Genomic DNA, 56,433 nt, shown 5'->3' with positions numbered 1-56,433 from the left:
CCCTGGAAGTCGAACAGCGAAGTCAGGTCGCCGCAGACGGCACGCCGCCAGGGCGAGATGTTTTCCTCGACGACGCCGAAGCGGCGTTCGAGGAAGCGCAGCACCGAGGTATGGTCGAACACTTCGGCGCTGACCTTGCCGCCCTTCGACCAGGGCGAGATGGCGATCAGCGGGACGCGGTGGCCGAGCCCGATGGGCAGCCCGCTGGATGCCTCGATCTCGCCGGCGGTGCTGACCGTGGAAAGGCCGACGCCATCCTTCCACGGCGGCACCGGGGCGCTGGCGTGGTCATAGAAGCCGTCGCCCTCGTCGTAGTTGAGGATGAACACGGTCCTGGCCCAGACCTCGGGGTTGCTGGTCAGCGCCTCGAGCACCCGGGTCACGTAGTACTCGCCGAACGAGGGGCCCCACCAGGGATGCTCGCAGTAGCAGTAGGGCGCGACGATCCACGACACCTGCGGCAGCGTGTTCTCCTGCACATCCTTGCGCAACTGGTCGACGCCGCGGGCGAGCATGGCGCGCTGCCAGAGGTCCGAATCGCGCGGAGCGTTCTTGAAGTTCCTGAACCAGGCGAGGGCGTTGCAGTCGTAGTTGTTCTGCTCCTGGAGCCGGTATTTCCAGTAGGCGTCGACGTACAGGTACCAGAGTGACGAGGAGCGGTAGCCGCCTTCCTGGTAGACCCGCCAGTCCACGCCAGCGGCGCTTAGCCGCTCGGGATAGGTGGTCCAGTCCACCGTGCCGCTGGCGCCGATGGTGCCGTCGCCCATGTCGTTGCCGATGTGTACGTCCTTGCCGTCGCCGCTGGGGGCGGCGCGTCCGCTCATGTGGTAGAGGCGGTTCGGATTGGTCGGGCCCATCATCGACTGGTGGTAGGCCTCGCACAGGGTGAAGGCGTCGGCCAGGGCGTAGTAGTAGGGAATGTCGCCGCGCTTGAAGTAGCCCATGGCTTCGGGGTACTGCACCGCCATCCACTTGTCGTTGCGGCCCTGGTTCCAGATCGCGTGGAAGGCCGACCATTCATGGTTCTGCGAACTCACCCACTGGGCGCTGGTGACCTTGGTATCCCAGTGATAGGGGGAGAACTCGTACTTGTAGTTCTGGTACCAGACCGGCTTGCCGTCCTGGCGCTTGAGCGCGCGAGGGTCGTTGAAGCCGCGGACGCCGTTGAGGTGGCCGAAGTAGTGATCGAAGCTGCGGTTCTCCTGCATCAGGATGACCACGTGCTGGACGTCCTGGATGGTCCCGGTGCGGATGTCCGGCTCGACGGCCAGGGCGCGCCGGAGCGTCTCCGGGAACAGCCCGGAAAGGCCGGCCAGGGTAGCGGCCTGGGCGCCGTGCTTGAGAAAGGTTCGACGGCGGAATTTCCAGTTTTCGGTCATCGTTTTATTTCCCGGGTGGTTTTTTGATTTCCATCAATCTGCGTACTTCTTGTTTCGAGATGATTAATCGTCTTCGCTGTTTTTCCGGCAGGGAATACAGCGAGCCGATGGTTTCATGGCGATAATTTATCGGTTGATCCCGAAAGCGACTTCGATATGACCTTGAGCGACAACTTGAGAAGTTTTTCGGGATAAAAACAAAGGGCACGGAAACAGAGTTCCATGCCCTTGTCGGCTGAATGAAAGGTCACTTGTTCATGTGTTTTAAATCACATTTTATTTGACGACTTTCATGCGTCATAAAGTTGGCTGGCGAATCTCGAAACCTTGGCTGGAGCCCGCTAGGGAGTGGTGCCGAGCACCTCGAAGGAGCGGGTCGAGCCGCCGATTTCGCTGATCTTCTGGGTCCAGAAGTTCTTCGCGTTGCCATAGTGCCTGATGTAGTAATGGCCGGGCTCGGTCCCTGGTGGAATGGACCAGCTGATAGTCGCTTTCGAGGCAGATATACCCACTCTCTCCCAGCGGTATTGGGTATCCCAGTCATTATCGGTGGCAACGGTCACGGGCGTCTGTTTGCCATCCTTGCCGATATTCACCACTTCCAGGAAAGTCTTCTCGGTGCGCAAGTCATTCTTCGGATGTCCGGTCACGAAAGCGACGGTCACCTTGTCGCCGATGCGATAACTTTCCCTGGGTTGTTGCAACACGTCGCCGAAGGACTTGCCGATATAGGGATCATCGGCCACTACTCCGGTCTGGAAGTTCATCTGGCAGCAGGACAGGTCCGGCGCTATCGCCGAGGTTTCCACCGGCAGGCGTTCGCGCAGCGCCACCGCCATGTCGACGAACAACTGCTGGTAGGCGGCCTGGGTCCAGGGGCCGTAGAGGGTCGAGCCGCCTTCGTATTCCTGGGCGGCGTATTCCTCGCGGGTGGTGACGTAGCTGGCATAGGCATTCGCGTAGCCATTGAAGACCACATGGCGGATACCGGCCGCTTCGCTGGCCGCCTGCACCGCGCGGCGGATCCGCACCCCGGCCATCACGGTGAACTCGGCGGGGGCGCCGAGCAGTTCCAACTGGCCGATGCGGAACATCTGGATCGGCAGCACCGTCGGCGTCCAGGGGTAGGGTTTCTTGTTGCCGGTGTCGGCGAGGATGGTCTTTTCCGCCTGGCATTGCACCAGTTCCTGTGGCGGCACGCCGGTGAGCAACCCGCCAAGGGCCGAGAGGAACGGATTGTTGCCTTCCTCCAGCCCCAGCGGGCCTGGACCGTCTTCGGTGCTACCGGCGGCCAGGCTGGTGCCGATGGCCGCGGTGCACAACTGGCGCGGCTGGCCGTCGGTGAACTCCGGGCGGATCGGCAGGCGGGTGAAGTCGACGAAACGGAAGCGCGAATCCAGTTCGCCGAGCACTTCCTCCTGGGCCTGGCCGGCGATCTCGTAGGCCTTGGCGAATTGGCGCAGACCGATCTCGCGGGTGTTGTCGAACTCGTTGTCGAAGGGACCGGAGCCGGGCTTCAGGTTCAGGTTGGGCGACAGGTTGCCGGCATTGGTCTGGGCGAAGGCGGCGACGAAACCGCTCTTGCGGCTGACGTCGTGCTCCCAGTGATAGGAGGCGTAGCCCTTGTTGTCCGGGGAGATCAGGTGATTGGCGTTGGTCATCGAGGTGCTGTGCACCGGGAACCAACTGATCGCGCCGGCCAGCTCGCCGTTGGCGTCGACGAAGCTGAGCACGCTCATCTGCGGGTCGATGCCATCCTCGTAGCCGGCGATGTCCGGATTCTTCAGGTGCGACAGCAGCGAGCGGTTGCGGCTGGCGTTGCGCAACTCGCCGCTGCCGTAGAACAGGCGGCCGGGCTGCAACCTGGCCTGGGCCCGCTCGATGGAGCGGACGATGCCGTCGACGATGGCGTTGAAGGTCTTTTCCTGGAAGCCGAGCACCGACAGGTTGTACATCGCGTAGTGGGAGAAGCCGCCCGGACCGGAGTGGGTGTGGGTGGCGGCGAGCATCACGTTGTTCTCGTCGTAGACACCGGGGTACTTCGCCTTGAGCCGGGCCAGGACATTCAGGTGCACGGCCTGGAAGATCATCCCCAGGTCGGTGTTGACGTAGACCAGGCGACGTCCGCTGGCCGCTTCCTCGATCACGAAGGCACGCGCCCACTGGCGCATGTGGATGCCGGCGGTCTTCTGTTCGAGGGAGGAGTAACCCATCATGCCGACTTCGGCGGCTTCGCCGGTGATGTCCGCCTTGCCCAGGCCGAAGCGGTAGGGCAGGTCGTCGGCCCTGGCAGGCATGGAGAGCGCCAGCAGGACGCAGGACAGCAAGAGCGCGGTGAATGCGGAACGTGACATGGCGACCCTCTTCTTGTTTTCCGCCGCTGGGCGGGCTGGGGACGGTGGTCATCGAAAGCGGGCCGGAGCCTGCTTCGCCTGGTTGCCACTGTAGTGCCAGGGGGGTGGAGTCGAGGGGGGCGTAGCGGACAGGAAGGGGGTGAGCGCCGGCCATCCTGCATGGACGGCAAGGCAGGCGGGTAAAAAAAGGCCGCCTGCGTGGGGAGGCACCGGCGGCCAGTCGGTTCGGCAGCGTCGAGCCGGTCTGCAAGGGCTGGCGCAGGTCTCGGCTGCGGCCTGCGCCGACGCTCCCGAGGGCATTCGTAGTGTGCCCGACGCCGGCTGTCAGGGTGCTGACGCCCGCCTGACAATGCCGACAGCGGACACCGGGCGCATGCTTATTTCACCAGCGCCTTCTCGCCTTCCTCGCGGACCCAGAACAGGGTGGCGCCGGCGACGGCGGCGGGCATCATGACCAGGTTGACCAGCGGGATCAGCAGCGCCAGGTAGGTCACCCCGCCGAAACCCATGCACGCCCAGCGCTTGCTGCGCAGCCAGGCGAGCATCTCGTTCCAGCCGAGCTTGTGGTTGTCCGCCGGATAGTCGATGTACTGCACCGCCATCATCCAGATGCCGAAGAGGATCCACAGCGGCGTGGCGATCAGGTTGACCCCGGGCACGAAGCTCAGCACCAGCAGCACCAGCGCGCGCGGCAGGAAGTAGGCGAGCTTGCGCATCTCGCGACCCATGGTGCGCGGGATCATCGCCAGCAGTTCGGCCCAGCTGAACGGCGGGAAGTCGTCGCGGCCGCGAACCACCACCTCGACCTTTTCCGAGAGGAAGCCGTTGAACGGCGCGGAGATGATGTTGGCGACCATGGTGAAGGTGAAGAACACGATCACCAGCACCAGCAGGACGAACAACGGCCAGACGATGTACTGCAGGAAGCTCAGCCAGTCGGGCAGGCTGGGCATCAGCAGGTCGACCCAGTGGCTGAACTGCTGCATCGCGAAGCCGATCAGCAGGGCGAACACCAGCAGGTTGAGGGTCAGGGGGATCAGCACGAACAGGCGCAGGCCGGGACGCATGATCAGCTTCAGGCCTTCGCCGAGGTATTGCGGGCCGCTCAGGGCTGGCATAGGGAATGGTTCTCCGATGGGATGCGGGCTGAAACCTTAGCAGACTGGCGAAAGCCCGCGACAGAGCCTGTTTGACCGCGCATTTCAGGCTGGCGCCTGGTACAGGCAATAGTGGTTGCGCTGGCGCTTGGCCTCGTACATGGCGCTGTCGGCGGCACGGACCAGTCCTTCGGCATCGCCGGCATGCCGCGGGTAGAGAGCGATGCCGATGCTCGGGGTGACGAAGTCGATGCGTTCGCCATTCAGCGCGATCGGTTGGACCAGCGCCGCCAGCAGGCGTTCTGCGAGGCGCTGCGGATTGTTTTCCTGGCTGTCCTCGAGGAGCACGGCGAATTCGTCGCCGCCCAGGCGGTAGGCCTTGTCCGGCTGCCGCAGGGTGCTGCGTACCCGTTCGGCGACGGTCCTGAGGAGGGCATCGCCGATGTCGTGGCCGAAGCGGTCGTTGACCTCCTTGAAGCGGTCCAGGTCCAGGTACAGCAGCGCCAGTTCGCTTCCGCCGGAGCCGGCGCGAAGCAACGCCTGGCCGAGCTGTTCGTCGAAGGCCTTGCGGTTGCCCAGGCCGGTCAGCGGGTCGCGGTACGCCATTTCCAGCAATTGCTGCTGGTAGGCGATCTGGTCGCTGACGTCGCGGACGATGCCGCGGTAGCCCCGTAGTTCGCCCTGCAGGTCGTGGATCAGCGAAACCGTGGCCTCGAAGTAGCCGAGGCTGCCGTCGGCGCGCTGCAGGGGGATGGCGAAGGTCTTGCCTGCGCCGCTCTGCATGGCGCGCTGGAAGGGTTGGCGGGCACGCGCCAGGTCGTCTTCGCCGAGCAGTTCGTAGTAGGGATGGCCGATCAGCGTTTCGCGCGTCTGGCCGAGCAGTTGGCAGAGCGCGGGGTTGACGGTGAGGATCACGCCGTCGACGTCCATTTCGAAGTAGCCGTCGCGCATCGACTGGAGGATCGCCCGGTCGCGCGCCTCGCTGTGTTCCAGGCGCTCGAGCATCTGGTTCATCTCGCCCGCCAGTTGTCCCAGCTCGTCGTTGCCGAAGTCGCTCAGGCGTATCGAGTGGGCGTTGCGTCCGACTTCGGCGACCTCCCGGTTGAGCCGTTGGACCCGGCGCAGGACCCACAGCTCCAGGGCCAGGTAGCCGACCAGGAAAGCGCCCAGCGCGACCAGCAGGGAGGCGCCGAGGAAGAAGTTGATGGCCTTCTCGCCCTGGATGTAGAGCAGGCGTTTCTTGGTGATGTCGAAGCGCAGCTGCGGCTCGCCGCTGGAACTCAGGTACTGCACCGAGACCTGCTGGACATGTTCGCCGATGAACCGCCGTGGGCTGAGCAGGGCCTGGTTGTGGGTACTGCCGCTGCGGCTGCGCATCGGCTTCCAGGTGGAGTCGGTGGCGATGTTGGGCATCGGTTGCAGGTCGGCCTGCATCTGTTCGCGGAGGTTGGCCAGGCGTTCCCGGTCGAGGAAGTAGCCGGCGAGGATCGCGCCCTTCGCCGGCGCGCTACCCTGGTTGTTGCTGATAGGCACGCTGACCAGCAGGGTCGGCAGGTTGTCGACCAGCAGCAGCTCGCTCAGGCTGTGGTCGGTGCGTCCGCGAAAGTCCAGCGCGCCGAGGCGGATGGCGCGTTGCTGCAGTGCCTCGAGCAGGGCCTGGTCGCTCGCCGAGGGGGCGCCGAAGAGCACGCGCTGGTCGGGCGCGGGCGGGGACCACTGCTTCAGTTGCAGGTGACCCCGGTCGTCGAGGAACAGGACGAAGTCGAATCCCAGGTCGTCGAGCATCTCGTGGTCGAGGTTTTCCTGTTCGAAGGTCTCGTTGGGGCGCTGGATGAAGTCGTAGCTGGCATCCCACCAGGCGTAGGTGCGAACGATGTCCAGGTGGCGCTTCAACTCGAAGTCCAGCCGGTTGTGCAGGACGGTGGCGCCCTCTTGCAGGCGTTGCTGGTCCTCTCGGTCGAAACGGCTCAGCAGGATGCTTTCCGACAAGAGCCAGATACCGCCGAGACTGGCGGCCAGCAACGGCAGGAACAGCCAGAGCAGGCGTGTGCGTAGGGGCATGCGGTGAGGACGGGTAATGGGCGACAGCATGAGTCTAGCCGCAGGTTGAGAGCATAGGCTGACTCTATCGTGCGAATTGAAATTCGACATTTCAATGCATCGTCGTGGCTGGGTAACCTGCGCTGCATATTCTTCCGGGAGCCTGGCGTCGCCGGGCGGAACCCAACCTTCTAGGAGCCTCGCGATGAGCGTACTGGTCAACAAGCAAGCCCCCGATTTCACTGCCGCCGCGGTCCTCGGCGACGGTTCCATCGTCGATGCCTTCCAGCTTTCCAGCCTGCGCGGCAAGTACGTCGTACTGTTCTTCTGGCCGCTCGACTTCACTTTCGTCTGCCCCTCGGAAATCATCGCCCACAATAACCGCATGGATAAGTTCCGCGAGCTGGGCGTCGAGGTGGTCGGTGTCTCCATCGACTCGCAGTTCACCCATCACGCCTGGCGCAGCACGCCGGTGGAGAAGGGCGGCATCGGTGCGGTCGAGTTCACCATGGTCGCCGACGTCAAGCACGAGATCACCCGCGCCTACGGCATCGAGCACGAGGACGGCGTGGCCTTGCGTGCTTCGTTCCTGATCGACCGCGCCGGGGTGGTCCAGCACCAAGTGGTGAACAACCTGCCGCTGGGGCGTGAGGTGGACGAGATGGTGCGCCTGGTCGAGGCCCTGCAGTTCACCGAGGAACACGGCGAGGTCTGCCCGGCCGGCTGGCGCAAGGGCCAGAAAGGCATGAAGGCGAGCGCCGAGGGCGTGGCCTCGTACCTGGCCGAGAACGCCGAGGCACTGTGATCCCGATGCCGGGCGCGAAGTGTGCCCGGCCGACCTTTTCCCGGGGCGACCGCTCCTTCCAAGCCTTCCCCATGTGCTTTGGTGGCCCCGTTTTTATTCGCGCCGACGCTGATGTCGGCAGGAGTCCGACGAGATGCCCGATACCCTCCGCCACGCCCGAGTGATCATCCTCGGTTCCGGTCCCGCCGGTTACAGCGCGGCTGTCTACGCCGCGCGCGCCAACCTCAAGCCGCTGCTGATCACCGGCATGCAGGCCGGCGGCCAGTTGACCACCACCACCGAGGTCGACAACTGGCCGGGCGATCCCCACGGCCTGACCGGCCCGGCACTGATGCAGCGGATGCAGGAGCACGCCGAGCGCTTCGAGACCGAGATCGTCTTCGACCACATTCATGCCGTGGACCTGGCCGGCAAGCCGTTCACCCTGCGCGGCGACAATGGCACCTACACCTGCGACGCACTGATCGTCGCCACCGGTGCCAGCGCGCGCTACCTGGGGTTGCCGTCGGAGCAGGCGTTCATGGGCAAGGGCGTGTCGGCCTGCGCCACCTGCGACGGTTTCTTCTACCGCAACCGCGAAGTGGCGGTGATCGGCGGCGGCAATACCGCTGTCGAAGAGGCCCTGTACCTGGCCAACATCGCCAGCCGGGTGACCCTGGTGCATCGTCGCGAAACCTTCCGCGCCGAGAAGATTCTCCAGGACAAGCTGCAGGCGCGGGTCGCCGAAGGCAAGATAGTGCTCAAGCTCAACGCCGAGGTCGATGAGGTGCTTGGCGACACGATGGGCGTCACCGGCGTGCGCCTGAAGACCCGCGATGGTGGCAGCGAGGAGATCGCCGTGGATGGCATGTTCGTCGCCATCGGCCATACTCCCAATACCTCGCTGTTCGAAGGGCAACTGGCCCTGAAGGACGGCTACCTGGTGGTCAACGGCGGGCGCGAAGGCAACGCCACCGCGACCAACGTACCGGGTGTGTTCGCCGCCGGCGACGTGGCCGACCACGTCTACCGCCAGGCGATCACCTCGGCCGGCGCCGGCTGCATGGCCGCGCTGGATGTGGAGCGCTATCTCGATTCGCTCTGATGAGAAGACAGCCCTGAGTGCTGCGTGCAAGGAAGGCCCCGCTTCGGCGGGGCTTTTCTTTGTCCGTTCGGAAGGCCGCGGGCAGTGGGTCGTCCGGTTACGCATCCGCCGACGGCGTACATCGGGGCCGAGCGGCGTGCCGGCAGAACACGACTTAAGGACGGCGGACTGCGAATAGAGCAATTGCTCTAGCCGGCCTAGAATCCAGACGCTTCATCCTTCCCACGACAACACAATAGAAGGAGCGTCATCCATGTTTCTCAGCCCTAGCGCGATCTGCCTGCTCGGCCTGATCGCCTGGACCCTGTTGCTGGTCTTCCTGCTGGTCAGCCAGCGCGGCCTGCTGGTACTCGGCGGGCGGATGGCGGTGAACGCCTTCGCCGCCGATGGCAGCAACACGCCTGGCGGTTTCGGCCAGCGGCTGGTGCGAGTCCATGCCAACTGCGTGGAGAACCTGCCGCTGCTGGCCGGCGCGCTGCTCTACGCGATCGCCAGCGGGCAGAGCAGCCTGACCGACCCGTTGGCGCCACTGGTGCTCGGCGCCCGGCTGTTCCAGTCGCTGATGCACCTGGTCAGCACCTCCGCGCTGTTCGTCTGGCTGCGTTTTGCCGGCTTCTTCGTGCAGTTGCTGGTGCTCGCCTGGTGGCTGCTGCTCCTCGCGGGGCTGGCCTAGCGGCGCCGGCTCAGTCGCCGGCGGCCAGTTGCTCGGCGAATACCTCGCGGTTGACGTTCGCTCCGCTGAGGATCAGGCCTACCTTCAGCCCCTTCAGGCGCTCGCGCTCCTGCCAGGCGGCGGCCAGCGCCGCCACCCCGGCGCCCTCGGCGACGTTGTGGGTGCTGGTGAAGCACAGGCGCATGGCCGCGCCGATCTCCCTGTCGCTGACCCGCACCAGGCGATCGGCGCCGGCCAGGATCATTTCCAGCGCGCTCGGGTCCGGCGTACTGCACGCCATGCCGTCGGCCAGGCGGGTGTCGACCGGGTGGCTGATCGCCGTGCCGGCCTCGAACGACAGGGCGTAGGCCGGCGCATGGGCGGACACCACGCCGACGATGCGGGTCTTCAGGCCCAGCGCGTCGCGCGCGGCGATCAGACCGCAGATGCCCGAACCCATACCGATCGGCACGTAGACTTCGTCAAGGTCGGCCAGCGCGGCGAACAACTCCAGGCTGTAGCTGGCGACCCCGGCCACCAGCCAGGGATGGAACGCCGGAATCAGGTGCAGGCCTTCGCGCCGGGCGCGCTCGGCGGCGTATTCGCGGGAGGCCTGGAAGTCCTCGCCGTGCTCGATCAGCTCCGCGCCAAGGCTGCGCATCGCCGCGTTCTTCTCGCGGCTGTTGCCGTGCGGCACGACGATGATCGGCTGGATGCCGTAGCGGCTCGCCGAGAAGGCCACCGACTGGCCGTGGTTGCCGCGGGTCGCGCTGATCACGGCGGCCGGCCGCTCGCCCTGGTGCGCCAGGTGGTGGAAATACACCAGGCCGCCGCGCAGTTTGAAGGCCCCCACCGGCAGGTGGTTCTCGTGCTTCATCCACACTTCGCAACCCAGTGCCTCGCATAGCAGCGGCCAGCGTATCTGCGGCGTCGGCGGCAGGCTCTGGTGGACGATGGCGGCGGCCTGTTGGAGGGCGGCGAGAGAAAAAGGCATGCGTGGTTTCCCCGTGCTGGTGGTCGGACCAGCCTAGGGAGCGCACGGCAGCTTGAACAGGCACACGTAGCCAGGGTTTCGCCGGGGGACTGTACCGTTGCGCGGATTCGCCGTCTCGCGGCGGGTGCCTGGCGGCGAAAACGACTGCCGCCCGGAGCGGGCGGCAGTCGAGGGCGTTACAGCAGGGTCCAGGCGTCCTGCCAGGCCATGCCCTTGCCCGGGGCGTAGTAGAGGTCCCAGCCCTTGCACCAGCCGGAGTTCGGGTAGGGCTTGCACTGGTAGCGCTTGCCATCGGCACCGCGCACTACGGTCCCGGCGTCGTATTGCTGCAGGCCTTGCGGATAGTCGAAGTCGACCTTGCCGTCGCCGCCCGGTTGCTCGCCGCCGCCCTCGACCGGCAGTTCGATGTCGACCTGGAAGCGGTAGCCGGCCTGGCGCACGTAGACCTGGTTGTCCTGCGAGCTGGCCACCGGGCTGACCGCCCCGTAGGCATCCAGCACGCCGATGTTGACCAGGGTGGAGTCCTGGTTGACCTTCTGCGCCAGCGCCAGCGGCCATTGCTTGGCACCGTTGGCGCCCTGGGCCAGGGTCAGGCTGTGACGCTGGGCGTCGCGGCCCTGGGCATCGAACAGACGCAGGGTGACGGTAGCACCGGCTGGCAGGTCCTGCTGCGCGCGCAGGTTGCCCAGCGCTTGCCAGGGGTTGGCGACGGCGCCGCTGAAGCTCACGTCGATGCAGGCGTAGAAGGCTTCCGGGCTGTCCGAGCGCTGCCAGACGTTATAGATCACATGCTTGCCGGTCTTGCCCTGGGGCAGCGGGCAGTTCATCCGGTAGGTGCCGTTCTCCTGCTTGACGCTGGTGATCGAGCAGAACGGCGCGGGTTCCAGGTCGCTCCAGGCCAGCGGCTTCTCGGGGTTATAGCCGTCCTTGGTGATGTAGAAGTCGAAGTAGCGGGTCGCGTGCGGCGCGCTGGCCTTGTAGACGAACTGGAAGTTGCCGCTGGCGTCCGGCGCGATGGCAGTGCTGGGCCAGTCGCTGCGAGCCAGGTTCAGGCCCTTGAACAGTGCCTTGCCGGCGCCGCAGAGCTGGCCGTCGGGGACCACCGCCTGGTGGTTGCCGTTGGCGTTGCCCTGGTTGACGCCATTCCAGTCGTACAGTGCCTGGGTGCCGCCGGCGGCGACGGCGGCCTTGCAGGCGGCCGACTTGGGATTCTCCGGACCTTCGAGGAAGCAGCCGTAGACCCGACTGGGCGGCGTTTCCATCGAGCCGTGGGCATGGGCTGCCTGGGGCAGGAACAGGGCGAGGGTGAGTGGCAGGAGTGCCAGGGTGGCTGAGTAGTGTTTCATGACAAGTCCTTTTTTCCAGAACCGGATTCATTTCGAAGCGGGCTGATCCTAGCCCTCGGTGCCGGTTTGAGGTCCCTACCAAATGTGACGGGCCGGTCAGATTCGCTACCCATTCCTGATGGATGTCGCGGAATGCAAAGCGGTCGGCACCCGCACTGTGAGCCGGTAGAGGCAGGCAAAGGGCCGCCATGGGGGCGGGGAAGGGAAGCCGGCGGGAAGGTGGCGGACCTGTCAGAACGATCAGTGTCCGCGCCCGGCCGCAGCCGGGCGGGAAGGGAACTAGACCTGGCTGCCGAGCTGTTCGGCGCGACGCAGCCAGCCCTGGCGCTGTTCCTCGCTGGAACTGCGCATCGGCGCGAACTCTTCCAGGCGGCGGGTGGCGATGCCACAGGCGCCGAGCACGCTGCGCACCATCTGCCGGTGCGCCGGCGGGCCCTTGAGGAAGCGCAGCCGCGACAGCGGCTGGTCGTGGCAGACCAGCAGGTCGGCGCTGCGCCCGCCCAGCAGTTGCTCCCAGTCCTTGTCCTGGGTGCCGCGGTAGCGGAAGGCGAAGCCCGGCTGCAGGACGCGGTCGAAGAAGCCCTGCAGCAACGCCGGCAGGCCGCCCCACCAGACCGGGTAGACGAACACCAGGTGCTCGGCCCAGTGGATCTGCCGCTGCGCTTCCAGCAGGTCGGGTTCGAGCACCTGGCTCTGTTCGTAGCCTTCGTGGAGGATCGGGTCGAAGGCCAGCTCGCCCAGCTTCAGTTCGCGCACCACGTGATCCTTGCTGCGCGCGCCCTGGGCGTAGCATTCGGCGAGCAGGTGGCAGAAGCTCTTGCGCTTGGGCGAGCCGACGATCAGCAGGATGCGCTTGCCGTCGCCTTCCAGCGGGGTGGCGCCGGTCTTGGCGGTTTCAACCATGGTGGCCGGCCTCCAGCATCTGCTCCGGCCGTACCCATTCGTCGAACTGCGCTTCGTCCAGGTAGCCCAGCTGCAGCGCCGCGGCGCGCAGGGTGGTGCCTTCGGCGTAGGCCTTCTTGGCGATTTCGGCGGCCTTGTCGTAGCCGATGTGCGGGTTCAGTGCGGTGACCAGCATCAGGCCGCGCTCCAGCAGGTCGGCCATGCGCTGGGCGTCCGGCTCCAGGCCGGCGACGCAATGCTTGTTGAAGTTGCGGCAGCCGTCGGCGAGCAGGCGGATGGACTCCAGCAGGTTGTAGACGATCACCGGCTTGAACACGTTGAGTTGCAGATGGCCCTGGCTGGCGGCGAAGGAAATCGTGCTGTCGTTGCCCATGACCTGGCAGGCCAGCATCGACAGCGCCTCGCACTGGGTCGGGTTGACCTTGCCGGGCATGATCGAGCTGCCCGGCTCGTTGGCCGGCAGCTTCACCTCGGCGAAGCCGGCGCGTGGGCCGGAACCGAGCAGGCGCAGGTCGTTGGCGATCTTCATCAGGGCCACCGCCAGGCTCTTCAGGGCGCCGGAGAGGATGACCAGCGGCTCGTGGCCGGCCAGGGCGGCGAACTTGTTCGGCGCGGCGACGAAGGGCAGGCCCGATTCGGCGGCGATTTCCGCGGCGATGGCGTCGGCGAAGCCCTTCGGCGCGTTGAGCCCGGTGCCCACCGCGGTGCCGCCCTGGGCCAACTGGTAGACCGCCGGCAGCGCCGCGCGGATGGCGCGCTCGGCGTAGTCGAGCTGGGCGACGAAGGCCGAGAGTTCCTGGCCGAAGGTGATCGGCGTGGCGTCCATCAGGTGGGTGCGCCCGGTCTTGACCAGACTGGCGTGCCGCGCCGACTGTTCGGCGAGACCGCCGGAAAGCTCGGCGATGGCCGGCAGCAATTGTTCGTGCACGGCCTTGGCGGCGGCGATGTGCATGGCGGTGGGGAAGCTGTCGTTGGAACTCTGCGCGCGGTTGACGTGGTCGTTGGGATGCACCGGCGACTTGCCGCCACGCGGATTGCCGGCCAGTTCGTTGGCGCGGCCAGCGATCACCTCGTTGACGTTCATGTTGGTCTGGGTGCCGCTGCCGGTCTGCCAGACCACCAGCGGGAAGTGTTCGTCGTGGCGGCCTGCGAGGACTTCGTCGGCGGCCTGTTCGATCAGCCGGGCGACTTCCGGCGGCAGTTCGCCGAGGTGGTCGTTGACCCGCGCGGCGGCTTTCTTGATCAGCGCCAGGGCGTGGATCACGGCGAGCGGCATGCGCTGGCCGCCGATGGCGAAGTTCTCCAGCGAACGCTGGGTCTGGGCGCCCCAGTAGGCGTCGTCGGGCACCTCGATGGTGCCCAGGCTATCGGTTTCGGTCCGGCTCATGAGTGTTCTCCAGGGTGCGTATCCGGCAGTTTAGGCCTTCGCTCCCGCCTTGGGTTCCGCTGCCGTCGCTTCCTCGTGGGCATTTTTCGCCGCGCTGCGGGTCGGAAATAGATTGCCCGCCGCCGGCCTCACCAGCGCGCGCGGGTCGAACCGATCCAGCCGAGGGCGCCGTCCACCGGCACGCAGTCGCCGTCGTCGTGGCGCAGGGTGCCGTTGAAACGGCCGAACCACTGGCGGGTATTGGCATAGAACAGGCCGACGCTGGGCCGCGCCTGGTGCAGCTGTTCGGGACGGAAGAGCAGCTCGACGCGACCGCAGGCGCTGTCCAGGCGCCATTCGGCCAGCGGGTCGCGAGGCTCGCGGATGTGCACGTCGTCGAGCACGCGGCTGAGCTTGCCGCCGAACCACAGGGCGTTCTCGCGCAGGTCGCTGGCTTCGGTCCAGCCGGTGCCGAAGTTGCCGGCGATGCCGCCGGGGGCGGCGAAGGCGGCGCGGGTCCAGTAGGTATGCAGCGGCCAGACGCCGCGGCCGAAGTCCAGCGCGGCGAAGCTCTGGCCCGCCTGGCAGTCGTAGCGTCGGCGGCCGAGCTGCAGGCAGCCGCTGATCGGCAGGCCGAGCTGGCGGCTGCAGGCATGGAAGGTGTGTTCGCCCATCGGCACCACCAGGTTCACCGACTCCAGGTGCGACGGTCGTCGCACTTCCAGCGCCAGCTCCAGCGGCAGGCCACCGAGGTCCGGGGCCTGGCCGGTGACGCGCAGGCGCCCGGGCTGTTCGTCGAAGCGCAATTGCAGGCGGGGATGCTCGAAGGCATGGCTGGCCTGCGGCTCGTCGGGCAACTGGCAGCCGAGGCCGAAGAAGCGGATCTGCGTGTGCGCTACCGCCTGGCCGCTGTCCAGGTCGAGGAAATAGGCGGCGCCGTAGGTCAGGTAGTCGAGGTCGGCGATGGTCAGCGAGAGCATCCAGCCGGGGCTGACGATGCACCAGTGGTTCCAGCGCTTGCGCCGGCCGAAGTGGCCGGGGATGTGGCAGAGCACCCGCGGCCGGGCGGACCAGCCGACCGCCCGGGGATCGAGCCGGCCGTGGCCGTCGCAGAGGTTGCGCAGGGGCGGGGGCGATACGGCGAGGGTATCGGCGGCGGTTCCGTTCATCTAACACATCCATGTGACAGGCCGACGCAAGCATGCCGGCTGCGGAAGGAAGGCGGCAAGTACCCACTACAGAACTGATAGTAGACGGCATGGAGCGGGCGGGCGCCGGATAGGATTCTCCCGATATTCGGCGCCGCGCTTGAGCGGATTTCGAACTTAGGCGCAGAATGTCGGGTCCCACGGACACATCTACCCAACCTCAAGGATTTTCCATGACCCGTCTTCGCCTCATCGGCAGCGCCGTGCTGCTCAGCCTCAGCTCCATGGCCATGGCCGATTCCGCCAGCCAGGCCGAGCAATTCCTCAAGCTGGTCCATGCCGACAAGCTGACGGTCCCGGTCTATGCCCAGGTGCAGCAGATGCTGGCCCAGCGCTTCGCCCAGGCCAAGGCGCCGGAGAGCAAGAAGGCGGTTCTCGAGCGTTACCAGGCCAAGGCCAATGCCGAACTGGACCGCGCCATCGGCTGGGACAAGATCAAGCCCGAGCTGATCAAGCTTTACACCACCAACTTCACCGAGTCCGAGCTGAAGGACCTGAATGCCTTCTACCAGTCGCCGCTGGGCAAGAAGGTGCTGGAGAAGATGCCGCGCCTGACCGCCGAATCCGCCCAACTGACCCAGGCCAAGCTGCAAGGCGCCGTCGAGCCGGTGAACAAGCTGATGGCCGACATGGACAAGGAACTCGGCGTCGCCGCGCCGGCCCAGAAGAAAAAGTGAGTCGTGATTCGCGATGAGCATGCGTGACCGTATCCAGACCGCCCTGCAGCCCCTCGATCCGCAACACGTCGAGGTGCTCGACGAGAGCCACATGCACAGCCGCGGGCTGGAGACCCACTTCAAGGTGGTGCTGGTCAGCCCGCAGTTCGCCGGGTTGAACGCGGTGAAGCGGCACCAGAAGGTATATGCCACCCTCGGTGGGTTGATGGGCGAGTTCCACGCCCTGGCGCTGCATACCTTCACCCCTGAGGAGTGGAGCCAGGCTGCGGTGCCGGCCTCGCCGACCTGCCGCGGCGGGAGCAAGCACGACATACCCTGAGACGGCGTCCGTCGCGGCGGGGTGCAGAGCCTGCCCCTGCTGCGCTAGACTACGCACCCAGCGCCGGCCTTCCGCCGGCGTTGTCGTTTCCATGGCGCCAGCGGCTGGCGCTTTTCGTTCCGGTCCGCCCTTTACGCGGGCGACCACCTGGAGGCTATATCCCCATGACATCCATCGTCGTGGCGGCGCTGTACAAGTTCGTGACTCTCGACGATTACGTGGCGCTGCGTGAACCCCTGCTGCAAACCCTGCTCGACAACGGTGTGAAAGGCACCTTGCTGCTGGCCGAGGAAGGCATCAACGGCACCGTCTCCGGTAGCCGCGAAGGCATCGATGCGCTGTTCGCCTGGCTGCGCAGCGATCCCCGGCTGGCCGATATCGAGCACAAGGAATCCTACTGCGACGAACAGCCCTTCTACCGCACCAAGGTCAAGCTGAAGAAGGAAATCGTCACCCTCGGCGTGCCTGGCGTGGATCCGAACAAGCAGGTCGGCCAGTATGTCGAGGCGAAGGACTGGAATGCCCTGATCAGCGATCCGGAAGTCCTGCTGATCGATACCCGCAACGACTACGAGGTGGCGATCGGCACCTTCGAGGGCGCGGTCGATCCGAAGACCAGGTCGTTCCGCGAGTTCCCCGAGTACATCAAGGCCCACTACGACCCGGCGCGGCACAAGAAGGTGGCGATGTTCTGCACCGGCGGCATCCGCTGCGAGAAGGCTTCCAGCTACATGCTCGGCGCCGGTTTCGAGGAGGTCTTCCACCTCAAGGGCGGCATCCTCAAGTACCTCGAAGAGGTGCCGCAGGAACAGAGCCTGTGGCGCGGCGACTGCTTCGTATTCGACAACCGCGTGACCGTGCGCCACGATCTTAGCGAGGGCGAGTACGATCAGTGCCACGCCTGCCGCAACCCGGTTTCGCTGGAGGACCGCCAGTCCGAGCACTACGTGCCCGGCATCAGCTGTCCGCACTGCTGGGACTCGCTGAGCGAGAAGACCCGCGCCGGCGCCCGCGAGCGGCAGAAACAGATCGAACTGGCGCGGCAGCGCAACCAGCCGCACCCGCTCGGTCGCGATCCGCGCCAGTCCACGCTGGAGAACTGAACCTTGGCCAAGGCCCGCCTGCTGTACGTGATGGACCCCATGTGCTCCTGGTGCTGGGGCTTCGCCCCGGTCGCCGAGGCGCTGTCCCGGCAGGCGGCCGCCGACGGCGTCGCTTTCCACCTGGTAGCCGGTGGCCTGCGCGCCGGCCACGGCGCGGCGCTCGACCCGAATACCCGCGGCTACATCCTCGGCCACTGGCAGACCGTGCAGCAGACCACCGGCCAGCCGTTCCGCTTCGACGACGCGTTGCCCGAAGGCTTCGTCTATGACACCGAGCCGGCCTGCCGGGCCCTGGTGGCGGCGCGCAGCCTCGACGAGGAAAGCGCCTGGCCGCTGGTAAGGGCGATCCAGCGGGCGTTCTACGCCGAGGGTCGCGATGTCACCCAGGCGGCGGTGCTCGCCGGCCTGGCGGAAGCGGTGGGGCTTCCGCGCATCGAGTTCGCCGCGGCCTTCGACAGCGGCGAGGCGCGTGACGCCACCGCCGCCGATTTCGCCTGGGTCCAGGACCTCGGCATCGCCGGGTTCCCGACCCTGCTGGCCGAACGCAACGGCCAACTGGCGTTGCTCACCAACGGCTACCAGCCGCTTGCCGAACTTTCACCCTTGCTCGGCCGCTGGCTGGAACGGGGCCGGCATGAGTGAGCGCGGAGACCGCCTGAGCTGGGCGGAGATTCGTCGACTCGCACTGCGCCACAAGAAAGCCCTGTTGCTCGCCAACCTGGTGGCGGTGCTGGCCACCCTCTGCACCGTGCCGATCCCCTTGCTGCTGCCGTTGCTGGTGGACGAAGTGCTGCTCGGCAAGGGCGACGGCGCGCTGCGTTTCATGGACCGCCTGTTGCCCGCCGACTGGCAGGTGGCGTTCGGCTACATCGGCCTGATGCTGGCGGCGACCCTCCTGTTGCGGGGGGCGGCGCTGGTGTTCAACGTGCTCCAGGCGAAGCTGTTCGCGCGGCTGTCCAAGGACATCGTCTACCGCATCCGCCTGCGTCTGATCGAGCGCCTCCGGCATATCGCCCTGGGCGAATACGAAACCCTCGGCGGCGGTTCGATCAGCGCCCACCTGGTGACCGACCTGGACACCCTGGACAAGTTCGTCGGGGAAACCCTCAGCCGCTTCCTGGTCGCCTTGCTGACGCTGCTCGGCACCGCCGCGATCCTGGTCTGGATGCACTGGCAGCTGGCCTTGCTGATCCTGCTGTTCAACCCGCTGGTGATCTGGTCCACGGTACAACTGGGCAAGCGCGTCAAGCACCTCAAGAAGCTCGAGAACGACAGCACCGCGCGCTTCACCCAGGCGCTCACCGAGACCCTCGAGGCGATCCAGGAAGTCCGCGCCGGCAATCGCCAGGGCTATTTCCTCGGCCGCCTCGGCCACCGCGCCCAGGAGGTCCGCGACTACGCCGTGGCCTCGCAATGGAAGAGCGACGCCGCCGGGCGCGCCAGCGGCCTGCTGTTCCAGTTCGGCATCGACGTGTTCCGCGCCGCGGCGATGCTCACCGTGCTGCTCTCGGACCTGTCGATCGGCCAGATGCTCGCGGTGTTCAGCTACCTCTGGTTCATGATCGGTCCGGTCGAACAGCTGCTCGGCCTGCAATACGCCTACTACGCCGCTGGCGGCGCGTTGCAGCGGATCAACGAGTTGCTGGCGCGGGCCGACGAGCCGCGCTACCCGCCGCTGCGCGATCCGTTCGCCGGCCGCACGACCGTTGGCATCGAGGTGCGCGGGCTGGATTTCGCCTACGGCGAGGACAAGGTCCTGGAGCAGTTGGACCTGAACATCGGCGCCGGCGAGAAGGTTGCCCTGGTCGGCGCCAGCGGCGGCGGCAAGAGCACGCTGGTGCAACTGCTGCTCGGCCTCTACAGTGCGCAGCGCGGCAGCATCCGCTACGGCGGGGTGCCCCTGGAGGAAATCGGCCTGGACTGCGTGCGCGAACATGTCGCGGTGGTCCTCCAGCATCCGGCGCTGTTCAACGACAGCGTGCGGGCCAACCTGACCATGGGCCGCGAACGCAGTGACCAGGCCTGCTGGCGGGCTTTGGAGATCGCCCAGTTGGCCGACGGCGTGCGGCGCCTGCCGCAGGGGCTGGACACCGTGGTCGGGCGTTCCGGGGTGCGCCTGTCGGGCGGTCAGCGGCAGCGCCTGGCGATCGCCCGGATGATCCTCGCCGAGCCCAAGGTGGTGATCCTCGACGAGGCCACCTCGGCCCTCGACGCCGCTACCGAGTACGCCCTGCACCAGGCGCTCGGGGACTTCCTCGAAGGCCGCACCACATTGATCGTGGCCCATCGGCTGTCGGCGGTGAAGCAGGCCGACCGGGTCCTGGTCTTCGATGGCGGGCATATCGCCGAAGACGGCGATCACCAGCAACTGATCGCCGAAGGCGGCCTCTACGCCCGGCTCTACGGACATCTGCAACAGATGTGAGGCGCCAGGCTGTCGCCTGGCGGTTTTTCTCGTATATTCCATATAAGACATCCGGTTTTTATTGGCTGCGGCAATAAAAAACGCTGTCTGTTCCGCCAGGTGCAGGGCAGGTTCGGCAAACAGCCACTAGACTCCTACTGTTTGCCGGGTGTCCGCCTCCTCCAGCGTCGTGGCTGCCGGCAGGCAAGGCCTCGGGAGTTCTGCGACGGGATCTTGAGCGGCCGACAGGTGATGCAGTCAGGGGTGACGGAGACGGCACCCGATCGCTTAGCGCCAGTTTGAATGGTAGATGGAATGAGGCAGAACCGGACTCTCGACAAGCCCCGCCTGCTCGGCCTGGTATGGCCCTTCATCGTCGTGGTGCTGTTGCAGGCCATGCTGGCGGGCGGCAGTCTCTACGTCCTCTCCGCGGTGCGCAGCTATGTCGGCGGCGAAAGCCTCTGGTCGAAGGGCCAGAAGGATGCCATCTACTATCTCACCCTCTATGCCGACTCACGCGCCGACGAAGACTTCCGCCGCTACGAGGAGGCCATCGCGATCCCCCTCGGCGACCGCGAGATGCGCCTTGCCCTGGACCAGCCCGACCCGGACATCGAGGCGGCCCGCCAGGGCATCCTCAAGGGCGGCAACCATGCCGACGACGTTACCGCGATCATCTGGCTGTACCGCAACTTCCACGACTTCAGTTACTTCGAGCGCGCCATCGAGCTGTGGCTGGTGGGCGACAAGTACGTCATGGAACTGATCGACGTCGCCGGCAAGATGCGCGCGGGCATCGGCGCCGGGCAGGCCAGTGCCGAGCAGGTGCAACAGTGGAAGACCGAGATCCATGCGATCAACGAGAAGGTCACGCCGGCTGCCAAGGCCTTCAGCGACGCCCTCGGCGAGGGCTCGCGGGCCTTGCTCAGGCTGCTGCTGGTGGCCAACCTGACCACCGCCAGCGTGCTCATCCTCCTGGCGTTCCTGCGGACCCGGCAGCAACTGATGCAGCGCCAGGAAGTGGAGAACGCCCTCGATGCCGAGCGCGAACGGGCCCAGATCACCCTGGCCTCGATCGGCGACGGAGTGATCACCGCCGACACCCAGGGGGGCATTTCCTACCTCAACCCGGCCGCCGAGCAGATGACCAACTGGACGCTGGACAAGGCCCGCGGCCTGCCCCTGGCGTCGCTGTTCCGGATCGTCGACGAAAGCTCGCGGGAGGAGGGCATGCTGCTGATCGAGCAGATCCTCAGCGGCGAGATCGACGGCGGCCGCGAGCATTCCAAGCTGGTCCTGCGCCACGACGGCAGCAGCGTGCCGGTGACCCTGGTGGGCGCGCCGATCCACCGCGGCGCCGAGATCACCGGGGTGGTCCTGGTGCTTCACGACATGACCCGCGAGCGCCAGTACATGGCGCGCCTGTCCTGGCAGGCGACCCACGATGCGTTGACCGGGCTGACCAACCGCCGCGAGTTCGAGTATCGCCTGCAGATAGCGCTGGAACGCCTGGAGCGCAACAGCGGGCGGCACGCCCTGATGTTCCTCGACCTGGACCAGTTCAAGCTGGTCAACGACACCTGCGGCCACGCCGCCGGCGACGAACTGCTGCGCCAGGTCTGTACCCTGCTGCAACAAGGCTTGCGCGAGGGCGACACGCTGGCGCGGCTGGGCGGCGACGAGTTCGGCATCCTGCTGGAGAACTGTCCGGCGGAAAAAGCCGTGGAGATCGCCGACCATCTGCGCAAGACCATCCAGGACCTGCACTTCACCTGGAGCGGGCAGCCGTTCAACTGCACCGTCAGCGTTGGCCTGGTGCACCTGCTGCCGGGTATCTCGACCCTCGAGGAGGCGCTGCGCTCCGCCGATATGGCCTGCTACATGGCCAAGGAAAAGGGCCGCAACCGGGTCCAGGTGTTCCATCAGGACGACGTCGAACTATCGATGCGCTTCGGCGAGATGACCTGGGTCCAGCGCATCCACCTGGCGCTGGAGGAAGACCGCTTCAGTCTCTATGCCCAGCCCATCGTGCCGCTGGGCGAAGGTGCGGAGGAGGGCTTGCACGTCGAACTGCTGCTGCGCCTGCGCGACGAGGGCGGGCGCCTGGTGCCGCCGCTGAGCTTCATACCCGCCGCCGAGCGCTACGGCCTGATGACGCTGATCGATCGCTGGGTGGTGGAGAATGCCTTCCGCACCCTTGTCGAGCGCGCCCAGGACCCTCGCGCCGAGCCGATCGGCACCTGCGCCATCAACCTCTCCGGCGCGACCATCGGCGACGAGTCGTTCCTGCAGTTCCTCACCGAGCTGTTCGCCCGTTACCGCATTCCGCCGCAGACGATCTGCTTCGAGGTCACCGAAACCGTGGCGGTTGCCAACCTGGCCAGCGCCATCCGCTTCATCAACGAACTCAAGGACACCGGTTGTCGTTTCTCCCTGGACGATTTCTGCGCCGGCATGTCGTCCTTCATCTACCTCAAGCACCTGCCGGTGGATTACCTGAAGATCGATGGCAGCTTCGTCAAGGACATGCTCGAGGATCCCATCGATCGCGCCATGGTCCAGGTGATCAACCATATCGGCCACGTAATGGGCAAACGTACCATCGCGGAGTTCGTCGAGACCGTCGAAGTGATGGAGGCGCTGCGCGAGATCGGCATCGACTATGCCCAGGGCCTGGCCATCGGCGCGCCCCTGCCGTTCAGTCGCCAGCCTCCGGGGGCTGGAGTGGATGCCCAGGGCCTGTGGCCGAGCCTGGGACAGAACCTCCGGTAGGTGACCGCGGGGCGAAGAAAGAGTAGTTTCGCTGCTATGAGGCCGTTGCCGACAAGAAGAGAAGGGAGACGGGTGTGAGCGAGTTCTTTGACCGTACGGGCCCCTTGCAGGAGGCGGGAAGCTATCCGCAGTGGGCGCAGCAACTGATCGTCGACTGCCAGGCGAGCAAGGACCGGGTTTCCGGTCACGAGCTGTACCGGCGCATGCGCGACGCCGAGCTGAGCCCGGCGTTGATGCGCCTGTACCTGATCGGCGGCTGGCCGGTGGTCGAGCAGTTCCCCTTGTACATGTCGCAGAACCTGCTGAAGACCCGTTTCGCCCGCCATCCCGGCGAAGACATGGCGCGCCGCTGGCTGATGCGCAACATTCGGGTCGAACTCAACCACGCCGACTACTGGCTGCACTGGGCCGAGGCCCACGGCGTGAGCCTGGCCGAGATCCAGGCGCAAGACGTGCCGGCCGAACTGCACGCGCTCAGCCACTGGTGCTGGCACACCTGCGCCAGCGACTCACTGGCGGTGGCCATGGCCGCCACCAACTACGCCATCGAAGGCGTCACCGGCGAGTGGTCGGCGCTGGTCTGTTCGAACGGCGTCTACGAAAACGCCTTCCCCAAGGAAGGCCGCAAGCGCGCCATGAAGTGGCTCAAGCTCCACGCCCAGTACGACGATGCCCACCCCTGGGAGGCGCTGGAGATCATCTGCACCCTGGCCGGCACCAATCCCAGCGCCGAGCTGCGCCGGCAACTGCGCGACGCGATCTGCAAGAGCTACGACTACATGTACCTGTTCCTCGAGCGCTGCATGCAGCTGGAGGAGGCGCGCAGCGCCCGCAAGCTCGCGGTCGGCGCGGAGTAGTCTTGCGCGCAGCGGAATCCCGGCGTGTTCTGCCGGGATTCCGCTGGTCCTCAAGGCACCAGGATGATCTTCTCGCAGGTGCCTTCGTTCACTGCCCGGTACTGCTCAACGCCCTGCTCCAGCGGGACTTCCCGCAGCCCGTCCGGCAGCGGCAGGCGGCCCTGGTCGAACAGCTTGCCGAAGGCGTCGAGGAAGCCTGCGCAGGCTTCCACGCCATAGAGCAGCGAGTTGATCCCCACCACCGAGCCACCGCGGCGGTACAGGTTCAATGCGGGTAGGCGCACATGGCCGTCGGCCGGTGCGGCGATGATCGCCAGGCGACCGAAGGCGGCCAGCGCCGGGACCGCCGCCTCGAGCCAGAAACCGGTCGTATCGAAGATCACCTCGGCCCCGCCGGGGAAGATCCCTTCCACCTGTGCCGCCAGTTCGGCCGGCTCGCCCAGCAGCAGCGCGGCGATGCCCTGCGTTTCCAGCGCCTGGCGTTGCTCCTCGCGCCGCACCGCGCCGATCGCTTCGGCCCCCAGGGCCTTGGCCAGCGCCAGCGCGGCCTTGCCGACCGCGCCGTTGGCGCCGATTACCAGGAGCCGGGTGCCGGCCTTGACCTGGCTGCGTTGCAGGGCGTCCCAGGCGGTGCTGTAGGGCACCCCGCAACTGGCGGCCTGGGCGAAGCTCAGGCTTTCCGGCTTGAGCGCGACGCCGGCGGCCGGCAGGGTCAGGAACTGCGCGTGGCTACCGTCGCGGAAGAATCCCGGCTCCCGCCCGGTGCCCCAGACCGCCTGGCCGAGCAGAGCCTTCGGTCCCTCCACCACCACCCCGGCGAAGTCGCGGCCCGGTACCCGGGGCAGGGTGGTATAGGGGAAGCGGCCGAGGACGTTCTTCACGTCGCTCGGATTCAGCCCGGCGGCGCGGATTTCCACCCGCACCTCATCGGCGGCGGGAAGCGGGTCGGGCATGTCCACCAGCTCGAGGGCGGCGAGGTCGCCGGTACGGTCGAATTGCAGTGCTTTCATCGGGGGCTCCGTGTCGTCGCGGCGATCAGTGCAGCCACTGCTGCAGCAGGTCGCGGCCAAGGGGGAAAAGCTGTTCGCCGAGCTGCATGCCAAGCAGGCCGACCAGGGCGATGGCGGGGGGCGCCGGCGAGCGGAAGTCGAGGACGGCGTAGAGCGCGCCGACCAGCAGGCCGATGCCGAGGGAGATCAGGTAGTTCATGGCGGCTGACAGGGACGGTGAACGATGGTGCCAGTCTAGTTGGCCGAAAAAACATCTATCGGCCAATCGCTATCGAATACCGGTCAAGGCTGGAACGGCTGGTGATGCTCGGCCCTGTACTCGGTGGGAGAGACGCCCAGCTCGCGGCGGAACATGTCGCTGAAGGCGCTCGGCGTATATCCCAGGGCATGGGCGATGCCTGCCACCGGACGGCCATCGATCAGTGCGGCGGCGGCGGTCGCCAGCTGCACCTGCCGCCGCCAGTCGGCGAAGCCCATGCCCAGGCTGCGCTGGAACAGGCGCGAGAGGGTCCGCACGCTGGCCCCGGCGTCTTCGGCCAGGCGCTCCAGGCCGATGTCCAGGGAGGGATTGGCCATCACCGCCTGGCACAGCGCGAGCAGGCGCCTGTCGGAGGCGTCCGGCAGCGGTACGCGTAGGCTGGAACGGCGCGCGCGGCCGAGTTCGAGCACGGCGAGATCGGCCAGCGCCCGATAGTAGTGGGGGTCGCTCTGTCGTTCCTGCTCCACCAGGCTGACGATCAGCTCGCGCAGCAGCGGGCCGACCACCAGCACCAGGGTGCGGTCCTCCAGGCCGCGGGAGAGTTCCGGGCTCAGGTAGATGTTGCGCATCTGCAACTCGGAGGCGACCCGCACCGCATGGCGCAGGCCCGGAGGCAACCAGACCGCCCGTTGCGGCGGGACCGGCAGGGCCTCGTCGGGCGTCTCCAGCCACATCATCCCGGACACCGCATAGAGCACCTGGCCCCAGGCGTGCTCGTGGGCATCGACGCGGTGCCCGGCAGGATAGCTGCGGGCGACGCCGCGCAGGGGCCGGCGGCTGTCGCTCAGGTCGGGTGGTGCGGGTCGTGCCATGGGAATGCCGTCGCGGAGGAAAGACGCAGGTTAACCGCTTGACGCCGATCATGCAGCGCCGGCTTTCAGCGCAGCCGTGACAGCGCTGCTGGCAGCTTTTCGCACCGCACTGTAAAGATAACTTTACGAAGACCGGGCGTTCGCCATGCATGCCGCCGGCGCGTAAGGAATAGTTGCCAGAAACCCTGCGCCAGGCCCTGTGCCGGGCCCTGCCGACGGCTTGTCCGCCGCGCCGCCACGGGGTGAGATGAAGGCATCTCCCATGTCGTCGGCCGCCTGGACCGGCGGCGGTCCATTCAACAAGAACAACGAGGAGGCCGGATGAACGCCGTGGCCAAGATCGAACAGCACAATCCCATCGGTACCGACGGATTCGAATTCGTCGAGTTCACCGCCCCCGACGCCAAGGGCATCGAGCAGCTGCGCCAGCTGTTCAACATGATGGGCTTCACCGAAACCGCCAAGCATCGTTCCAAGGAAGTCTTCCTGTTCCAGCAGAACGATATCAACATCGTGCTCAACGGCAGCCCGACCGGGCATGTCCATGAATTCGCCCTCAAGCACGGCCCGAGCGCCTGCGCCATGGCCTTCCGGGTGAAGAACGCTTCCCAGGCCGCCGCCTACGCCGAATCCCAGGGCGCCAAGCTGGTGGGCAGCCACGCCAACTTCGGCGAGCTGAACATCCCCTGCCTGGAAGGCATCGGCGGTTCGCTGCTGTATCTTGTCGACCGCTACGGCGACCGCAGTATCTATGACGTCGACTTCGAGTTCATCGAAGGCCGCAGCGCCAACGACAACTCGGTCGGCCTGACCTACATCGACCACCTGACCCACAACGTCAAGCGCGGCCAGATGGACGTCTGGTCCGGTTTCTACGAGCGCATCGCCAACTTCCGCGAGATTCGCTACTTCGACATCGAAGGCAAGCTCACCGGCCTGTTCTCCCGCGCCATGACCGCACCTTGCGGGAAGATCCGCATCCCGATCAACGAGTCGGCCGACGATACCTCGCAGATCGAGGAATTCATCCGCGAATACCATGGCGAAGGCATCCAGCACATCGCCCTGACCACCGACGACATCTATGCCACCGTGCGCAAGCTGCGCGACAACGGCGTGAAGTTCATGTCGACCCCGGACACCTACTACGAGAAGGTCGACACCCGCGTCGCCGGGCATGGCGAGCCGCTCGAGCAACTGCGCGAACTGAACCTGCTGATCGACGGCGCCCCGGGCGACGACGGCATCCTGCTGCAGATCTTCACCGACACGGTGATCGGCCCGATCTTCTTCGAGATCATCCAGCGCAAGGGCAACCAGGGTTTCGGCGAGGGCAATTTCAAGGCCCTGTTCGAGTCCATCGAGGAAGATCAGATTCGCCGCGGCGTGATCTGATCCCGCTGCCGCCAGCCTCTTCCGGGGCTGGCGGTTTTCCTTGCGCTCCGCGTTTCCGTTCCAGCGGCGCCGATCGCGCCAGCCTTGCCCGCACCGCCGAGCCACGAGCCTGGCGGCCCATTCACGTCACGTACAACAACAAACAGGTGACGCATGATCCGTGAGTCCTCCCTCCGCCCAGCCGACCGCCCGCCGCCACGCGCCCCGCATGGCGCCCGCCGTGCGCCTGCCGCCTGAGCCGCACGGCCCCGTTTCGCCTCCGACAACAATAAATTTCCACTTGCGTGAGATAATTCAATGGACGGCCAACATCCGCATTCGGGCGAGCTCAAGCGCGGCCTGAAGAATCGTCACATCCAGTTGATCGCCCTCGGCGGCGCCATCGGCACCGGCCTGTTCCTCGGCTCGGCCGGGGTGCTCAAGTCGGCGGGCCCGTCGATGATCCTCGGCTACGCCATCGCCGGCTTCATCGCTTTCATGATCATGCGCCAGCTCGGCGAGATGATCGTCGAGGAGCCGGTCGCCGGCTCCTTCAGCCTCTTCGCGCACAAGTACTGGGGCGGTTTCGCCGGCTTCCTCTCCGGCTGGAACTGCTGGGTGCTGTACATCCTGGTCGGGATGTCGGAACTGACCGCGGTCGGCAAGTACATCCACTACTGGTGGCCGGAGGTGCCGACCTGGGCCACGGCGGCGTTGTTCTTCGTCGTCGTCAACGCGATCAACCTAACCAACGTCAAGGCCTTCGGCGAAGCCGAGTTCTGGTTCGCGATCATCAAGGTGGTGGCGATCATCGGCATGATCCTGCTCGGCTGCTACCTGCTGTTCAGCGGCAGCGGCGGTCCGCAGGCTTCGGTGAGCAACCTCTGGGCACACGGCGGTTTCTTCCCCAACGGAGTGAGCGGACTGGTGATGGCCATGGCGATCATCATGTTCTCCTTCGGTGGCCTGGAAATGCTCGGCTTCACCGCGGCCGAGGCGGACAAGCCGAGGACGGTGATCCCGAAGGCGATCAACCAGGTGATCTATCGCATCCTGATCTTCTACATCGGCGCCCTGGTCGTGCTGCTCTCGCTGACGCCCTGGGACAGCCTGCTGCAGACCCTCAACGCTTCCGGCGATGCCTACAGCGGCAGCCCGTTCGTGCAGATCTTCTCGATGATCGGCAGCGGCACCGCCGCGCACCTGCTGAACTTCGTGGTGCTCACCGCCGCACTGTCGGTGTACAACAGCGGCACCTATTGCAACGGCCGCATGCTTCTCGGCCTGGCCGAGCAGGGCGATGCCCCGCGCGCGCTGGCCAGGGTCGACAAGCGCGGCGTACCGGTACGCGCCCTGGTGGTATCGGCGCTGGTGACCTTCCTCGCGGTGGTGGTGAACTATGTGATCCCGCACCAGGCGCTGGAGCTGCTGATGTCGCTGGTGGTGGCGGCGCTGGTGATCAACTGGGCGATGATCAGCATGGCGCACCTGAAGTTCCGCGCGCAGATGGACCGCCAGGGCACCCGCACGCACTTCCGCGCGTTCTGGTATCCGTACGGCAACTACCTGTGCATGGCCTTCGTGGTGTTCATCCTCGGCGTCATGTTGCTGATCCCCGGCATCCAGGTCTCGGTCTATGCCATCCCGGTCTGGCTGCTGGTGATGTGGGCCTGCTACCGACTCAAGGGAGCCCCGCGGCCGATGCCGGGCCTGCGGGTGAAGCCGGTCACCGAGTGATCGATGGGGCGCCGGCGCGCAGAGGAGAGGGGAGCGCTCCTTTGCGTGTCCCGGCGGCCCACAAGACTTTTTCTAGGGGCGCCTGTCGTTGACGCGGCAGGTGCCGTATTCCTACAGTGGCAGCGCCATTTTTTCTCGTTAGAGGGATTTCCATGAAAAAAGCGCTCTGGCTGCTTCTGGCTGCCGTTCCCGTGGTCCTGGTCGCCTGCGGCGGCAGCGACGACGACAAGCAGACCGCCCAGGTCGATTACCTGGCCCTGCCGGGGGATGCCAAGCTGGATACCCGCAGCGTCGACTACAAGTGCGAGAACGGTCGCAAGTTCACCGTGCAGTACCTGAACAAGGGCGACAACAGCCTCGCCGTGGTGCCGGTCAGCGACAACTCGACGCTGGTCTTCAGCAATGTGATTTCCGCCTCCGGGGCCAAGTACGCCGCCGGCCAGTACATCTGGTGGACCAAGGGCGAGGAAGCCACCCTCTACGGCGACTGGAAGGGCGGCGAGCCCACCGACGGGGTCGCCTGCAAGGAGCGTTGAGTTCGACCTGGCGCCTTAGCCGAAATGAAGGAACCCGGCCGCGGCCGGGTTTCTTTTGGCCTGCTTTTCCGCTCGGCAAAGGGGTTATGCTGGCAGCCCGTTGGTCCACCGTGCCGCCCCATGCTGATCATCTCCAATGCCGTCCACCTGCCCGACCATGAGATCGAGCTGAATGCCATTCGCGCCCAGGGCGCCGGCGGGCAGAACGTCAACAAGGTCTCCAGCGCGGTGCACCTGCGCTTCGACATCCAGGCCTCGTCGTTGCCGCCGTTCTACAAGGAGCGTCTGCTGGCACTGAACGACCAGCGCATCAGCGGCGACGGCGTGGTGGTGATCAAGGCCCAGCAGTACCGGACCCAGGAGCAGAACCGCGAGGATGCCCTGGAGCGCCTGGCGGAGTTGATCCGCAGCGTGGCCAAGGTGCAGAAGGCGCGGCGCCCGACCAAGCCTACGCGCGGCTCGCAGAAGCGCCGGCTGGACGGCAAGGCCAAGCGCGGCGCGGTGAAGGCCGGGCGCGGCAAGGTGGATTTCTGAGCCGGCCGGTCTTCGCGACGGATCAGCGTACGGCCTGGGCCACCGGCTGGCCGAGGCCGCGCTCGCGGTCGCGTTGCAGGCGATAGGCCTTGGCCGCGGCCGGGATCGCAGTGACCTGGCCGGTTTCCAGCCAGCGTCGCAGGCGCGTGGCGTCGGCGAAGTGGGTGTACTTGCCGAAGGCGTCCAGCACCACCAGATTGACCGGGCTGCGGTTGATCGTGGTGCGCATCACCAGGCAGTGGCCTGCCTCGTTGGTGAAGCCGGTCTTGGTCAACTGGATGTTCCAGGTCTTGTTGTTGATCAGGTGGTTGGTGTTGCGGAAGCCCAGGGTGTAGTTGGGGTGGCGGAAGGCCACGGTCTTCTCCGGAGTGGTGCTCCACTGACTGAGCAGCGGGTATTGCCGGCTGGCCACCAGCAGGCGGGTGAGGTCGCGAGCGGTGGAGACGTTGTGCAGCGACAGCCCGGTCGGCTCGACGTAGCGGGTGTTCTTCATTCCCAGGGCGTGGGCCTTGGCGTTCATCGCCTTGACGAAGGCGTTCTTGCCGCCCGGATAGTTCTGCGCGAGGCTGGCGGCGGCGCGGTTCTCCGAGGACATCAGGGCGAGCAGGAGCATGTCCCGGCGGCTGATCTGGCTGCCGACCCGCACCCGGGAAAACACCCCGCGCATTTCGCTGGTCTCGCTGATGGCGATCGGCAGTACCTCGTCCAGCGGCAGTTTCGAGTCGAGCACGACCATGGCGGTCATCAGCTTGGTGATCGAGGCGATCGGCACCACCAGGTCGGGGTTGCGCGAGTAGAGCACCTTGCCGGTGTTCTGGTCGGTAACCAGCGCGCTGCCCGACGCCAGCTCCTGTTGCAGCGGCAGCCCGGCCTTGGGCGGCGGGGAGGCGGATACCGCGGTGGCAACGCTGAGGGACAGGAACAGGGTGACCAGTGACAGGAGACGGTTTCTCACGTGCGTTGCTCACTAAGACGAGAAAGTGGGGGCCGTGGGGCGCAGTGTGAACTGGTGCCCATAATTGAGCATTTTATGCTCTTTTGTAGGAAAAGCACGTAGGGCTTTGAAAGTGCTGACTTATGGTTGGCCCGGTTCAGAGAGGTTCGGCGGATAACGCCTGTGGCGTTATTCGCCCTACGCCCACAAGGTCGTGGTGCGGTAGGGCGAATAACCGCAACGCGGTTATCCGCCGCCTCGGCGGGAGTGCGCGGCATTCGCTGGGGCGAAAAAAAGCCGGCCATCACAGCCGGCTCAGGGTAACCGTGAGGGTTCAGTCCGCGCAGACCTGGGCGATGGCTTGCGCCAGGCGGTCGAGGCGGCGCGCGTCGAGACCGGCGACGTTGGCCCGGCCGCTGGAGACCAGGTAAACGGCGTGCTCGTCGCGCAGCCGAGCGACCTGCTGCGGGCTCAGTCCGGTATAGGAAAACATCCCGCGTTGCGCGCCGACATGGGCGAAGCGCTCGGCCAGGCCGTGCGGCGCCAGGGCTTCGACCAGGCCGATGCGCAGGCTGGCGATGCGCGAGCGCATGCCTTCGACCTCTTCCTGCCAGAGTCCCTTCAACTCGCTGTCGCCGAGGATCGCCGCGACCACCTCGGCGCCATGCGCCGGCGGGGTCGACCAGAGGTTTCGGGCGAGGAAGGCCAGTTGGCTACGCAGGTCGGTGAGCTTCTCGGCGTTCTGCGCGCAGACGATCAGCGCACCGACGCGGTCGCGGTACAGGCCGAAGTTCTTCGAGCAGGAACTGGTGATCAGCACCTCCGGCAGTTCGCCGGCGAACAGGCGTACCGCCCAGGCGTCTTCCTCGAGACCGTCGCCGAAGCCCTGGTAGGCGAAGTCGATCAGCGGCAGCAGCTCGCGGCGACGCACCACGTCGAGCACCCTGCGCCAGTCGTCGTGGCTCAGGTCGAAACCGGTCGGGTTGTGGCAGCAGGCATGCAGCAGCACCACGTCTCCCTGGGGAATGCGCTCCAGGCCAGCAAGCATCGCCTCGACATCCAGGCGGTGGTCGGCGCTGACGTAGGGGTAGTGGGAAACCTTCAGGCCGGCGGCGGCGAACAGGGTCTCGTGGATCGGCCAGGTCGGGTCGCTCAGCCAGATGCCGCGGCCGGGCAGGCAATGGGCGATGAAGTCGCCGGCCAGGCGCAAGGCGCCGGTGCCGCCGGGCGTCTGGGTGGCGTCGGCGCGTTGCTCCAGCAACAGCGGCGAGGCGGCGCCGAGCGCCAGTTCCGCCAGGCGCGCGGCGAACAGCGCATCGCCGTGGCCGCCGACGTAGCTCTTGGTGGTTTCCTGCTCGACCAGGCGCTGCTCGGCGAGTTTCACCGAGCGCAGGATCGGGGTCAGGCCCTGGGCATCCTTGTAGACACCGACGCCGAGGTCCAGCTTGTCCGCGCGCGGATCGTTGCGGTAGGCGTCGAGCAGGCCCAGGATCGGGTCGCCCGGTACGCGGGCGACCTTGGCGAAATGACTCATTTGCGTCCCTCGGCGGTTTTCGCTACCTCGTCGGTGCGCGCCGCCATGATGAAGTCGTTGCGGTGCAGGCCCTTGATCGAGTGGCTCCACCAGGTCACGGTGACTTTGCCCCACTCGGTCAGCAGGCCCGGATGGTGGCCTTCGGCCTCGGATATCTCGCCGACGGCATTGGTGAAGGCCAGGGCATGCTTGAAGTTCTTGAACAGGTAGACCTTCTCCAGTTGCATGATGCCGTCGCGGACTTCGATGTTCCAATCCGGGATCTGCCGCAGCAGCACGGGCAGTTCTTCGTCGCTGACGTGCGGGGCGTCTGCGCGGCAGGCTTCGCAATGGGCTTGGGTGAGTGCGGTCATGGTGGGAGTCCTTGGTTGTCGCATGTGGGAGCGGCGGACGGGCCGTGCCCGTCCACCATAGTACAAGGCCGCCGCGGGGTCAGCCGCGGCGGCGGCGTTTCTCGTCAGGCCGCCTGCTTGGGCGGGAACAGCGGCGCGTGCAGGCCCAGGCGCATGGCCTCGTGGACCAGCGCCATGATGTCTTCCTGGGCCAGTTGGAACAGGCGCTTGAGGTCGGGCAGGACGAAATAGAGCGGTTGCAGGATGTCGATGCGGTAGGGCGTGCGCATCGCCTCCAGCGGATTGAAGGCCTGGTGCAGCGGCTCGTCGGAGAGGCTGTAGACGGTCTCCTTCGGCGAGGAGAGGATGCCGCCGCCGTAAATGCGCTTGCCCTGGTCGGTCTCGACCAGGCCGAACTCAATGGTCATCCAGTACAGGCGGGCGAGGAACACGCGTTCCTCCTTGCTCGCCTTGAGGCCGAGCTTGCCGTAGGTATGGGTGAACTCGGCGAACCAGGGGTTGGTCAGCAGTGGGCAGTGGCCGAAGATCTCGTGGAAGATGTCCGGCTCCTGCAGGTAGTCCAGTTCTTCCGGGGTGCGGATAAAGGTGGCGACGGGGAATTGCTGGCTGGCCAGCAGTTCGAAGAAGGTCTGGAACGGAATCAGCGCCGGAACCCGCGCCACGCGCCAGCCGGTGGTGGCCTGGAGAACCCTGTTGATCTCGTCGAGCTGGGGGATCCGCTCGTGGGGCAGGCCGAGCTGTTCGATGCCGTCGAGGTATTCCTGACAGGCGCGGCCTTCGATCACCTTCAGTTGCCGGGTGATCAGGGTATTCCAGACCTGGTGCTCGGTTTCCGGATAGTGGATGAAACCGTTGTCGTCGGGCTGGCGGGCCACGTACTGCGTCGTTTTCATACGGACTCCATGAGCGGCTTGTGGCCGCGGGGTCTTTGTTGTTGTCGTTGCCTTATCGATACCGCGTCGGGACGGTCCGTGCAGCCCCGGATAGGGACCGGGCAACGGGGATGAATCGGCGTTTTCGTAAAGTTTTCCTTACGAATTGGCCTGGGTCGCCTGTTCATTGGGCCAGGCATTGTTGCTGGTGAGTCTAACTGTCACATATTCTTGACGGAAATTTCCGGCCGGGAGTTAAAAAAACCGGCCGCGAGCCCATCAGAACGACAACACCGGGCCACGCCATGCGTATCAAAGTGCACTGCCAGAACCGTGTAGGCATCCTCCGCGACATCCTCAACCTGCTGGTCGACTACGGCATCAACGTCAATCGCGGCGAAGTCGGCGGCGACCAGGGCAACGCCATCTACCTGCTCTGTCCGAACATGATCAACCTCCAGTTGCAGTCGCTGCGGCCCAAGCTGGAGGCGGTGCCGGGGGTCTTCGGGGTCAAGCGCGTCGGCCTGATGCCCAGCGAGCGCCGGCACCTGGAACTCAACGCGCTGCTCGCCGCCCTGGACTTCCCGGTGCTCTCGGTGGACATGGGCGGGCAGATCGTCGCCGCCAACCGTGCCGCCGCGCAGTTGCTCGGCGTGCGCGTCGACGAGGTGCCGGGGATTCCGCTGTCGCGCTATGTGGAGGACCTCGACCTGCCCGAACTGGTGCGCGCCAACAAGGCGCGGATCAACGGGCTGCGGGTGAAGGTGAAGGGCGACGTGTTCCTCGCCGACATCGCGCCGCTGCAATCCGAGCACGACGAGAGCGAGGCGCTGGCTGGAGCGGTGCTGACCCTGCATCGCGCGGATCGCGTCGGCGAGCGCATCTACCATGTGCGCAAGCAGGAGCTGCGTGGCTTCGACAGTATCTTCCAGAGTTCGCGGGTAATGGCCGCGGTGGTCCGCGAGGCACGGCGCATGGCGCCGCTGGACGCGCCGCTGCTGATCGAGGGCGAGACCGGCACCGGCAAGGAGCTGCTGGCGCGCGCCTGCCACCTGGCCAGCCCGCGCGGGCAGTCGCCGTTCATGGCGTTGAACTGCGCCGGCCTGCCGGAATCCATGGCCGAGACCGAGCTGTTCGGCTATGGTCCGGGAGCCTTCGAGGGCGCCCGCCCGGAGGGCAAGCTCGGCCTGCTGGAGCTTACCGCCGGCGGCACGCTGTTCCTCGACGGCGTCGGCGAGATGAGCCCGCGCCTGCAGGCCAAGCTGTTGCGCTTCCTGCAGGACGGCTGTTTCCGCCGGGTCGGCAGCGACGAGGAGGTGTACCTGGACGTGCGGGTGATCTGCGCCACCCAGGTAGACCTGTCCGAACTCTGCGCCAAGGGCGAATTCCGCCAGGACCTCTATCACCGTCTCAATGTGCTCTCGCTGCACATCCCGCCGCTGCGCGAGTGCCTGGATGGCCTGGCGCCGCTCGCCGAGCATTTCCTCGACCAGGCCAGCCGGCAGATCGGCTGCGGCCTGCCGAAGCTTTCCGCGCAGGCGCTGGAACGTCTCGAACGCTACCACTGGCCGGGCAACGTGCGGCAATTGGAAAACGTGCTGTTCCAGGCGGTTTCGCTGTGCGAAGGGGGAACGGTCAAGGCCGAGCACATCCGCCTGCCGGATTACGGCGCGCCGCAGCCGCTGGGGGATTTTTCCCTGGAAGGAGACCTCGACGCCATCGTCGGGCGCTTCGAGAAGGCGGTGCTGGAGCGCCTGTTCCGCGAACATCCGAGCAGCCGCCAGTTGGGCAAGCGCCTCGGCGTTTCGCATACCACGGCGGCGAACAAGCTGCGCCAGCATGGCGTGGGGCAAAGCGAGGGCTGAGCGGCATGCTTGCCGGTTTGTTGCAGGCTGGGAAAGAAACGGTGGAGGCGTCGGCCCTTGTGAAAGGGCGGCAGCACGATGAGGCGTGGGGAAGACGGCCAGGATGTTCGCCGAGGGGCGGGATTGTCGCCGCCGAGTACACAATGATCGCGCCGGATGGGCGAGCTGCCCCTCGTGGCGCGATCCTTCGGAGGTCGAGCAGAGTTTAGCCGCCAGTGCAGCCGTTGCCCCAGACCTGATATTCGACGGTATGTTTCTGGCCGTTCGAATCTTCGTAGGTCATGCGTGCGGGAACGATGCCGCAGGCATTGGAAGTGTCGGTTGAAGATATAACGCGAGCCACATCCAGTTGCATGCCATAGGCATATTCTTCAACAGCGTTTTCCTGCTGGCTGGCAGGTTGATCCTGGGCGCCAGCCGCCATCACCAGCGGCGAGCAGGCGAACAGGGCCATCAGGGCGAAAGCCTTCATTACTATTTACCTGAGTAGTTTCTGAGTGGGTACGATCTGCCGTCGGAAGACAGGCGGACAGGTCACCGGGGCAACTCGATAAACAAGGCTGGGTAAGTAAGTCTGCAATCAAGTTGCGGAGTCGAAGTTCAACGGGAGTTAACTTCGGCTGTTGGGTTTATTGTAAGTTGGGATAGGCTGCGACATATAGACTCAGTCAAGACAAGAACCTTGTACGGATCGGTAACAATATCCCTGTGGCCTTCTGCGCCGCGGCTTTGCGACCGGCTCACGGGTTTCTTTCCTGGCCCAGGGGCGATTGCGGGTCGAGCAGGGCGCTGCGAATGAAGTGCAGGTAGCTGAGCACCCGTCGCAGCGGCGAGGTATCGAACTGCGGTGCGCGCGGCTCCGGCGCCGCCCGTACCGCCATGATCGCCTGGTTCACCGCGTGCAGGGCGCGCTGGCGGTTGCTCGGCCCGGGTTGCAGGAACAGCCGGATCAGCGCCCGGCCCATCAGGCGGATCGCCCGGCGCCAGGCGGTGCGTTCGGCGTAGCAGGGCTCCTGGGGCAGGCGTTGCTGTTCGAGGCGCAGCTCGATGATCGCCTGGCCGACCTCCAGCACCAGGAACATCCAGCTCAGCAACCGGCGTTGCACGTCCGGGCGGCCGGCGGAGAAGGTGTAGGCCTGGTTCAGCAGGTCGCGGGTGCCGCTTTCGAAACCGGAGACCAGGCCCTTGCTCTTGCCGCTGATGGCGAACACCACCCGCTCGCGCAGGTCGTGCTCCAGGCGCTTCCACATCCACGGCCGGTTCGGCGGCAGGATCACCATGGCGGCGACCGTGGCGAGGACCATCGACAAGAGTAGTGCCAGGTATTCGTTGAAGAAGGCCAGGGCGTCGTAGCGCGCCATGTTGGCCGGCAGCGAGGCGAAGCAGAACCACACCAGTAGGCCGACGCCGTAGCCGTTCCACTGCGGCCGCCAGAGCAGCAGGGCGCCGACCGCGAAGACCGGCAGCAGGCAGCAGAGCAGCATCGGGAAACCGTCCACGTGGGGTAGCAGGTAGAGCAGCACGAACAGCCCGGTGCAGGCCCCGGCGAGGGTCCCGAGGGTGAGTTGCAGCGACAACCGGCCGGGATTCGGCGAGGTCGAGGAGAGCGCCGAGATCAGTACCGCGGTGAGGGCGAAGGTGCCGCCGTGGGGCCAGGAGGTCTGGATCCAGAACGTGCCGAGCAGGCCGATCATCAGCGCGCTGCGCGCTCCGGCGACCAGCGCGGCGACCGGGTTGGCGCGGGCGACGAAGCTTTCCTTCCATTGCTCGCGGGCATGGTGGTGTTCGGCCAGGGAAGCGTGGGTCAGGGCGTAGTTGTGCAGGTCGTCGGTGAAACGGAAGGCCAGTTCGGCGGCGGTGTTGAAATCCAGCAGGTCGTTCTCGCCGGGGCGCTGCTCCACCAGGCGCTGGCGGGCCTGGCGGATGTTCTGCATCAGTTCCGGCTTGTAGGCCTCGATGCGTTCGGCCAGGCGCGCGGCGTCGGCGTCGGTGGGCGTCCGTTCGCGAATCGGCGCGAGCAGCCCGGCAAGCTCCGCCAGGCAGGGCGCCAGGACCTCCAGGACATTCTGCGCCCCGCGCCCGCGCAGGCGTTCGAGCAGGCGGTGGAGGCCGTGGAAGCGACTGGTCATGACCATGAATTCGTTGTTCAGGCGAATCAGCCGGCCGCTGCGCAGGCGCATGTGCGGATCTTCGAAAGTAGTGGCGCTGCGCAGGTTTTCCAGGCCCACGGACTGGGCGACGAAGCGCGCGCTGAGCTCGCCGAAGCGCTCGCCGTCGAGGCTGCCCTGCAGGCCTTCGGCGGCGAACCCGGCGAAGTCGCGGAAGCGCCCGTAGAGTGTGTTGCGCAGGGCGGCGCCGCTGGTCTGCGGCAGGAAGATGGCGCTGACGGTACCGGTGCAGAGGATGCCCAGGGATATTTCCAGGACCCGCCACAGCGCCGCCATGAAAGCGCCTTCCGGGTGCGCGGTGGCTGGAATCCCGATCATGGTCGCGGTGTAGCCGGCGAGTACGCAGGCGTAGCCGCGGAAATCGCGGTAGCGCGCGGCGCCGGCGGTGCACAGGCCGACCCAGAGCGCCAGGCAGGCGAGGAACAGCACGCGCTCCTGGGCGAACAGGGCGATCAGAGTGACCATCACGCTGAGGCCGATCAGGGTTCCGACGATGCGGTAGAAGCTCTTGGCCAGGACCTGCCCGCTCTGCGTCTGCATGACGATGAAGACCGTCACCAGCACCGTGCTCGGCTGCGGCAGTTCCAGGCGATAGGCTAGCCACAGGGCGAGGCTGGCGGTGAGCAGGGCCTTGAACACGAAGACCCAGGCGACGCCGTCGCTACGCGCCCATTCGAGCAGGGCGCGGCGCAATTCGTCGGGGCTGGGAAAGAACGCGAGGGGAGCCGGTGGAACCAGGGGGAGACCTTTCCGGGTGGCGCGGGGCACTGCTGCGAATCCTGAACGACGGCGAGGGGAGGCCGAAACGGCTGGGAATTCTAGGAGCGCCCGCGCTTGCGGATAAGAGCTCGGATAGGTGAAAAATTTTTGTCACAAAAGGCAATAATAGGTGGGTTGACTCGTGACAGAATCTGCGCCGCCTTGGGGTGTCCTCCGGGTTGCGTGGAAAAGAGACGCGCCATAAGCGTCAGAGCCTAGAGGGCCGTGATGGATATCCTGTTCAATATGCGCGCGTTCGTCAGCGTCGCGGAGACCGGCAGTTTCACTGCCGCCGCCCAGCGCCTGGACCTGACGACCGCCTATGTCTCCCGTGCGGTGGCCAAGCTGGAGGCCCACCTGCAGACCCGCCTGCTGCATCGCACCACCCGGCGCATCGCGCTGACCGAAGCCGGGCAGCGCTACCTGATGCGCGCCCAGCAGATACTCGCCTACATCGAGGAGGCCGAGGCCGAGGCGGGCGACGCCCATGCGCGGCCGTCGGGCACGCTGAAGGTCCACGCGATGACCGGCATCGGCCAGCACTACCTGATCAAGGCCATCTCGCAATATTGCGAGACCTACCCGGAGGTTGGCTTCGACCTGACCCTGGCCAACCGGATCACCGACATTCTCGACGAGGGCTACGACATTTCCGTGGTGATCGCCCCCGAGCTGCCGGACTCCGGTTTCGTCTCCAAGTGCATCGGCCAGACCTACAGCATCCTCTGCGCCTCGCCGGGCTACATTGCCGCGCACGGCTTCCCCAAGCTGCCGGCGGAGCTGTCCGCGCACCGTTGCCTGCGCCTGGTGAACTCGGTGATGTCGCTGGACCGCTGGCTGTTCGACGGTCCCGACGGCCAGGAACTGGCCTGTATCAACCAGACGCATTTCCAGGTCAACACCGCCGACGCCATGACCGAGGCGGTGGTCTCCGGCATGGGTATCGGCGCGCTGCCGGTGTACGCGGCGGTCAACGGCCTGAAGGACGGCAGCCTGGTGCGGGTGTTGCCGCGCTATAGCCTGTTCCATCTCAACGTCTACGCCCTCTACCCCTCGCGGCAGTACCTGGATGCGAAGATCCGCACCTGGGTCGAGTTCCTCCGCGAGCACATGCCGGCGATGCTCGCCGCGGACGAGCACAGCCTGGCGGAGAGCGGTGGGTTGGCGAACTGAGCGGGAGTGGTGGGCGGCGCCCTTCGCGACGATCGCACCCCGGCTTGTCGGGAGTCGTAGGGCGGATAACCGCCTGGCGGTTGTCCGCCGATTCTCCGGAGCCCCGCGGACAACGCCAGGGGCGTTATCCGCCCTACAGGCTGTCTCCCACCCTCTGCAACTCCTCGATCAACGCCCGCAGGCAACTCGGCAGTGCTTCCAGGTCGCGTACCAGCAGGCTGCGCTCGCGGATCGCCCAGGGCTCGTCGAGTTCGATGGTCGCCAGCTTCATCGTCCGGCTGTGGCGGCGCGCGGCGGACTGCGGGATCACGCCGATGCCGACGCCGCCCTCGATCATCCGGCAGATCGCCTCGAAGCTGGAGACCTGGATGCGCAGCGATAGCTGCTCGCCCATCTGCTCCACCCGTTCGTACAGGAAGGCGTGCAGGGTGGTGCCCTCGGGCAGGCCGATATGCTGGAACTGCAGGGTGTCGCGCAGGCGTACCCTGGCCTGTCCGGCCAGCGGATGGCCCTGGGGCACCGCCATCACCAGGCGGTCGGTGCTGAAATGCAGGACCTGCAGGCCACTGGCCGCCACCGGCCCGGCGATGATGCCGAGGTCGGTGGAGCCGTCCAGCACGCCGCGGACAATGTCGCGGCTGAGGCGTTCCTGCAGGTCGACGGTGACCCCGGGACGAGCGGCGAGGAAGCCGGCGAGGATTTCCGGAAGGAATTCGGTGACCGCGGTGGTATTGGCGAAGATGCGGATATGCCCGGCGGCGTCGCTGCCGTACTCGGTGAACTCGCTCTTCAGGTATTCCACCTGGCGCATGATCAGCCGCGCGTGCTGTAGCAGGCGCTGGCCCGCCGGGGTCAGTTCGACGCCGCGGCTGTCGCGATACAGCAGGCGGCTGCCAAGCTGGCCTTCGAGCGCCTTGACCCGCGCGCTGGCGGCGGCCGGGGAAAGGAAGGCGCGGCGCGCGCCCTGGGTCAGGCTGGGCGACTCGGCGATATGGATGAACAGGCGCAGGTCGGCGAGATCGAAATGCATGGGCACTCCATGGCGTTCGGCAAATCCGAACGCGCCATTGCGTAATTGCAAATTCTCAAAACGCTAGCATCCTATCATTCTCCTCCCATCACCCCCTAGGTCATGGGAAGCCACGCATGAGTGAGTCCGCTTTCGCCCCCTGGATCGGTCGCCAGGAAGAAACCCACGATCAATTGAGCCGCAACCTGGTCAAGCGCATCGCCGCCACCTTCGGCGAGCCGACCCCGGCCCACGGCGAAGCGCTGCCGCCGCTCTGGCACTGGGCGTTCTTCCAGGACCCGGTGGAGGCCGCCGGCCTCGGCGTCGACGGCCACCCGGCGCGCGGCGGTTTCCTGCCGCCGGCGGACGATCGCAACCGCATGTGGGCCGGCGGGCGCCTGGAGTTCCACCAGCCGCTGCGGGTCGGCGGCGAGGCCAGCCGCACCTCGACCATCCTCCGGGTCGAGGAGAAGCACGGTCGCAGCGGCGCGCTGCTGTTCGTCACCCTGCGCCACGACTACCGCCAGGACGGCCAACTGGCGCTGAGCGAAGAGCACGACATCGTCTACCGCGAACCGACCCCGCCCAAGCTCGGCGGTACCGAGGCCTTGCCCGAGGGCGACTGGCGCGAGGCGCTGGAGCCCGATCCGGTGTTGCTGTTCCGCTACTCGGCGGTGACTTTCAACGGCCACCGCATTCACTACGACTGGCCCTATGTCACCGATGCCGAAGGCTATCCGGGCCTGGTGGTGCACGGTCCGCTGATCGCCACCCTGGCCCTGCGCGCGTTCTGCCGGGCCAATCCGCAGGCGCGCCTGCGTCGCTTCGCCTATCGCGGCCTGCGCCCGCTGATCTGTCCCGAACCGTTCGAGGTCGGCGGCCGCCTGCTCGCTGCCGGCAAGGCCGAGGTATGGGTCGGCAATGGCGCCGGCCTGGCCCAGCGCGGCGACGTGGAATTCGACTGAAAGGGCCCCAGCGCCCATCCAACGACAAGAATCGAGGAGTCACCGATGAATCCGAACAGCGAAGAGCTGAACGCGATCCGCGAGGGCGTACGTGCCCTCTGCGCCGAATTCGACGCCGCCTACTGGCGCCGCATCGATGAGCAGCGCGGTTTTCCCGAGGCCTTCGTCAAGGCCCTGACCGACGCCGGCTGGCTCTCGGCGATGATCCCGGAGGAGTACGGCGGTTCCGGTCTGGGCCTGGCCGAGGCCTCGGTGATCCTGGAGGAAGTCAACCGCTGCGGCGGCAACTCCGGCACCGTGCACGGGCAGATGTACAACATGTTCACGTTGCTGCGTAACGGCAGCGAGGCGCAGAAGCGCTTCTACCTGCCGAAGCTGGCCAGCGGCGAGCTGCGCCTGCAATCGATGGGGGTGACCGAGCCGACCACCGGCACCGATACCACCAAGATCAAGACCACAGCCGTGCGCAAGGGCGACCGCTATGTGATCAACGGGCAGAAGGTGTGGATCTCGCGGATCCAGCACTCCGACCTGATGATCCTGCTGGCGCGCACCACGCCGCTGGCCGAGGTGAAGCGCAAGTCCGAAGGCATGTCGATCTTCCTCGTCGACCTGCGCGAGGCCATCGGCAAGGGCCTGACCGTGCAGCCGATCGCCAACATGGTCAACCACGAGACCAACGAGCTGTTCTTCGACAACCTGGAGATCCCCGCCGATAGCCTGATCGGCGAGGAAGGCAAGGGCTTCCGCTACATCCTCGACGGCCTCAATGCCGAGCGCACCCTGATCGCCGCCGAATGCATCGGCGACGGCCGCTGGTTCATCGACAAGGCCAGCCACTATGCCCGCGACCGCGTGGTCTTCGGCCGGCCGATAGGGCAGAACCAGGGCGTGCAGTTCCCCATCGCCGAGGCGCACATCGAAGTGGAGGCCGCCGACCTGATGCGCTGGCGCGCCTGCCAGGAGTACGACGCCGGGCTCAACGCCGGGGCCAGCGCGAACATGGCCAAGTACCTGGCGGCGAAAGCTTCCTGGGAGGCGGCCAACGCCTGCCTGCAGACCCACGGCGGCTTCGGCTTCGCCTGCGAGTACGACGTCGAGCGCAAGTTCCGCGAGACCCGCCTGTACCAGGTGGCGCCGATCTCCACCAACCTGATCCTGTCCTACGTGGCCGAGCACCTGCTCGAACTGCCGCGCTCGTTCTGAAGCGGGAGCCACCCATGCAGATCGACCGTCTCGACCACCTGGTGCTCACCGTCCGCGATATCGACGCCAGCATCGATTTCTACACCCGCGTGCTGGGCATGCGCGCCGTTACCTTCGGCGCGGGTCGCAAGGCCCTCGCCTTCGGTGCGCAGAAGATCAACCTGCACCAGGCCGGGGGCGAATTCGAACCCAAGGCCGAGCGACCTACGCCAGGGTCCGCCGACCTCTGTTTCATCGTCGCCACGCCACTCGAGGCGGTGGCCGAGCAACTGCGCCAGCAGGCCGTGGAAATCCTCGAGGGCCCGGTGCAGCGCACCGGCGCCGGCGGGCCGATCCTCTCGCTGTACCTGCGCGACCCCGACCTGAACCTGATCGAACTGAGCAACCCGCTGTAGGCCGCGTGCCTCGGGACAACTACAAGAGAGCGTTGGTCATGACCGACTACACCCAGCAACTCGCCGGCTTTCTCGCCGGCCTGCGCTACCAGGACCTGCCGCCGGCGGTGCTGGCGCGGATGGAAGAATTGTTCCTCGACTGGCTCGGCTCGGCGCTGGCCGGCAAGGGCCAGCATCCGATCCCATTGTTCGAGCGCTACGCCGAACGCATGGGCCCGGCCGACGGTAGCGCGCAGATCCTGCCCAGCCGGCGGCGCAGCTCGCCGTATTTCGCCGCCCTGGTGAACGGCGCGGCTTCCCACGTGGTGGAGCAGGACGACCTGCACAACAGCTCGGTGCTGCACCCCGCGGCGGTGGTCTTCCCTGCTGCCCTGGCCGCGGCCCAGGACCTCGGCCGCAGCGGCGCCGAGCTGATCCTCGCGGCGGTGGCCGGCTACGAGGCCGGCATCCGCATCGGCGAATTCCTCGGCCGTTCCCACTACCGGGTGTTCCATACCACTGCCACGGTCGGCACCCTCGCCGCGGCAGTGGCGGTGGGCAAGCTGATGGACTTCGACCGCGAGCGCTTCGTCGACCTGCTCGGCAGCGCCGGAACCCAGGCCGCCGGGCTCTGGGAGTTCCTCCGCGACGCCGCCGATTCCAAGCAGTTGCATACCGCCAAGGCCGCCGCCGACGGGCTGCTCGCCGCCTATCTCACCGCCGACGGCCTGAGCGGCGCGCGACACATCCTCGAAGGCGAGCAGGGGATGGCCGCCGGGATGTCCAGCGACGCCGACCCCGAGCGCCTGGTGGATCGCCTCGGCAGCCGCTGGGCGTTGCTGGAAACCTCGTTCAAGTTCCACGCCTCGTGCCGCCATACCCATCCCGCGGCCGACGCGCTGCTGGCGCTGATGCAGCGCGAAGGGCTCGATCACTCGCAGATCACCGCGGTCACTGCGCGGGTCCACCAGGGCGCCATCGACGTGCTCGGCCGGGTGGTCGAGCCGCAGACCGTGCACCAGGCGAAGTTCTCCATGGGCACCGTGCTGGGCCTGATCGCCGTGTACGGCAAGGCCGGCCTCGGCGAGTTCCATCGGCATGCGCTGAGCGACCCACGGGTCGCTGCGTTCCGCGAGCGGGTCGAGATGCGCCTGGACCCGGAGGTCGACGCCGCCTATCCGCAGCGCTGGCTCGGGCGGGTCGAAGTGCTCGATCGCCAGGGGCGGCGCCATACCGCCGCCATCGACGAACCCAAGGGCGATCCCGGCAATACCCTCAGCCGCGACGAACTGGCCGATAAGTTCCGCCGCCTGCTGGCGTTCTCCGGCGCGGCCACCGACGCCGAGGCGGAAATCCTCATCCAGCGCGCCTGGGGCCTGCGTCAGGCGCCTTCCGTAACGCCCCTGATCTGATCAACCGAACCAGCCGCACCTCGTCTTCGACGGACGAGGGCAGGGAGTCCGACCCATGACGCAATCCCACCAGCCGCGCCCGCTCGACGGCATCACCGTGGTCAGCCTGGAGCACGCCATCGCCGCGCCCTTTTGCACCCGCCAACTGGCCGATCTCGGCGCGCGGGTGATCAAGATCGAACGCCCCGGCGTCGGCGATTTCGCCCGCGGTTACGACGAGCGGGTCAACGGCCTGTCGTCGCACTTCGTCTGGACCAATCGTTCCAAGCAGAGCCTCAGCCTCGATCTCAAGCAGGCCGAGGCGCTGCCGTTGCTGGAGAAGCTGCTGGCCGGCGCCGACGTGCTGGTGCAGAACCTCGCGCCGGGCGCCGCCGCGCGCCTGGGCCTGTCCTACGAGGCGTTGCGCGAGCGCTTCCCGCGACTGATCGTCTGCGATATCTCCGGCTACGGCGAAGGCGGTCCCTACGAGAAGAAGAAGGCCTACGACCTGCTGATCCAGAGCGAGGGCGGCTTCCTTTCGGTGACCGGCGGCGCCGGGCCGAACGAGATGGCCAAGGCCGGCTGTTCGATCGCCGATATCGCCGCCGGCATGTACGCCTACAGCAGCATCCTTTCGGCCCTGCTGCTGCGCGAGCGCACCGGCGAGGGCAGCCGCATCGACGTGTCGATGCTGGAGAGCCTGGTGGAGTGGATGGGCTACCCGATGTACTACGCCTACCAGGACGCGCCGCCGCCGCCGCGCGCCGGCGCTTCGCACTCGACCATCTACCCCTATGGGCCATTCCCCGCCGGCGACGGCGGCACGGTGATGCTCGGCCTGCAGAACGAGCGCGAGTGGCGGGCCTTCTGCGACAAGGTCCTGCGCCGCCCGGAACTGGCCGACGACGAACGCTTCTCGGCGAACTTCAAGCGCTCTGCCAACCGCGAGGAGCTGCGTGCGCTGATCGTCGAAGCCTTCGCCGCCTTGCCGGCCGCCGAGGTGGTGGCGCGCCTGGAACAGGCGCAGATCGCCAACGCCCACGTCAACGACATGGCCGGGGTCTGGGCGCACCCGCAGTTACAGGCGCGGCAACGCTGGACCTCCATCGACAGCCCGGCCGGGCGCCTGCCGGCGTTGTTGCCGCCGGCCAGCAGCAGCGCCTTCGTTCCGCGCATGGATGCGGTGCCGGCGCTGGGCGGCGACAGCGACGCACTGCTTGCCGAACTGGGCTGTACCGCGGCCGATATCCAGCGCCTGCGCGCGACCGGAACGGTATGAGGAGACGGACATGAACCGACAGATCGTGCGCAGCGCGCTGTTCGTCCCGGCGACCCGCCCGGAGCGGATCCCCAAGGCCCTTGCCAGCGGCGCCGACCGGGTCATCGTCGACCTCGAGGATGCGGTGGAGGAGGGGCTGAAGGTCGAGGCGCGGGCCAATCTCCGGCGTTTCCTCGTCGATACGCCGGAAGCCCGGGTGCTGGTGCGGATCAACGCGGCGGAGCATCCCGGGCATGCCGACGACCTGGCGCTGTGCCGCGACCACGCCGGAGTGATCGGCCTGCTCCTGCCGAAAGTGGAGAGCGCCGCCCAGGTGCGCCACGCCGCCGTGGCCAGCGGCAAGCCGGTCTGGCCCATCGTCGAGAGTGCCCGCGGCCTTGCCGCGCTGGGCGAGATCGCCGCCGCCGCGGGGGTCGAGCGGCTGTCCTTCGGCAGCCTCGACCTGGCCTTGGACCTCGATCTCAACAGCGGCAGCAACGCAGCCGAACAGATTCTCGGTCACGCCCGTTACGCACTGCTCCTGCAAACGCGCCTGGCAGGCCTGGCGCCGCCGCTGGACGGCGTCTATCCGGCGATCCAGAACCGTGCCGGACTGGTCGAGGCAGTGCGCTTCGCTCGCGACATGGGCTTCGGCGGGTTGCTGTGCATCCATCCGAGCCAGGTCGAGCCGATCCACCAGACATTGATGCCGAGTCCCGCGGAACTGGAGTGGGCGCGTCGGGTGGCAGAGGCCGGCGCCTCCGGTGCCGGCGTCTTCGTGGTCGACGGCGAGATGGTCGACGCGCCGGTGCTGGGGCGCGCGCGACGCCTGCTGGAGCGGGCCGGGGAGGGTGGCTGAACGCGTTCGACAGACGCGAACGCGGGCTTGAGCAATGGCGAATTCTCCGAACGCGCCGGCTGCGTCAGGCTCGTCGATACCTCGAAAGCACAACAACAATCTGAGGTCACGAAATGTTCAAGACGATGGTACGGGCGCTGTTGTGCGCCCTGGCGATCGGTGGCTCCTGCCTGGCGAATGCCGCGCAGCCGATCGTCATCAAGTTCTCCCACGTGGTCGCGGAAAACACGCCCAAAGGCCAGGGCGCGCTGCTGTTCAAGAAACTCGTCGAACAGCGCCTGGGCGGCCGGGTCGAGGTAGACGTCTATCCCAACTCGTCGCTGTTCGGCGACGGCAAGGAAATGGAGGCGCTGCTGCTGGGCGACGTGCAGATGCTGGCGCCGTCCCTGGCCAAGTTCGAGCAGTACACGCGCAAGGTGCAGATCTTCGACCTGCCGTTCCTCTTCGACGACATCCAGGCGGTCGACCGCTTCCAGCGCAGCCCGCAGGGGCGCGCCTTGCTGACCAGCATGCAGGGCAAGGGCATCCTCGGCCTGGCCTACTGGCACAACGGGATGAAGCAGCTCTCCGCCAATCGCCCGTTGCTGGAGCCGGAAGACGCGCGCGGGCTGAAATTCCGCGTGCAGGCGTCCGACGTGCTCAACGAGCAGTTCCGCCAGCTCCGCGCGATCTCCCGGAAGATGTCCTTCGCCGAGGTCTACCAGGGCTTGCAGACCGGCGTGGTGAATGGCACCGAGAACACCTGGTCGAACTACGAGAGCCAGAAGGTCAACGAGGTACAGAAGTATTTCACCGAGTCCAACCACGGCCTGGTGGACTACATGGTGATCACCAACGCGAAGTTCTGGAATGGCCTTCCGGCGGACATCCGCGAAGAACTGCAGCGGATCATGGACGAGGTCACCGTGCAGGTGAACCTCGAGGCCGAGCGCCTCAACCGCGACGCCCGCCAGCGCATCCTCGCCAGTGGCGCCAGCGAGATCCATACCCTGAGCCCGCGGCAGCGCGCCGACTGGCGCCAGGCGATGCAGCCGGTATGGCAGAAATTCCGCGGCAATGTCGGTGCCGATCTGCTCCAGGCCGCCGAAGCTTCCAACCGTCCCGATTGACCCGTCCGGCCCCGCCCGGCCGGGCGGGGCATTGTGGAGAACGCTGCGATGAATCGACTCGTGCGCGTCTGGAACCGCTTCGAGGAGGGCGCTATCGCCTTCCTGCTGGCGGCGATGACGCTGGTGACCTTCCTCTATGTGGTGATGACCAACGTCTTCACCCTGTTCTACGACCTCGGCGACCGCCTGCCGACACTGCGGGCTCCGCTGTACTCAATGGGCGACGCGATCCTCGGGGTAGCCCAGGATATGTCCTGGAGCAACGCGCTGACCAAGGCGCTGTTCGGCTGGCTGATCTTCCTCGGCATCGCCTACGGCGTACGCACCGCCGGCCACCTCGGGGTGGATGCCCTGGTGCGCCTGGCGCCGCGTCCCTTGCAGCGCCTGATCGGGATACTCGCCTGCCTCTGCTGCCTGGGCTACGCCGGGCTGTTCATGGTCGCCAGCTACGACTGGGTGAAGACCCTGTTCGTCGCCGGCATCGGCGCCGAGGACCTCGACCACTTCGGCATCCTCCAGGCCTACATCGCGGTGGTGGTGCCGGTCGGCTTCGGCCTGGTGCTGCTGCGCTACCTGGAAATCCTCGTCAACCTGTTGCGCGGTCGCCAGCTCGGGCTGGGCCTCGCCGACGAGGCCGCCGAGGCCTCCAAACTGGCCGGCGAAGAGGCCGGGGAGAACCGTCCATGACCGTGCTGATCCTGTTCCTGCTGCTGTTCCTGTTCATGTTCATCGGCGTGCCCATCGCCATCTCCCTGGGGCTGTCCGGCGCCCTGACGATCCTGCTGTTCAGCCCGGATTCGGTGCGCTCGCTGGCGATCAAGCTGTTCGAGACCTCCGAGGCCTACACCCTGCTGGCGATCCCGTTCTTCCTGCTCTCCGGCGCGTTCATGACCACCGGTGGCGTGGCGCGGCGCCTGATCGACTTCGCCAATGCCTGCGTCGGGCATATCCGCGGCGGCCTGGCGATCGCTGCGGTGCTTGCCTGCATGCTGTTCGCCGCGCTGTCCGGTTCGTCGCCGGCGACAGTGGCGGCGGTCGGCTCGATCGCTGTGGCCGGCATGGTCCGCTCCGGCTATCCGCGCGCCTTCGGCGCGGGGATCATCTGCAATGCCGGGACCCTGGGCATCCTCATCCCGCCATCGATCGTGATGGTGGTCTACGCCGCCGCCACCGAGACCTCGGTGGGCAAGCTGTTCGTCGCCGGGGTGGTTCCGGGGCTGCTGCTCGGGGTGATCCTGATGGTGGTGATCTACATCGTCGCGCGGGTCAAGAAGCTGCCGGCGCAGCCGCGCGCCAGCTTCCGCGAGTGGCTGGCCGCCGCACGCCGTGCAGGCTGGGGCCTGTTGTTGCTGGTGATCATCCTCGGCGGCATCTATTCCGGGCTGTTCACCCCCACCGAGGCGGCGGCGGTGGCGGCGGTGTATTCGGCCTTCGTCGCGCTGTTCGTGTACAAGGACATGCGCCTGCGCGACTGTCCCAAGGTGCTGCTGGAGTCGGGGCGGCTGAGCATCATGCTGATGTTCATCATCGCCAATGCCATGCTCTTCGCCCACGTGTTGACCACCGAGCAGATCCCCCAGCAGATCACCGAATGGGTGGTGCAGGAAGGCCTGACCCCGATCGGCTTCCTGCTGATGGTCAACGTGGTGCTGCTGGTCGCCGGCAGCTTCATGGAGCCCTCGGCGATCGTGCTGATCCTGGCGCCGATCTTCTTCCCCATCGCCATGAAGCTGGGCATCGACCCGATCCACCTGGGCATCGTCATGGTGGTGAACATGGAGATCGGCCTGGTACACCCGCCGGTCGGCCTCAACCTGTTCGTCACTTCGGCGGTCACCGGCATGCCGCTGGGGGCGACCATCCGCGCGGCGCTGCCGTGGCTGATGATCCTGCTGCTGTTCCTGATCCTGGTGACCTACGTGCCGTTGATCTCGCTGTGGCTGCCGGGCCTGCTGGGCATGAGCTGAGGTCGCGGCGGCGGGGCGCGGGACGCGCTCCGCCGCTGGCGCAAGGCTACGATCGGCGCGGCTTATAGCTACTATCGGCGCTGTCGCGCAGTGGTAAGACCATGGTCGTATGGTTCGTGGGGTGTGCGCTCGCTACAACTGGGCACAACAAAAACAACACTCACGTACCGAGGTTAAAGCCATGTCTGCGGCATCCCTGTACCCCGTGCACCCGGAAGCGGTGGCACGGACCTTCACCGACGAAGCCACCTACAAGACGATGTACCAGCAGTCCGTCGTCAACCCCGACGGCTTCTGGCGCGAGCAGGCCCAGCGGATCGACTGGATCAAGCCGTTCGAGAAGGTCAAGCAGACCTCCTTCGACGACCATCACGTGGACATCAAGTGGTTCGCCGACGGCACCCTCAACGTGTCGCACAACTGCCTCGACCGTCACCTCGCCGAACGCGGCGACCAGGTGGCGATCATCTGGGAAGGCGACGATCCCGCCGACCACCAGGAAATCACCTACCGCCAGCTCCACGAGCAGGTCTGCAAGTTCGCCAACGCCCTGCGCGGGCAGGACGTGCACCGCGGCGACGTAGTGACCATCTACATGCCGATGATCCCCGAGGCCGTGGTCGCCATGCTCGCCTGCACCCGCATCGGCGCGATCCACTCGGTGGTCTTCGGCGGCTTCTCCCCCGAGGCCCTGGCAGGACGCATCATCGATTGCAAGTCGAAGGTGGTGATCACCGCCGACGAAGGCGTGCGCGGTGGCAAGCGCACTCCGCTGAAGGCCAATGTCGACGACGCCCTGACCAACCCGGAAACCTCCAGCGTGCAGAAGATCATCGTCTGCAAGCGTACCGGTGCGGAGATCAAGTGGAACCAGCACCGCGACGTCTGGTACGACGACCTGATGAAGGTTGCCGGCAGCACTTGCGCACCCAAGGAAATGGGCGCCGAGGACCCGCTGTTCATCCTCTACACCTCCGGCTCCACCGGCAAGCCGAAGGGCGTGCTGCATACCACCGGCGGCTACCTGGTGTACGCCTCGCTGACCCACGAGCGGGTCTTCGACTACCGTCCGGGCGAAGTCTACTGGTGCACCGCCGACATCGGCTGGGTCACCGGCCACACCTACATCGTCTATGGCCCGCTGGCCAACGGCGCCACCACCATTCTGTTCGAGGGCGTGCCGAACTACCCCGACGTGACCCGCGTGGCGAAAATCATCGACAAGCACAAGGTCAACATCCTCTACACCGCGCCGACCGCGATCCGCGCGATGATGGCCGAAGGCAAGGCGGCGGTGGCCGGTGCCGACGGTTCCAGCCTGCGTCTGCTCGGTTCGGTGGGCGAGCCGATCAACCCGGAAGCCTGGCAGTGGTACTACGAGACCGTCGGCCAGTCGCGCTGCCCGATCGTCGACACCTGGTGGCAGACCGAGACCGGCGCCTGCCTGATGACCCCGCTGCCGGGCGCCCACGCGATGAAGCCGGGCTCTGCAGCCAAGCCGTTCTTCGGCGTGGTACCGGCACTGGTGGACAACCTCGGCAACCTGATCGAGGGCGCCGCCGAGGGCAACCTGGTGATCCTCGACTCCTGGCCGGGCCAGGCGCGGACCCTGTTCGGCGACCATGACCGCTTCGTCGACACCTACTTCAAGACCTTCAAGGGCATGTACTTCACCGGCGACGGCGCGCGCCGCGACGAGGACGGCTACTACTGGATCACCGGGCGGGTCGACGACGTGCTCAACGTCTCCGGCCACCGCATGGGCACCGCCGAGGTGGAAAGCGCGATGGTCGCCCACCCGAAGGTCGCCGAGGCGGCGGTGGTCGGCATGCAGCACGACATCAAGGGGCAGGGCATCTATGTCTACGTCACCCTCAACTCCGGGGTCGAGCCGAGCGAGGCGCTGCGCCAGGAGCTGAAGCAATGGGTTCGCCGCGAGATCGGTCCGATCGCCACGCCGGATGTGATCCAGTGGGCGCCGGGACTGCCGAAGACCCGTTCGGGCAAGATCATGCGGCGCATCCTGCGCAAGATCGCCGCGGCCGAGTACGACACCCTCGGCGACATCTCCACCCTTGCCGACCCGGGCGTGGTCCAGCACCTGATCGAGACCCATCGCTCGATGCAGGCCGCCTGACTTCCGCCTGATCCGAAACGACCCCGCGCGGTGCGAGCCGCGCGGGGTCTTTCATTTGGCGCGGGCCGAGGAGGAGGGCGTTTCGAATGGGCTCGCGCCGGGAATGGGGCGGCGGTAACACTTCGGTGATGCGCGCCTGCGCATAATTGGGGCGAGAGGAAACGCCACGCACAGCCAAGGTGCGACACGGGGTAGCAGTCGAGGCGAGTCGTAGCGGCCAAGCCATTGAAGGAGAAGGAATTGGCAATTTATGGCTTGAGATTTGCTTTACTCATTGATTAAACTTCGCGCTTTCCGGGCACAAATGTCGCTGCCTGTCAATATCGCCGAACGCCCTCTTCGGTGCTTTTATAATTAGTTGTCGCATTGAAGAAATAACCACTTTCGGCCTGTCGCTAGAATGCCGCTCACCCCAGCTGGCGCCCTGTCCACGAGAAGGCGCCATGCGCAAGAGCCGGTGATCACGCATATCCGTCGGCAGCCTGGGCAAGGTTCTATTTCTCCTGCCAATCGATGCCATCCCCTTCGAAGGAGTTCCAGATGAAGAAGCTCGCACTTCTCGGCGCCCTGGCGCTGTCCGTGCTCTCCCTGCCCACTTTCGCCGCCGACAAGCCGGTGCGCATCGGCATCGAGGCGGCCTACCCGCCGTTCTCGCTGAAGACCCCGGACGGCCAGTTGGCAGGCTTCGACGTGGATATCGGCAATGCCCTCTGCGAAGAGATGAAGGTGCAGTGCAAGTGGGTCGAGCAGGAGTTCGACGGCCTGATCCCGGCACTCAAGGTGCGCAAGATCGATGCGATCCTCTCGTCGATGACCATCACCGACGAGCGCAAGCGTTCGGTGGACTTCACCAACAAGTACTACAACACCCCGGCGCGCTTCGTGATGAAGGAAGGCGCCAGCCTCAACGATCCCAAGGCCGACCTGAAGGGCAAGAAGGCCGGCGTGCTGCGTGGCAGTACCGCCGACCGCTACGCCTCCGCCGAACTGACCCCGGCCGGCGTCGAAGTGGTGCGCTACAACTCCCAGCAGGAAGCCAACATGGACCTGGTGGCCGGTCGCCTCGACGCGGTGGTCGCCGATTCGGTGAACCTCGAAGATGGCTTCCTCAAGACCGATGCCGGCAAGGGCTACGCCTTCGTCGGTCCGCAACTGACCGATGCCAAGTACTTCGGCGAAGGCGTCGGCATCGCCGTGCGCAAGGGCGATAGCGAGCTGGCCGGCAAGTTCAACGCGGCCATCGACGCGCTGCGCGCCAACGGCAAGTACAAGCAGATCCAGGACAAGTACTTCAGCTTCGACGTCTACGGTTCGAACTGACGCTATCCGTCAGAGGTGGCACAAACGTCCGCGACGCCTCGCGCTGTTTGTGCCACTTTTTTATTGACTGGACGCCACTGCTTTAGCGCTGCATTAGCTGCATAGAGGTACCGTTTTGATGATCACTGGCTACGGTGCGACCATCGTCGATGGCGCCTGGCTGACTCTCCAGCTGGCCCTGCTTTCCATGCTCCTGGCCATCGTCCTCGGCCTGCTGGGCGCGGCCTTCCGCCTGTCGCCGGTGCGCTGGCTGGCCTGGTGCGGCGACCTGTACGCCACGGTAGTGCGCGGCATCCCCGACCTGGTGCTGATCCTGCTGATCTTCTACGGCGGCCAGGGCCTGCTGAACTGGGTCGCCCCGCAACTCGGCTACGACGACTACATCGACCTGAATCCCTTCGTGTCCGGCGTCGGCACCCTCGGCTTCATCTTCGGCGCCTATCTCTCGGAGACCTTCCGCGGCGCCTTCATGGCGATTCCCAAGGGGCAGGGCGAGGCCGGCTACGCCTACGGCATGAGCCACCGCCAGGTGTTCTTCCGCATCCAGGTGCCGCAGATGATCCGCCTGGCGATCCCCGGCTTCACCAACAACTGGCTGGTGCTGGTCAAGGCCACCGCGCTGATTTCCGTGGTCGGCCTGCAGGACATGATGTTCAAGGCCAAGCAGGCCTCCGATGCGACCCGCGAGCCGTTCACCTACTACCTCGCCGTGGCCGGCCTGTACCTGCTGGTGACCAGCGTGTCGCTGCTGTTGCTGCGCCTGCTCGAACGCCGCTATTCGGTCGGCGTGAAAACCGCGGAACTGTGAGTCAAGGGGCCCTATCGTGATCTTCGATTTCTCCGTCATCTGGGACAGCCTTCCGCTCTATTTCGACGGCCTGCTGGTCACCCTCAAGCTGCTCTCGATCTCCCTGCTGATCGGCCTGCTGCTGGCGGTGCCGCTGGCGCTGATGCGGGTCTCCAAGCAGCCGCTGGTGAACTTCCCGGCCTGGCTCTACACCTACGTGATCCGCGGCACGCCGATGCTGGTCCAGCTGTTCCTGATCTACTACGGCCTGGCGCAGTTCGACGCGGTGCGCGAGAGCGCGCTGTGGCCCTGGTTGTCGAACGCCTCCTTCTGCGCCTGCCTGGCGTTCGCCATCAACACCAGCGCCTATACCGCCGAGATCCTCGCCGGTAGCCTGAAGGCCACGCCCCATGGCGAGATCGAGGCGGCCAGGGCGATGGGCATGTCGCGCCTGAAGATGTACCGCCGCATCCTCCTGCCGTCGGCACTGCGGCGCGCCCTGCCGCAGTACAGCAACGAAGTGATCATGATGCTGCAGACCACCAGCCTGGCGTCCATCGTCACCCTGGTGGACATCACCGGCGCCGCGCGGACCGTCTACTCGCAGTACTACCTGCCGTTCGAGGCGTTCATCACCGCCGGCCTGTTCTACCTGTGCCTGACCTTCATCCTGGTGCGCCTGTTCAAGCTTGCCGAGCGCCGCTGGCTGGCCTACCTGGCGCCGCGCAAATCCTGATCCGGAGGACCGCATGGAGCGTATCGACCACCTGCTGCCGTGGAGCACCCTGGGAAGCGAGAAGCGCCTGAGCGTGTTCCGCTTCGGCTGCGGCGCGCGCAAGGTCTACATCCAGTCCAGCCTGCACGCCGACGAGCTGCCGGGCATGCGCACCGCCTGGGAGCTGAAGCAGCGGTTGCGCCTGCTGGAGGCGGAAGGCCGCCTGCGCGGCACCGTCGAGCTGGTGCCGGTGGCCAATCCGGTCGGTCTCGGGCAGATGATCCAGGCGCTGCACCAGGGGCGCTTCGAAATGAGCAGCGGGCGCAACTTCAATCGCGATTTCCCCGACCTGCTGGACGCGGTGATCGACAGCGTCGGCGAGCGTCTCGGCAGCGATCCGGCGGCCAATGTCGCGCTGGTCCGCCAGGCCCTGCGCGCGGCGCTGGACGCCCTGCCGCCGGCGACCTCGGAACTGGAGGGCATGCAGCGCGTGCTCTATCGCCACGCCTGCGACGCCGACCTGGTGCTCGACCTGCATTGCGACTTCGAGGCCGCCATCCATCTCTATACCCTGCCGCAACAATGGCCCACCTTCGCCTCCCTGGCCGCACGCCTGGGCGCCGCTGTCGGGCTGCTCGCCGAGGAGTCCGGCGGCGGTTCCTTCGACGAGGCCTGCTCGGTGCCGTGGCTGCGCCTGTCGCGCCTGTATCCGCGCGCCGAGCTGCCGCTGGCCTGCCTGGCGACCACCGTCGAACTCGGCGGCCAGGCCGACACCACCGTGCAGCAGGCCGAGGCCAACGCCGCGGCGATCCTGGCCTTCCTCGCCGAGCAGGGCTTCGTCGAGGGCGAATGGCCGGCGGCGCCCGAAGCCTGCTGCGAAGGCTTGCCCTTCGAGGGCACCGAATACGTCCACGCCCCGCATACCGGCGTGGTGAGTTTCCTGCGCCGGCCGGGCGAATGGGTGGAGGCGGGCGAACCGCTGTTCCAGGTCATCGATCCCCTGGCCGACCGTGCCAGCACCGTGTGCGCCGGGGTTTCCGGCGTGCTTTTCGCCATCGAACGGATGCGCTACGCGCAGCCGGGACTCTGGCTGGCCAAGGTGGCCGGTCGTCAACCGATCCGTCAGGGACGCTTGCTCAGCGACTGATTAGCCGAGAACACACACATGTACAAACTGGAAGTCCAAGACCTGCACAAGCGCTACGGTAGCCACGAGGTGCTCAAGGGCGTCTCGCTGGCGGCGAAAGCGGGCGACGTGATCAGCATCATCGGCTCGAGCGGTTCCGGCAAGAGCACCTTTCTGCGCTGCATAAACCTGCTGGAACAGCCGCACGCCGGCAAGATCCTGCTCAACGGCGAGGAGCTGAAGCTGGTGCCTGGCCGCGACGGCGCGCTGAAGGCCGCCGACTCCCGCCAGTTGCAGCGCATGCGCTCGCGCTTGTCGATGGTGTTCCAGCATTTCAACCTGTGGTCGCACATGAGTGCCCTGGAGAACGTCATCGAGGCGCCCGTGCATGTGCTCGGCGTGTCGAAGAAGGAAGCCATCGAGAAGGCCGAGCACTACCTGGCCAAGGTCGGCGTGGCGCACCGCAAGGACGCCTACCCGGCGCACATGAGCGGCGGCGAGCAGCAGCGCGTGGCGATCGCCCGGGCGCTGGCGGTGGAGCCGGAAGTGATGCTGTTCGACGAGCCGACCTCGGCGCTCGACCCCGAACTGGTGGGCGAAGTGCTGAAGGTCATGCAGGACCTGGCCCAGGAAGGCCGCACCATGGTGGTGGTGACCCACGAGATGGGTTTCGCCCGCGAGGTGTCGAACCAGTTGGTGTTCCTGCACAAGGGCCTGGTCGAGGAACACGGCTGCCCGAAGGAAGTCCTCGCCAACCCGCAGTCGGACCGCCTCAAGCAGTTCCTCTCCGGCAGCCTCAAGTAACATTCATCGCAGAGGCCGGCTAAGCTGCTCCCATGACTGCCCAACCCCAACGCATCGGTTTCCTCCTCTGGCCCGCCACCCGCGCGCTGACGCTATCGCTTGCCGAGGAAGCCCTGCGGGCGGCCC

The 56,433-nt window shown here is 66.5% G+C and carries 51 protein-coding genes (2 of these 51 cut by a window edge); 32 read left to right on the top strand and 19 right to left on the bottom strand.

What is annotated here, in order from left to right:
* The 4 genes from ACI766_RS22010 to ACI766_RS21995 form a co-directional block, all read right to left on the bottom strand.
* On the bottom strand, window positions 1-1,379 hold the 5' portion of the coding sequence (locus ACI766_RS22010) for a phosphocholine-specific phospholipase C (RefSeq protein WP_003145652.1). The gene continues 814 nt to the left of window position 1, outside the view; only the first 1,379 of its 2,193 coding nucleotides appear in the window; it begins with the start codon at window positions 1,377-1,379; its stop codon lies off the left edge, out of view.
* 341 nt (window positions 1,380-1,720) lie between these two features.
* Window positions 1,721-3,733: a ceramidase CerN gene (gene cerN / locus ACI766_RS22005; protein ID WP_023090033.1), complete on the bottom strand. Its 2,013-nt coding sequence runs from the start codon at window positions 3,731-3,733 to the stop codon at window positions 1,721-1,723.
* A 377-nt stretch (window positions 3,734-4,110) separates the two neighbouring features.
* Window positions 4,111-4,851 carry a sulfate transporter CysZ gene (gene cysZ / locus ACI766_RS22000; RefSeq protein WP_003116482.1) on the bottom strand — a complete coding sequence of 247 codons (741 nt, stop codon included), beginning with the start codon at window positions 4,849-4,851 and terminating at the stop codon, window positions 4,111-4,113.
* An 84-nt stretch (window positions 4,852-4,935) separates the two neighbouring features.
* Complete coding sequence (locus ACI766_RS21995) at window positions 4,936-6,891, bottom strand: diguanylate cyclase domain-containing protein (RefSeq protein WP_014603210.1); 1,956 nt, start codon at window positions 6,889-6,891, stop codon at window positions 4,936-4,938.
* A 184-nt stretch (window positions 6,892-7,075) separates the two neighbouring features.
* Here ACI766_RS21995 and ACI766_RS21990 point away from each other — a divergent pair, with 184 nt between their 5' ends.
* The 3 genes from ACI766_RS21990 (at window position 7,076) to ACI766_RS21980 (ending at window position 9,432) form a co-directional block, all read left to right on the top strand.
* Window positions 7,076-7,675, top strand: coding sequence for a peroxiredoxin (locus tag ACI766_RS21990; protein WP_003085842.1), 600 nt, complete (start codon window positions 7,076-7,078; stop codon window positions 7,673-7,675).
* Between the two features lie 133 nt (window positions 7,676-7,808).
* Window positions 7,809-8,759 (top strand): thioredoxin-disulfide reductase, encoded by a 951-nt coding sequence (trxB, locus tag ACI766_RS21985; protein WP_003114229.1) that lies wholly within the window; start codon window positions 7,809-7,811, stop codon window positions 8,757-8,759.
* A 253-nt stretch (window positions 8,760-9,012) separates the two neighbouring features.
* The gene (locus ACI766_RS21980; protein WP_003085846.1) at window positions 9,013-9,432 is read left to right on the top strand and encodes an MAPEG family protein; all 420 of its coding nucleotides are present in this window, start codon (window positions 9,013-9,015) and stop codon (window positions 9,430-9,432) included.
* A 10-nt stretch (window positions 9,433-9,442) separates the two neighbouring features.
* Here the strand turns inward: ACI766_RS21980 and ACI766_RS21975 are convergent, their stop codons facing one another.
* The 5 genes from ACI766_RS21975 to ACI766_RS21955 all read right to left on the bottom strand — a co-directional run bounded on the left by ACI766_RS21975 (window position 9,443) and on the right by ACI766_RS21955 (window position 15,189).
* Window positions 9,443-10,405, bottom strand: a complete 963-nt coding sequence (locus ACI766_RS21975; protein ID WP_031652777.1) for a threonine dehydratase — start codon at window positions 10,403-10,405, stop codon at window positions 9,443-9,445.
* A gap of 176 nt (window positions 10,406-10,581) precedes the next feature.
* A complete protein-coding gene (gene cbpD / locus ACI766_RS21970; protein WP_087823802.1) occupies window positions 10,582-11,751 on the bottom strand; it encodes a chitin-binding protein CbpD in 1,170 nt (389 codons plus the stop codon).
* A 279-nt stretch (window positions 11,752-12,030) separates the two neighbouring features.
* Entirely contained in the window at window positions 12,031-12,654 is a 624-nt protein-coding gene (locus ACI766_RS21965) for an NAD(P)H-dependent oxidoreductase (RefSeq protein ID WP_003114232.1), read from the bottom strand.
* On the bottom strand, window positions 12,647-14,041 hold the full coding sequence (locus ACI766_RS21960) for a class II fumarate hydratase (protein ID WP_003085854.1): 1,395 nt from the start codon (window positions 14,039-14,041) through the stop codon (window positions 12,647-12,649). Before ACI766_RS21960 ends, ACI766_RS21965 begins: the two co-directional genes overlap by 8 nt.
* A 128-nt stretch (window positions 14,042-14,169) precedes the next feature.
* On the bottom strand, window positions 14,170-15,189 hold the full coding sequence (locus tag ACI766_RS21955; protein WP_003114233.1) for a DUF2804 domain-containing protein: 1,020 nt from the start codon (window positions 15,187-15,189) through the stop codon (window positions 14,170-14,172).
* Window positions 15,190-15,356: 167 nt separating this feature from the next.
* Between ACI766_RS21955 and ACI766_RS21950 the strand changes: the two genes are divergently transcribed.
* From ACI766_RS21950 to ACI766_RS21920, 7 genes are all read left to right on the top strand, one after another.
* Complete coding sequence (locus tag ACI766_RS21950; RefSeq protein ID WP_003120754.1) at window positions 15,357-15,905, top strand: DUF2059 domain-containing protein; 549 nt, start codon at window positions 15,357-15,359, stop codon at window positions 15,903-15,905.
* A gap of 13 nt (window positions 15,906-15,918) precedes the next feature.
* Window positions 15,919-16,224 carry a BolA family protein gene (locus tag ACI766_RS21945; RefSeq protein WP_003114234.1) on the top strand — a complete coding sequence of 102 codons (306 nt, stop codon included), beginning with the start codon at window positions 15,919-15,921 and terminating at the stop codon, window positions 16,222-16,224.
* Window positions 16,225-16,388: 164 nt separating this feature from the next.
* Complete coding sequence (locus tag ACI766_RS21940) at window positions 16,389-17,327, top strand: rhodanese-related sulfurtransferase (RefSeq protein ID WP_003085861.1); 939 nt, start codon at window positions 16,389-16,391, stop codon at window positions 17,325-17,327.
* A gap of 39 nt (window positions 17,328-17,366) precedes the next feature.
* Window positions 17,367-17,969, top strand: coding sequence for a DsbA family protein (locus tag ACI766_RS21935; RefSeq protein ID WP_003145641.1), 603 nt, complete (start codon window positions 17,367-17,369; stop codon window positions 17,967-17,969).
* Window positions 17,962-19,752, top strand: coding sequence for an ABC transporter ATP-binding protein (locus tag ACI766_RS21930; RefSeq protein ID WP_003106581.1), 1,791 nt, complete (start codon window positions 17,962-17,964; stop codon window positions 19,750-19,752). Before ACI766_RS21935 ends, ACI766_RS21930 begins: the two co-directional genes overlap by 8 nt.
* A 294-nt stretch (window positions 19,753-20,046) precedes the next feature.
* Window positions 20,047-22,503 carry an EAL domain-containing protein gene (locus tag ACI766_RS21925; RefSeq protein ID WP_003145639.1) on the top strand — a complete coding sequence of 819 codons (2,457 nt, stop codon included), beginning with the start codon at window positions 20,047-20,049 and terminating at the stop codon, window positions 22,501-22,503.
* A gap of 74 nt (window positions 22,504-22,577) precedes the next feature.
* Window positions 22,578-23,360, top strand: a complete 783-nt coding sequence (locus ACI766_RS21920) for a TenA family transcriptional regulator (RefSeq protein ID WP_003106577.1) — start codon at window positions 22,578-22,580, stop codon at window positions 23,358-23,360.
* Window positions 23,361-23,410: 50 nt separating this feature from the next.
* Here the strand turns inward: ACI766_RS21920 and ACI766_RS21915 are convergent, their stop codons facing one another.
* From ACI766_RS21915 to ACI766_RS21905, 3 genes are all read right to left on the bottom strand, one after another.
* On the bottom strand, window positions 23,411-24,370 hold the full coding sequence (locus tag ACI766_RS21915; protein ID WP_003106575.1) for a quinone oxidoreductase family protein: 960 nt from the start codon (window positions 24,368-24,370) through the stop codon (window positions 23,411-23,413).
* A gap of 25 nt (window positions 24,371-24,395) precedes the next feature.
* Window positions 24,396-24,569 (bottom strand): DUF1427 family protein, encoded by a 174-nt coding sequence (locus ACI766_RS21910; protein ID WP_003106572.1) that lies wholly within the window; start codon window positions 24,567-24,569, stop codon window positions 24,396-24,398.
* 83 nt (window positions 24,570-24,652) lie between these two features.
* The gene (locus tag ACI766_RS21905) at window positions 24,653-25,441 is read right to left on the bottom strand and encodes an AraC family transcriptional regulator (protein ID WP_003114237.1); all 789 of its coding nucleotides are present in this window, start codon (window positions 25,439-25,441) and stop codon (window positions 24,653-24,655) included.
* A gap of 321 nt (window positions 25,442-25,762) precedes the next feature.
* Between ACI766_RS21905 and hppD the strand changes: the two genes are divergently transcribed.
* The 4 genes from hppD to arfB all read left to right on the top strand — a co-directional run bounded on the left by hppD (window position 25,763) and on the right by arfB (window position 29,622).
* The gene (gene hppD / locus ACI766_RS21900; RefSeq protein WP_003117128.1) at window positions 25,763-26,836 is read left to right on the top strand and encodes a 4-hydroxyphenylpyruvate dioxygenase; all 1,074 of its coding nucleotides are present in this window, start codon (window positions 25,763-25,765) and stop codon (window positions 26,834-26,836) included.
* Between the two features lie 297 nt (window positions 26,837-27,133).
* On the top strand, window positions 27,134-28,552 hold the full coding sequence (locus tag ACI766_RS21895; RefSeq protein ID WP_412828467.1) for an amino acid permease: 1,419 nt from the start codon (window positions 27,134-27,136) through the stop codon (window positions 28,550-28,552).
* A gap of 152 nt (window positions 28,553-28,704) precedes the next feature.
* Complete coding sequence (locus ACI766_RS21890) at window positions 28,705-29,088, top strand: lysozyme inhibitor (protein ID WP_003085889.1); 384 nt, start codon at window positions 28,705-28,707, stop codon at window positions 29,086-29,088.
* A 120-nt stretch (window positions 29,089-29,208) separates the two neighbouring features.
* The gene (gene arfB, locus ACI766_RS21885) at window positions 29,209-29,622 is read left to right on the top strand and encodes an alternative ribosome rescue aminoacyl-tRNA hydrolase ArfB (protein WP_003105972.1); all 414 of its coding nucleotides are present in this window, start codon (window positions 29,209-29,211) and stop codon (window positions 29,620-29,622) included.
* Window positions 29,623-29,644: 22 nt separating this feature from the next.
* Here the strand turns inward: arfB and pbpG are convergent, their stop codons facing one another.
* The 4 genes from pbpG to phhA form a co-directional block, all read right to left on the bottom strand.
* Window positions 29,645-30,577 carry a D-alanyl-D-alanine endopeptidase gene (pbpG, locus tag ACI766_RS21880; protein ID WP_003114239.1) on the bottom strand — a complete coding sequence of 311 codons (933 nt, stop codon included), beginning with the start codon at window positions 30,575-30,577 and terminating at the stop codon, window positions 29,645-29,647.
* A 313-nt stretch (window positions 30,578-30,890) separates the two neighbouring features.
* Complete coding sequence (locus ACI766_RS21875; RefSeq protein WP_087823804.1) at window positions 30,891-32,090, bottom strand: amino acid aminotransferase; 1,200 nt, start codon at window positions 32,088-32,090, stop codon at window positions 30,891-30,893.
* Window positions 32,087-32,443, bottom strand: a complete 357-nt coding sequence (locus tag ACI766_RS21870; RefSeq protein WP_003085898.1) for a 4a-hydroxytetrahydrobiopterin dehydratase — start codon at window positions 32,441-32,443, stop codon at window positions 32,087-32,089. Before ACI766_RS21870 ends, ACI766_RS21875 begins: the two co-directional genes overlap by 4 nt.
* Before the next feature lie 104 nt (window positions 32,444-32,547).
* Window positions 32,548-33,336: a phenylalanine 4-monooxygenase gene (phhA, locus tag ACI766_RS21865; RefSeq protein ID WP_003114241.1), complete on the bottom strand. Its 789-nt coding sequence runs from the start codon at window positions 33,334-33,336 to the stop codon at window positions 32,548-32,550.
* A 284-nt stretch (window positions 33,337-33,620) separates the two neighbouring features.
* On the opposite strand from phhA, the gene ACI766_RS21860 reads away from it, so the two are divergent.
* Window positions 33,621-35,180 carry a sigma-54-dependent phenylalanine hydroxylase transcriptional regulator PhhR gene (locus ACI766_RS21860; protein ID WP_003114242.1) on the top strand — a complete coding sequence of 520 codons (1,560 nt, stop codon included), beginning with the start codon at window positions 33,621-33,623 and terminating at the stop codon, window positions 35,178-35,180.
* 205 nt (window positions 35,181-35,385) lie between these two features.
* On the opposite strand, the gene ACI766_RS21855 is transcribed toward ACI766_RS21860, so the two are convergent.
* A complete protein-coding gene (locus tag ACI766_RS21855; RefSeq protein ID WP_003085904.1) occupies window positions 35,386-35,652 on the bottom strand; it encodes a DUF2790 domain-containing protein in 267 nt (88 codons plus the stop codon).
* 268 nt (window positions 35,653-35,920) lie between these two features.
* The gene (locus ACI766_RS21850; RefSeq protein WP_412828466.1) at window positions 35,921-38,116 is read right to left on the bottom strand and encodes an FUSC family protein; all 2,196 of its coding nucleotides are present in this window, start codon (window positions 38,114-38,116) and stop codon (window positions 35,921-35,923) included.
* Between the two features lie 219 nt (window positions 38,117-38,335).
* Here ACI766_RS21850 and ACI766_RS21845 point away from each other — a divergent pair, with 219 nt between their 5' ends.
* Window positions 38,336-39,280 carry a LysR family transcriptional regulator gene (locus ACI766_RS21845; protein ID WP_003105984.1) on the top strand — a complete coding sequence of 315 codons (945 nt, stop codon included), beginning with the start codon at window positions 38,336-38,338 and terminating at the stop codon, window positions 39,278-39,280.
* A gap of 133 nt (window positions 39,281-39,413) precedes the next feature.
* Here the strand turns inward: ACI766_RS21845 and ACI766_RS21840 are convergent, their stop codons facing one another.
* Entirely contained in the window at window positions 39,414-40,310 is an 897-nt protein-coding gene (locus ACI766_RS21840) for a LysR substrate-binding domain-containing protein (RefSeq protein WP_003085908.1), read from the bottom strand.
* Between the two features lie 116 nt (window positions 40,311-40,426).
* Here ACI766_RS21840 and ACI766_RS21835 point away from each other — a divergent pair, with 116 nt between their 5' ends.
* The 16 genes from ACI766_RS21835 to argR form a co-directional block, all read left to right on the top strand.
* Window positions 40,427-41,254, top strand: a complete 828-nt coding sequence (locus tag ACI766_RS21835; protein ID WP_003085910.1) for a MaoC family dehydratase N-terminal domain-containing protein — start codon at window positions 40,427-40,429, stop codon at window positions 41,252-41,254.
* Window positions 41,255-41,299: 45 nt separating this feature from the next.
* Entirely contained in the window at window positions 41,300-42,460 is a 1,161-nt protein-coding gene (locus ACI766_RS21830; RefSeq protein ID WP_003085913.1) for an acyl-CoA dehydrogenase family protein, read from the top strand.
* A 14-nt stretch (window positions 42,461-42,474) separates the two neighbouring features.
* Entirely contained in the window at window positions 42,475-42,855 is a 381-nt protein-coding gene (locus tag ACI766_RS21825; RefSeq protein ID WP_003085915.1) for a VOC family protein, read from the top strand.
* A 38-nt stretch (window positions 42,856-42,893) separates the two neighbouring features.
* The gene (locus tag ACI766_RS21820; protein ID WP_087823808.1) at window positions 42,894-44,246 is read left to right on the top strand and encodes an MmgE/PrpD family protein; all 1,353 of its coding nucleotides are present in this window, start codon (window positions 42,894-42,896) and stop codon (window positions 44,244-44,246) included.
* A gap of 55 nt (window positions 44,247-44,301) precedes the next feature.
* Entirely contained in the window at window positions 44,302-45,504 is a 1,203-nt protein-coding gene (locus ACI766_RS21815; protein ID WP_003110264.1) for a CaiB/BaiF CoA transferase family protein, read from the top strand.
* Between the two features lie 10 nt (window positions 45,505-45,514).
* Window positions 45,515-46,342: an HpcH/HpaI aldolase/citrate lyase family protein gene (locus tag ACI766_RS21810; RefSeq protein ID WP_003085920.1), complete on the top strand. Its 828-nt coding sequence runs from the start codon at window positions 45,515-45,517 to the stop codon at window positions 46,340-46,342.
* A gap of 113 nt (window positions 46,343-46,455) precedes the next feature.
* Window positions 46,456-47,451 (top strand): TRAP transporter substrate-binding protein, encoded by a 996-nt coding sequence (locus tag ACI766_RS21805; RefSeq protein ID WP_003117123.1) that lies wholly within the window; start codon window positions 46,456-46,458, stop codon window positions 47,449-47,451.
* A gap of 48 nt (window positions 47,452-47,499) precedes the next feature.
* Window positions 47,500-48,138, top strand: coding sequence for a TRAP transporter small permease (locus ACI766_RS21800; protein ID WP_003114245.1), 639 nt, complete (start codon window positions 47,500-47,502; stop codon window positions 48,136-48,138).
* A complete protein-coding gene (dctM, locus tag ACI766_RS21795) occupies window positions 48,135-49,418 on the top strand; it encodes a C4-dicarboxylate TRAP transporter large permease protein DctM (RefSeq protein WP_003085927.1) in 1,284 nt (427 codons plus the stop codon). The genes ACI766_RS21800 and dctM overlap by 4 nt, the downstream gene beginning before the upstream one ends.
* A gap of 181 nt (window positions 49,419-49,599) precedes the next feature.
* On the top strand, window positions 49,600-51,555 hold the full coding sequence (acs, locus tag ACI766_RS21790) for an acetate--CoA ligase (protein ID WP_003110260.1): 1,956 nt from the start codon (window positions 49,600-49,602) through the stop codon (window positions 51,553-51,555).
* Between the two features lie 540 nt (window positions 51,556-52,095).
* A complete protein-coding gene (locus ACI766_RS21785) occupies window positions 52,096-52,875 on the top strand; it encodes an ABC transporter substrate-binding protein (RefSeq protein WP_003085932.1) in 780 nt (259 codons plus the stop codon).
* Between the two features lie 118 nt (window positions 52,876-52,993).
* A complete protein-coding gene (locus ACI766_RS21780; protein WP_003085934.1) occupies window positions 52,994-53,683 on the top strand; it encodes an ABC transporter permease in 690 nt (229 codons plus the stop codon).
* A gap of 16 nt (window positions 53,684-53,699) precedes the next feature.
* Window positions 53,700-54,398, top strand: coding sequence for an ABC transporter permease (locus tag ACI766_RS21775; RefSeq protein ID WP_087823810.1), 699 nt, complete (start codon window positions 53,700-53,702; stop codon window positions 54,396-54,398).
* Window positions 54,399-54,411: 13 nt separating this feature from the next.
* Window positions 54,412-55,524, top strand: coding sequence for a M14 family metallopeptidase (locus tag ACI766_RS21770; protein WP_003117121.1), 1,113 nt, complete (start codon window positions 54,412-54,414; stop codon window positions 55,522-55,524).
* Window positions 55,525-55,542: 18 nt separating this feature from the next.
* Window positions 55,543-56,307, top strand: coding sequence for an arginine/ornithine transport ATP-binding protein AotP (gene aotP, locus ACI766_RS21765; protein ID WP_003085940.1), 765 nt, complete (start codon window positions 55,543-55,545; stop codon window positions 56,305-56,307).
* A gap of 32 nt (window positions 56,308-56,339) precedes the next feature.
* A protein-coding gene (gene argR, locus ACI766_RS21760; RefSeq protein WP_003085944.1) for a transcriptional regulator ArgR crosses the window boundary here: on the top strand, window positions 56,340-56,433 show its 5' end (the start). Its footprint extends 896 nt past the window's final position; 94 of the gene's 990 nt are visible here — the first part of the coding sequence; it begins with the start codon at window positions 56,340-56,342; its stop codon lies off the right edge, out of view.

Origin of the sequence: Pseudomonas sp. DL (assembly GCF_047199225.1) — a bacterium.
In the GTDB taxonomy this organism is placed as follows: Bacteria; Pseudomonadota; Gammaproteobacteria; order Pseudomonadales; family Pseudomonadaceae; genus Pseudomonas; species Pseudomonas aeruginosa.
This window is presented reverse-complemented; position numbering and strand designations above follow the sequence as displayed.

Coding starts and splice junctions, on each gene's coding strand:
- cerN (WP_023090033.1), bottom strand. CDS start 3,733: ATGTCACGTTCCGCATTCACCGCGCTCTTGCTGTCCTGCGTCCTGCTG.
- cysZ (WP_003116482.1), bottom strand. CDS start 4,851: ATGCCAGCCCTGAGCGGCCCGCAATACCTCGGCGAAGGCCTGAAGCTG.
- ACI766_RS21995 (WP_014603210.1), bottom strand. CDS start 6,891: ATGCCCCTACGCACACGCCTGCTCTGGCTGTTCCTGCCGTTGCTGGCC.
- ACI766_RS21990 (WP_003085842.1), top strand. CDS start 7,076: ATGAGCGTACTGGTCAACAAGCAAGCCCCCGATTTCACTGCCGCCGCG.
- trxB (WP_003114229.1), top strand. CDS start 7,809: ATGCCCGATACCCTCCGCCACGCCCGAGTGATCATCCTCGGTTCCGGT.
- ACI766_RS21980 (WP_003085846.1), top strand. CDS start 9,013: ATGTTTCTCAGCCCTAGCGCGATCTGCCTGCTCGGCCTGATCGCCTGG.
- ACI766_RS21975 (WP_031652777.1), bottom strand. CDS start 10,405: ATGCCTTTTTCTCTCGCCGCCCTCCAACAGGCCGCCGCCATCGTCCAC.
- cbpD (WP_087823802.1), bottom strand. CDS start 11,751: ATGAAACACTACTCAGCCACCCTGGCACTCCTGCCACTCACCCTCGCC.
- ACI766_RS21965 (WP_003114232.1), bottom strand. CDS start 12,654: ATGGTTGAAACCGCCAAGACCGGCGCCACCCCGCTGGAAGGCGACGGC.
- ACI766_RS21960 (WP_003085854.1), bottom strand. CDS start 14,041: ATGAGCCGGACCGAAACCGATAGCCTGGGCACCATCGAGGTGCCCGAC.
- ACI766_RS21955 (WP_003114233.1), bottom strand. CDS start 15,189: ATGAACGGAACCGCCGCCGATACCCTCGCCGTATCGCCCCCGCCCCTG.
- ACI766_RS21950 (WP_003120754.1), top strand. CDS start 15,357: ATGTCGGGTCCCACGGACACATCTACCCAACCTCAAGGATTTTCCATG.
- ACI766_RS21945 (WP_003114234.1), top strand. CDS start 15,919: ATGAGCATGCGTGACCGTATCCAGACCGCCCTGCAGCCCCTCGATCCG.
- ACI766_RS21940 (WP_003085861.1), top strand. CDS start 16,389: ATGACATCCATCGTCGTGGCGGCGCTGTACAAGTTCGTGACTCTCGAC.
- ACI766_RS21935 (WP_003145641.1), top strand. CDS start 17,367: ATGTGCTCCTGGTGCTGGGGCTTCGCCCCGGTCGCCGAGGCGCTGTCC.
- ACI766_RS21930 (WP_003106581.1), top strand. CDS start 17,962: ATGAGTGAGCGCGGAGACCGCCTGAGCTGGGCGGAGATTCGTCGACTC.
- ACI766_RS21925 (WP_003145639.1), top strand. CDS start 20,047: ATGAGGCAGAACCGGACTCTCGACAAGCCCCGCCTGCTCGGCCTGGTA.
- ACI766_RS21915 (WP_003106575.1), bottom strand. CDS start 24,370: ATGAAAGCACTGCAATTCGACCGTACCGGCGACCTCGCCGCCCTCGAG.
- ACI766_RS21910 (WP_003106572.1), bottom strand. CDS start 24,569: ATGAACTACCTGATCTCCCTCGGCATCGGCCTGCTGGTCGGCGCGCTC.
- ACI766_RS21905 (WP_003114237.1), bottom strand. CDS start 25,441: ATGGCACGACCCGCACCACCCGACCTGAGCGACAGCCGCCGGCCCCTG.
- hppD (WP_003117128.1), top strand. CDS start 25,763: ATGAACGCCGTGGCCAAGATCGAACAGCACAATCCCATCGGTACCGAC.
- ACI766_RS21895 (WP_412828467.1), top strand. CDS start 27,134: ATGGACGGCCAACATCCGCATTCGGGCGAGCTCAAGCGCGGCCTGAAG.
- ACI766_RS21890 (WP_003085889.1), top strand. CDS start 28,705: ATGAAAAAAGCGCTCTGGCTGCTTCTGGCTGCCGTTCCCGTGGTCCTG.
- arfB (WP_003105972.1), top strand. CDS start 29,209: ATGCTGATCATCTCCAATGCCGTCCACCTGCCCGACCATGAGATCGAG.
- ACI766_RS21875 (WP_087823804.1), bottom strand. CDS start 32,090: ATGAGTCATTTCGCCAAGGTCGCCCGCGTACCGGGCGACCCGATCCTG.
- ACI766_RS21870 (WP_003085898.1), bottom strand. CDS start 32,443: ATGACCGCACTCACCCAAGCCCATTGCGAAGCCTGCCGCGCAGACGCC.
- phhA (WP_003114241.1), bottom strand. CDS start 33,336: ATGAAAACGACGCAGTACGTGGCCCGCCAGCCCGACGACAACGGTTTC.
- ACI766_RS21860 (WP_003114242.1), top strand. CDS start 33,621: ATGCGTATCAAAGTGCACTGCCAGAACCGTGTAGGCATCCTCCGCGAC.
- ACI766_RS21855 (WP_003085904.1), bottom strand. CDS start 35,652: ATGAAGGCTTTCGCCCTGATGGCCCTGTTCGCCTGCTCGCCGCTGGTG.
- ACI766_RS21845 (WP_003105984.1), top strand. CDS start 38,336: ATGGATATCCTGTTCAATATGCGCGCGTTCGTCAGCGTCGCGGAGACC.
- ACI766_RS21840 (WP_003085908.1), bottom strand. CDS start 40,310: ATGCATTTCGATCTCGCCGACCTGCGCCTGTTCATCCATATCGCCGAG.
- ACI766_RS21835 (WP_003085910.1), top strand. CDS start 40,427: ATGAGTGAGTCCGCTTTCGCCCCCTGGATCGGTCGCCAGGAAGAAACC.
- ACI766_RS21830 (WP_003085913.1), top strand. CDS start 41,300: ATGAATCCGAACAGCGAAGAGCTGAACGCGATCCGCGAGGGCGTACGT.
- ACI766_RS21825 (WP_003085915.1), top strand. CDS start 42,475: ATGCAGATCGACCGTCTCGACCACCTGGTGCTCACCGTCCGCGATATC.
- ACI766_RS21820 (WP_087823808.1), top strand. CDS start 42,894: ATGACCGACTACACCCAGCAACTCGCCGGCTTTCTCGCCGGCCTGCGC.
- ACI766_RS21815 (WP_003110264.1), top strand. CDS start 44,302: ATGACGCAATCCCACCAGCCGCGCCCGCTCGACGGCATCACCGTGGTC.
- ACI766_RS21810 (WP_003085920.1), top strand. CDS start 45,515: ATGAACCGACAGATCGTGCGCAGCGCGCTGTTCGTCCCGGCGACCCGC.
- ACI766_RS21805 (WP_003117123.1), top strand. CDS start 46,456: ATGTTCAAGACGATGGTACGGGCGCTGTTGTGCGCCCTGGCGATCGGT.
- ACI766_RS21800 (WP_003114245.1), top strand. CDS start 47,500: ATGAATCGACTCGTGCGCGTCTGGAACCGCTTCGAGGAGGGCGCTATC.
- dctM (WP_003085927.1), top strand. CDS start 48,135: ATGACCGTGCTGATCCTGTTCCTGCTGCTGTTCCTGTTCATGTTCATC.
- acs (WP_003110260.1), top strand. CDS start 49,600: ATGTCTGCGGCATCCCTGTACCCCGTGCACCCGGAAGCGGTGGCACGG.
- ACI766_RS21785 (WP_003085932.1), top strand. CDS start 52,096: ATGAAGAAGCTCGCACTTCTCGGCGCCCTGGCGCTGTCCGTGCTCTCC.
- ACI766_RS21780 (WP_003085934.1), top strand. CDS start 52,994: ATGATCACTGGCTACGGTGCGACCATCGTCGATGGCGCCTGGCTGACT.
- ACI766_RS21770 (WP_003117121.1), top strand. CDS start 54,412: ATGGAGCGTATCGACCACCTGCTGCCGTGGAGCACCCTGGGAAGCGAG.
- aotP (WP_003085940.1), top strand. CDS start 55,543: ATGTACAAACTGGAAGTCCAAGACCTGCACAAGCGCTACGGTAGCCAC.